58 protein-coding genes, 1 pseudogene and 1 riboswitch (1 of these 60 running past the window's edge) are annotated in these 57,671 nt (G+C 34.8%); of the genes and pseudogenes, 23 read left to right on the plus strand and 36 right to left on the minus strand.

Annotation, left to right across the window (positions count from 1 at the left end):
* The 3 genes from J7E44_RS17975 to J7E44_RS17985 all read right to left on the minus strand — a co-directional run.
* Nucleotides 1-302: SDR family NAD(P)-dependent oxidoreductase (locus tag J7E44_RS17975; RefSeq protein ID WP_214831910.1), on the minus strand; the 302-nt coding region annotated here is incomplete at its 3' end.
* A 79-nt stretch (nt 303-381) separates the two neighbouring features.
* Nucleotides 382-942, minus strand: coding sequence for a Crp/Fnr family transcriptional regulator (locus tag J7E44_RS17980; protein ID WP_214831911.1), 561 nt, complete (start codon nt 940-942; stop codon nt 382-384).
* 474 nt (nt 943-1,416) lie between these two features.
* The gene (locus tag J7E44_RS17985; protein WP_214831919.1) at nt 1,417-3,789 is read right to left on the minus strand and encodes a TonB-dependent receptor; all 2,373 of its coding nucleotides are present in this window, start codon (nt 3,787-3,789) and stop codon (nt 1,417-1,419) included.
* 110 nt (nt 3,790-3,899) lie between these two features.
* Here J7E44_RS17985 and J7E44_RS17990 point away from each other — a divergent pair, with 110 nt between their 5' ends.
* Entirely contained in the window at nt 3,900-5,360 is a 1,461-nt protein-coding gene (locus J7E44_RS17990) for a sensor histidine kinase (RefSeq protein WP_214831921.1), read from the plus strand.
* On the plus strand, nt 5,350-6,039 hold the full coding sequence (locus J7E44_RS17995; RefSeq protein WP_214831923.1) for a response regulator transcription factor: 690 nt from the start codon (nt 5,350-5,352) through the stop codon (nt 6,037-6,039). The genes J7E44_RS17990 and J7E44_RS17995 overlap by 11 nt, the downstream gene beginning before the upstream one ends.
* A gap of 453 nt (nt 6,040-6,492) precedes the next feature.
* Here J7E44_RS17995 and J7E44_RS24140 read toward each other — a convergent pair whose 3' ends face one another.
* The 12 genes and pseudogenes from J7E44_RS24140 to J7E44_RS18050 all read right to left on the minus strand — a co-directional run bounded on the left by J7E44_RS24140 (nt 6,493) and on the right by J7E44_RS18050 (nt 16,636).
* Nucleotides 6,493-6,618, minus strand: a complete 126-nt coding sequence (locus J7E44_RS24140) for a hypothetical protein (protein ID WP_285439798.1) — start codon at nt 6,616-6,618, stop codon at nt 6,493-6,495.
* Between the two features lie 554 nt (nt 6,619-7,172).
* Entirely contained in the window at nt 7,173-7,478 is a 306-nt protein-coding gene (locus tag J7E44_RS18000) for a putative quinol monooxygenase (RefSeq protein WP_214831930.1), read from the minus strand.
* 71 nt (nt 7,479-7,549) lie between these two features.
* A complete protein-coding gene (locus J7E44_RS18005) occupies nt 7,550-8,470 on the minus strand; it encodes a helix-turn-helix domain-containing protein (protein WP_214831931.1) in 921 nt (306 codons plus the stop codon).
* A 21-nt stretch (nt 8,471-8,491) separates the two neighbouring features.
* Nucleotides 8,492-9,256, minus strand: coding sequence for an SDR family NAD(P)-dependent oxidoreductase (locus J7E44_RS18010; protein WP_214831933.1), 765 nt, complete (start codon nt 9,254-9,256; stop codon nt 8,492-8,494).
* Nucleotides 9,257-9,661: 405 nt separating this feature from the next.
* Complete coding sequence (locus J7E44_RS18015) at nt 9,662-9,928, minus strand: SgcJ/EcaC family oxidoreductase (RefSeq protein WP_214831941.1); 267 nt, start codon at nt 9,926-9,928, stop codon at nt 9,662-9,664.
* Between the two features lie 150 nt (nt 9,929-10,078).
* Nucleotides 10,079-10,756: pseudogene (locus tag J7E44_RS18020) on the minus strand (alpha/beta fold hydrolase); the annotation flags it as partial.
* Between the two features lie 208 nt (nt 10,757-10,964).
* Nucleotides 10,965-11,255: a hypothetical protein gene (locus J7E44_RS18025; RefSeq protein ID WP_214831943.1), complete on the minus strand. Its 291-nt coding sequence runs from the start codon at nt 11,253-11,255 to the stop codon at nt 10,965-10,967.
* 225 nt (nt 11,256-11,480) lie between these two features.
* Nucleotides 11,481-12,398: a helix-turn-helix domain-containing protein gene (locus tag J7E44_RS18030; RefSeq protein ID WP_214831945.1), complete on the minus strand. Its 918-nt coding sequence runs from the start codon at nt 12,396-12,398 to the stop codon at nt 11,481-11,483.
* A gap of 19 nt (nt 12,399-12,417) precedes the next feature.
* Nucleotides 12,418-13,344 (minus strand): alpha/beta hydrolase family protein, encoded by a 927-nt coding sequence (locus J7E44_RS18035; RefSeq protein WP_214831947.1) that lies wholly within the window; start codon nt 13,342-13,344, stop codon nt 12,418-12,420.
* Between the two features lie 431 nt (nt 13,345-13,775).
* Entirely contained in the window at nt 13,776-14,540 is a 765-nt protein-coding gene (gene map / locus J7E44_RS18040; RefSeq protein WP_214831955.1) for a type I methionyl aminopeptidase, read from the minus strand.
* A 595-nt stretch (nt 14,541-15,135) separates the two neighbouring features.
* Complete coding sequence (locus J7E44_RS18045; protein ID WP_214831957.1) at nt 15,136-15,888, minus strand: SDR family NAD(P)-dependent oxidoreductase; 753 nt, start codon at nt 15,886-15,888, stop codon at nt 15,136-15,138.
* Between the two features lie 196 nt (nt 15,889-16,084).
* A complete protein-coding gene (locus J7E44_RS18050; RefSeq protein ID WP_251040621.1) occupies nt 16,085-16,636 on the minus strand; it encodes a Crp/Fnr family transcriptional regulator in 552 nt (183 codons plus the stop codon).
* A gap of 377 nt (nt 16,637-17,013) precedes the next feature.
* Here J7E44_RS18050 and J7E44_RS18055 point away from each other — a divergent pair, with 377 nt between their 5' ends.
* The 5 genes from J7E44_RS18055 (at nt 17,014) to J7E44_RS18075 (ending at nt 21,481) form a co-directional block, all read left to right on the plus strand.
* Nucleotides 17,014-17,598: a Crp/Fnr family transcriptional regulator gene (locus tag J7E44_RS18055; protein WP_214831961.1), complete on the plus strand. Its 585-nt coding sequence runs from the start codon at nt 17,014-17,016 to the stop codon at nt 17,596-17,598.
* Between the two features lie 438 nt (nt 17,599-18,036).
* Nucleotides 18,037-18,795, plus strand: a complete 759-nt coding sequence (locus J7E44_RS18060; RefSeq protein ID WP_214831964.1) for an SDR family NAD(P)-dependent oxidoreductase — start codon at nt 18,037-18,039, stop codon at nt 18,793-18,795.
* 289 nt (nt 18,796-19,084) lie between these two features.
* Nucleotides 19,085-19,489, plus strand: a complete 405-nt coding sequence (locus tag J7E44_RS18065) for a membrane lipoprotein lipid attachment site-containing protein (RefSeq protein ID WP_214831972.1) — start codon at nt 19,085-19,087, stop codon at nt 19,487-19,489.
* A 558-nt stretch (nt 19,490-20,047) separates the two neighbouring features.
* Entirely contained in the window at nt 20,048-21,061 is a 1,014-nt protein-coding gene (gene lpxD / locus J7E44_RS18070; RefSeq protein ID WP_214831982.1) for a UDP-3-O-(3-hydroxymyristoyl)glucosamine N-acyltransferase, read from the plus strand.
* 21 nt (nt 21,062-21,082) lie between these two features.
* Complete coding sequence (locus J7E44_RS18075) at nt 21,083-21,481, plus strand: hypothetical protein (RefSeq protein WP_214831984.1); 399 nt, start codon at nt 21,083-21,085, stop codon at nt 21,479-21,481.
* Between the two features lie 33 nt (nt 21,482-21,514).
* On the opposite strand, the gene J7E44_RS18080 is transcribed toward J7E44_RS18075, so the two are convergent.
* The 3 genes from J7E44_RS18080 to J7E44_RS18090 form a co-directional block, all read right to left on the minus strand.
* Nucleotides 21,515-22,096, minus strand: coding sequence for a Crp/Fnr family transcriptional regulator (locus J7E44_RS18080; protein ID WP_214831986.1), 582 nt, complete (start codon nt 22,094-22,096; stop codon nt 21,515-21,517).
* Nucleotides 22,097-22,098: 2 nt separating this feature from the next.
* Entirely contained in the window at nt 22,099-23,127 is a 1,029-nt protein-coding gene (locus J7E44_RS18085) for an SDR family oxidoreductase (protein ID WP_214831988.1), read from the minus strand.
* Between the two features lie 432 nt (nt 23,128-23,559).
* Complete coding sequence (locus J7E44_RS18090) at nt 23,560-25,062, minus strand: serine hydrolase domain-containing protein (protein WP_214831990.1); 1,503 nt, start codon at nt 25,060-25,062, stop codon at nt 23,560-23,562.
* 279 nt (nt 25,063-25,341) lie between these two features.
* On the opposite strand from J7E44_RS18090, the gene J7E44_RS18095 reads away from it, so the two are divergent.
* The 3 genes from J7E44_RS18095 to J7E44_RS18105 all read left to right on the plus strand — a co-directional run bounded on the left by J7E44_RS18095 (nt 25,342) and on the right by J7E44_RS18105 (nt 27,080).
* A complete protein-coding gene (locus J7E44_RS18095) occupies nt 25,342-25,938 on the plus strand; it encodes a hypothetical protein (protein WP_214831992.1) in 597 nt (198 codons plus the stop codon).
* A gap of 97 nt (nt 25,939-26,035) precedes the next feature.
* Nucleotides 26,036-26,611: a Crp/Fnr family transcriptional regulator gene (locus J7E44_RS18100; RefSeq protein ID WP_214831994.1), complete on the plus strand. Its 576-nt coding sequence runs from the start codon at nt 26,036-26,038 to the stop codon at nt 26,609-26,611.
* A 70-nt stretch (nt 26,612-26,681) separates the two neighbouring features.
* Nucleotides 26,682-27,080, plus strand: coding sequence for a DUF4267 domain-containing protein (locus J7E44_RS18105; protein ID WP_214831996.1), 399 nt, complete (start codon nt 26,682-26,684; stop codon nt 27,078-27,080).
* A gap of 372 nt (nt 27,081-27,452) precedes the next feature.
* Here the strand turns inward: J7E44_RS18105 and J7E44_RS18110 are convergent, their stop codons facing one another.
* The 4 genes from J7E44_RS18110 to J7E44_RS18125 form a co-directional block, all read right to left on the minus strand.
* Nucleotides 27,453-28,904 carry a bifunctional 2-methylcitrate dehydratase/aconitate hydratase gene (locus tag J7E44_RS18110; RefSeq protein ID WP_214832008.1) on the minus strand — a complete coding sequence of 484 codons (1,452 nt, stop codon included), beginning with the start codon at nt 28,902-28,904 and terminating at the stop codon, nt 27,453-27,455.
* A 45-nt stretch (nt 28,905-28,949) separates the two neighbouring features.
* Nucleotides 28,950-30,095, minus strand: a complete 1,146-nt coding sequence (gene prpC, locus J7E44_RS18115; RefSeq protein ID WP_214832014.1) for a bifunctional 2-methylcitrate synthase/citrate synthase — start codon at nt 30,093-30,095, stop codon at nt 28,950-28,952.
* The gene (gene prpB, locus J7E44_RS18120; RefSeq protein ID WP_214832015.1) at nt 30,088-30,996 is read right to left on the minus strand and encodes a methylisocitrate lyase; all 909 of its coding nucleotides are present in this window, start codon (nt 30,994-30,996) and stop codon (nt 30,088-30,090) included. The genes prpC and prpB overlap by 8 nt, the downstream gene beginning before the upstream one ends.
* Before the next feature lie 363 nt (nt 30,997-31,359).
* A riboswitch (cobalamin riboswitch) is annotated at nt 31,360-31,553 on the minus strand.
* Nucleotides 31,554-31,883: 330 nt separating this feature from the next.
* Nucleotides 31,884-33,299 carry an aminotransferase-like domain-containing protein gene (locus J7E44_RS18125; protein ID WP_214832016.1) on the minus strand — a complete coding sequence of 472 codons (1,416 nt, stop codon included), beginning with the start codon at nt 33,297-33,299 and terminating at the stop codon, nt 31,884-31,886.
* Between the two features lie 135 nt (nt 33,300-33,434).
* On the opposite strand from J7E44_RS18125, the gene J7E44_RS18130 reads away from it, so the two are divergent.
* Complete coding sequence (locus J7E44_RS18130) at nt 33,435-33,953, plus strand: hypothetical protein (RefSeq protein WP_214832017.1); 519 nt, start codon at nt 33,435-33,437, stop codon at nt 33,951-33,953.
* A gap of 202 nt (nt 33,954-34,155) precedes the next feature.
* Nucleotides 34,156-35,667, plus strand: coding sequence for an acyl-CoA dehydrogenase family protein (locus tag J7E44_RS18135; protein WP_214832019.1), 1,512 nt, complete (start codon nt 34,156-34,158; stop codon nt 35,665-35,667).
* An 82-nt stretch (nt 35,668-35,749) separates the two neighbouring features.
* Here the strand turns inward: J7E44_RS18135 and J7E44_RS18140 are convergent, their stop codons facing one another.
* Complete coding sequence (locus tag J7E44_RS18140) at nt 35,750-36,538, minus strand: beta-1,6-N-acetylglucosaminyltransferase (protein ID WP_214832022.1); 789 nt, start codon at nt 36,536-36,538, stop codon at nt 35,750-35,752.
* A gap of 589 nt (nt 36,539-37,127) precedes the next feature.
* Here J7E44_RS18140 and J7E44_RS18145 point away from each other — a divergent pair.
* From J7E44_RS18145 to J7E44_RS18165, 5 genes are all read left to right on the plus strand, one after another.
* Nucleotides 37,128-37,874, plus strand: a complete 747-nt coding sequence (locus J7E44_RS18145) for a DEAD/DEAH box helicase (RefSeq protein ID WP_214832024.1) — start codon at nt 37,128-37,130, stop codon at nt 37,872-37,874.
* Between the two features lie 12 nt (nt 37,875-37,886).
* Nucleotides 37,887-38,315, plus strand: coding sequence for a cold shock domain-containing protein (locus J7E44_RS18150; protein WP_214832026.1), 429 nt, complete (start codon nt 37,887-37,889; stop codon nt 38,313-38,315).
* 35 nt (nt 38,316-38,350) lie between these two features.
* Nucleotides 38,351-38,545: a cold-shock protein gene (locus J7E44_RS18155; RefSeq protein ID WP_214832027.1), complete on the plus strand. Its 195-nt coding sequence runs from the start codon at nt 38,351-38,353 to the stop codon at nt 38,543-38,545.
* A 372-nt stretch (nt 38,546-38,917) separates the two neighbouring features.
* Entirely contained in the window at nt 38,918-39,067 is a 150-nt protein-coding gene (locus J7E44_RS18160) for a hypothetical protein (protein ID WP_214832029.1), read from the plus strand.
* Complete coding sequence (locus tag J7E44_RS18165) at nt 39,064-40,194, plus strand: MBL fold metallo-hydrolase (RefSeq protein WP_214832031.1); 1,131 nt, start codon at nt 39,064-39,066, stop codon at nt 40,192-40,194. The genes J7E44_RS18160 and J7E44_RS18165 overlap by 4 nt, the downstream gene beginning before the upstream one ends.
* Nucleotides 40,195-40,553: 359 nt before the next feature.
* On the opposite strand, the gene J7E44_RS18170 is transcribed toward J7E44_RS18165, so the two are convergent.
* From J7E44_RS18170 to J7E44_RS18230, 13 genes are all read right to left on the minus strand, one after another.
* A complete protein-coding gene (locus J7E44_RS18170; RefSeq protein WP_214832033.1) occupies nt 40,554-41,012 on the minus strand; it encodes a hypothetical protein in 459 nt (152 codons plus the stop codon).
* 18 nt (nt 41,013-41,030) lie between these two features.
* Nucleotides 41,031-41,489, minus strand: coding sequence for an HAD domain-containing protein (locus J7E44_RS18175; RefSeq protein WP_214832036.1), 459 nt, complete (start codon nt 41,487-41,489; stop codon nt 41,031-41,033).
* Nucleotides 41,490-41,858: 369 nt separating this feature from the next.
* Nucleotides 41,859-42,053 carry a hypothetical protein gene (locus J7E44_RS18180; RefSeq protein ID WP_214832038.1) on the minus strand — a complete coding sequence of 65 codons (195 nt, stop codon included), beginning with the start codon at nt 42,051-42,053 and terminating at the stop codon, nt 41,859-41,861.
* A gap of 5 nt (nt 42,054-42,058) precedes the next feature.
* Entirely contained in the window at nt 42,059-42,661 is a 603-nt protein-coding gene (locus J7E44_RS18185; protein WP_214832040.1) for a MarC family protein, read from the minus strand.
* Between the two features lie 43 nt (nt 42,662-42,704).
* Nucleotides 42,705-44,438 carry a BatD family protein gene (locus J7E44_RS18190; RefSeq protein ID WP_214832049.1) on the minus strand — a complete coding sequence of 578 codons (1,734 nt, stop codon included), beginning with the start codon at nt 44,436-44,438 and terminating at the stop codon, nt 42,705-42,707.
* A complete protein-coding gene (locus tag J7E44_RS18195; protein WP_214832058.1) occupies nt 44,438-45,184 on the minus strand; it encodes a tetratricopeptide repeat protein in 747 nt (248 codons plus the stop codon). The genes J7E44_RS18190 and J7E44_RS18195 overlap by 1 nt, the downstream gene beginning before the upstream one ends.
* 100 nt (nt 45,185-45,284) lie before the next feature.
* Nucleotides 45,285-46,292: a vWA domain-containing protein gene (locus J7E44_RS18200; protein WP_214832066.1), complete on the minus strand. Its 1,008-nt coding sequence runs from the start codon at nt 46,290-46,292 to the stop codon at nt 45,285-45,287.
* A complete protein-coding gene (locus tag J7E44_RS18205) occupies nt 46,292-47,284 on the minus strand; it encodes a VWA domain-containing protein (protein WP_214832074.1) in 993 nt (330 codons plus the stop codon). Before J7E44_RS18205 ends, J7E44_RS18200 begins: the two co-directional genes overlap by 1 nt.
* Nucleotides 47,277-48,173 carry a BatD family protein gene (locus tag J7E44_RS18210; protein WP_215174881.1) on the minus strand — a complete coding sequence of 299 codons (897 nt, stop codon included), beginning with the start codon at nt 48,171-48,173 and terminating at the stop codon, nt 47,277-47,279. The genes J7E44_RS18205 and J7E44_RS18210 overlap by 8 nt, the downstream gene beginning before the upstream one ends.
* A 78-nt stretch (nt 48,174-48,251) precedes the next feature.
* Nucleotides 48,252-49,115, minus strand: coding sequence for a DUF58 domain-containing protein (locus J7E44_RS18215; protein WP_214832078.1), 864 nt, complete (start codon nt 49,113-49,115; stop codon nt 48,252-48,254).
* A gap of 111 nt (nt 49,116-49,226) precedes the next feature.
* Nucleotides 49,227-49,685, minus strand: a complete 459-nt coding sequence (locus J7E44_RS18220) for a GNAT family N-acetyltransferase (protein WP_214832080.1) — start codon at nt 49,683-49,685, stop codon at nt 49,227-49,229.
* Between the two features lie 9 nt (nt 49,686-49,694).
* Nucleotides 49,695-50,699, minus strand: a complete 1,005-nt coding sequence (locus J7E44_RS18225) for an AAA family ATPase (protein WP_214832082.1) — start codon at nt 50,697-50,699, stop codon at nt 49,695-49,697.
* 222 nt (nt 50,700-50,921) lie between these two features.
* Nucleotides 50,922-52,217 (minus strand): hypothetical protein, encoded by a 1,296-nt coding sequence (locus J7E44_RS18230; protein WP_214832084.1) that lies wholly within the window; start codon nt 52,215-52,217, stop codon nt 50,922-50,924.
* A gap of 116 nt (nt 52,218-52,333) precedes the next feature.
* Between J7E44_RS18230 and J7E44_RS18235 the strand changes: the two genes are divergently transcribed.
* From J7E44_RS18235 to J7E44_RS18260, 6 genes are all read left to right on the plus strand, one after another.
* Nucleotides 52,334-53,671, plus strand: a complete 1,338-nt coding sequence (locus tag J7E44_RS18235; protein ID WP_214832092.1) for a peptide-N-glycosidase F-related protein — start codon at nt 52,334-52,336, stop codon at nt 53,669-53,671.
* A 256-nt stretch (nt 53,672-53,927) separates the two neighbouring features.
* Nucleotides 53,928-54,398: a DinB family protein gene (locus J7E44_RS18240; RefSeq protein WP_214832100.1), complete on the plus strand. Its 471-nt coding sequence runs from the start codon at nt 53,928-53,930 to the stop codon at nt 54,396-54,398.
* Between the two features lies 1 nt (nt 54,399).
* The gene (rlmB, locus tag J7E44_RS18245) at nt 54,400-55,158 is read left to right on the plus strand and encodes a 23S rRNA (guanosine(2251)-2'-O)-methyltransferase RlmB (protein ID WP_214832108.1); all 759 of its coding nucleotides are present in this window, start codon (nt 54,400-54,402) and stop codon (nt 55,156-55,158) included.
* A gap of 36 nt (nt 55,159-55,194) precedes the next feature.
* Complete coding sequence (locus tag J7E44_RS18250; RefSeq protein WP_214832110.1) at nt 55,195-56,241, plus strand: DUF6263 family protein; 1,047 nt, start codon at nt 55,195-55,197, stop codon at nt 56,239-56,241.
* 25 nt (nt 56,242-56,266) lie between these two features.
* Nucleotides 56,267-56,491: a hypothetical protein gene (locus J7E44_RS18255; protein WP_214832112.1), complete on the plus strand. Its 225-nt coding sequence runs from the start codon at nt 56,267-56,269 to the stop codon at nt 56,489-56,491.
* Nucleotides 56,492-56,521: 30 nt separating this feature from the next.
* Nucleotides 56,522-57,671 carry the 5' portion of a YfhO family protein gene (locus J7E44_RS18260; protein WP_214832120.1) on the plus strand. Its footprint extends 1,385 nt past the window's final position, so the window shows 1,150 of its 2,535 coding nt (coding positions 1-1,150); it begins with the start codon at nt 56,522-56,524; the stop codon falls past the right edge of the window.

Here is a 57,671-nt window from a genome sequence, read left to right on the forward strand (position 1 = left end):
GTGGCAGAAAGTGCCGATTGTAGCTGTCCACCATTTATTCCCGCATTATTAATGAGTACATCTAATACTCCTGTTTTTTCGCCGATTATTTTTCTAGCATTTCTTACCGATTCATCATTAGTTACGTCTAGTTCCACGGCTTCAACATTCATTAATCCTTCTTTTTTTAGAATTCCAACGGCTTCTAAACCGTTTTCTAAACTTCGGCTACCGAGATAAACATAGTATCCTTTTTGCAGTAATTGTTTGGAGATTTCAAAACCAATACTTTTATTAGCTCCTGTTATCAATGCTTTTTTCATTTTTAAAATTATTTAAAATTAATACTGCAAGTAACATCAAGGGAATATGAAATTGTTTACCATTTGGTAAAAAGCGACTTTAGCGAATGTTTTTTCTGATTCTGCTTAACGATTGTTGCGTAATTCCGAGATATGAAGCGATATAAGAAAGTGGAACACGATTCGCAAGCGTTGGGAATTTTTCCAAAAATGTCAGGTAACGGGTTGTAGCATCTTCCGCAACCAAGGAACTTCTTCTGTCCAACTTTTCCATTAATCCTTTTTGAAATATCTTATTCGCAATGATTTCCCAACCGACGATTGTATTAGAAAGTTCATTCCAGTCTTGTGGAAAAAAGATGATGAGTTTACAATCTGTAACAGCTTGAATATATTCGGTCATTGGTTCACCTTTGAGTGGATTGGAGAGCAGGTGGTTTTCATCAATAAAATATTTTGTGATTTCTTCCCCTTTGTTGTTGTAGTAACAGATACGCAAAATCCCTTTCAGAATAAAAACAACCTGATTAAATATTTTACCCGCCTCAACAAAATACTCGTCTTTTTTGATTTGTAATTCGGTAGCTTTACTAGTAATCAAGTCAATTTGATGTTTATTCAAATTCCCGAATTTTAAAATATATTTAATTAATTCTTCCATTGCAGAAAGGTATAAAAAATAATATTTTATCAATTTACCATTTGGTAAATTGATAAAATATTATTCGAATAGATTATGAACATAGTCAAAATTCAGTTTCAATGTTTTTATATTTCACTTAAAAAATATCGCCACTACAGAAATCAGTAGCGTAATTTTAATTATACAGCCAATAAAACAAACCTTTTTACCTTTCCTGCACTAAATGCTGTAAATCTGGATCGTTCTTAATTCACTCTATTTCGCTTTTAACAATATTCAGTATATCAGAGTAAATCTGAAGCCCATTATTTTCAGTCTCATGTTTTATTTTATTTTTCCCGTTTTCATCTGCAAAAGGATAAGATTTGGGAGATCTTCTGATAGATTTTCGTTTTGATGTTTCCACTTCAATTTATTGCCAAAATGATTGATTACAGTCTAGTGAATTATTCCCTTGAATATACAGACATTAAGCAAGAATGTTAGCGTTCCTTACTGTGTACGCTTTTTTTCTTCCTCACTTCCTGTTATCCGTTTCCGGGACGCTGCCACATCTTTACCAAAACGATAAGAGAGACTTAATGAAAAGTTACGGCTTTCAACATGATGCAGAGAAGTACTATGCTGGTCAAGATAATTGATACCGATGAGATAATAGTTAGTATTGAAAATATCGTTTACCGCCAGGCGCAAAGTGCCGTTGCCATTCAGGATGTTGGTTTTTATACCTGCATCCACTTCTGAGTTGTAATTTACCCGGTAAATGCCCTGAATTGCAGGACCAATGAGTGCACCACTGATTTCTGCTTTCATTGCTGACTTTTTATCGATGGTAAACGACTGCTTAAGTGTAGCATTATATGAATATATATGATAATTATAATTACTGGAAAGATAGGCTGACTTATCCTGTTGCCTGTAACCTTCGGCGAGTAAATCCATATTCCACCAATCAGCTGCCCGGATCGATGCAGATAAACGGACTCCGGCACTCCTGCTTAAACCTAAGTTCGCATGGGTTCCGTAATAAATCTTATTTGCATTATCCTGTATATTGATGTTCGAGAAAATGTCGCTGGTATTACTGAAATATCCGGTAATGACATAGTGTTGTTTATAGGTATAGCTCAGTTCTAAGCTATGCGTAAAAGATGGCTGCAGGCCCGGATTACCTACATAAATATTGTAGGGAGAATTGAAGCGTCTTGCAGGGTTCAAACGGTTATATTCAGGCCGCTCAATCCGGTAGGCGTAGTTAAGCTGCAATTGGTTGTCGTTACCTGGGTGATATTGAATGAACAGCGTTGGAAAAAGCTTAAAATAACTTCGTGTATTAAAAGCATCCAGGGTAATCGAATACCCGCTCGTTCTGGTATATTCACCGCGGAGACCGGCCTGCAAGGTCCATTTTCCAAATATACCGGACGTACTTGTGTAAGCAGCAACTGTTTTTTCTTTGTAAATAAAATAGTTGGAATTCTCGGTAACGCCTTCAAACAATGATCCATTGCGGTTGAAATAATCAAAAGTACTGTAGCTCCGTGTACTGTTGTATTTTAAGCCTGAGCCCGATTCCCACTTTCCAAACAAGCGATAGTTCATATCGGCTTTTCCCGAATAAATATCAATTTTCTGCGAACTGGGTGTATAGATGTGAAATTGATTAGACGTTTGTGAACCATCTGGTAAAAAAGAGCTATTATCTGTCCAACCACCATTTTGGCTTTGATAAGGTGAGTAATCAAAATCAAGGTTGATACTTTTCTTACCAGAATCGAGCTTGATATTATAATTAAGATTGTATGCATATTGATTCCCCGAATTTCTGATAGAATTATCTGTTATTAAAGTAGAATCAAGCACCATAGGTTTTCCGGTTACCTGTGTTATTGAATGGGCGTTACTACTCCCGTTTCGGTTGCTCCCTGTTATCAATAGTCCCAAGACCTGGTTATTTGCCAGCTGATAGTCGACACCCAGCCTATAATTATGATTATCAGATCGGGTTATGATGCGGTTCGGAGCGTTCCAGAATGAATCCCCATAATCAATATCATTGTTATGATCCTGAAAATTATGCCTATGGGCAAATCCATAACTCCCGTAAATGTTGAGATTATCCTTCCTGTAGTTGAAATTTCCACTACCATTATAAGTACTATAGGTGCCTTGGGTGAAGCCATTGTTCAATGTAACATTGAACCCCTGTCTCTTTGCTTTTTTTGTTACGATATTAATTACTGAAGCACCTTCCGCTTCGAATTTCGCAGGCGGATTTGTATAAACCTCCACTTGTGCCACAAGGTCTGAGGGCAGTCCCTGAAGGTAGGCAGAAAGATCTTCTCCAAAGAGTTTAAGGGCTTTACCATCCAGATAAACCTGTGCATTTTTGCGGTTGGCAGTAAGGTCGTTGCCAGAGCTAACCTGGACACCTGGGGCTTTGGCAAGTGCTTCCCAGGCACTTCCGCCAGATGCGACGATACTGTTTTCAACATTAAAAACAACCCTGTCAATCTTACGTTCAATGAGTGGCCTATGGAAAGTTACCACCACCTCCTGTAACTCTTTACTGTCTGGCACCATAATTAAGGCAATACTGTCTTTTGGCAGTTGGACCGTAATTTGTGTTAGTTTATAGCCTATAAGTGTGGCATAAATACTATAGATACCAGGTTCGCTATAGTTAAGTATGAATTTACCACGTTCTGCCAAAACTGAAGAAATTTCTTTGTCATTTTGCTTTAAGAAAATAGTTGCAGCCTCAAGCGGAAGCCCATTTGTATCTTTGATGTTACCTATCACTTTAAACTGAGCGTGAATAAATAATGGAATAACCAGGATAAGAAATAGAATATATTTTTTCATGGTGCAAACTTACTTTAACCCAATGTTATGACCGGTTAACCAAGGTTAACCAAGGTTAAATCGTATGCAGGATTAAATAAAGAAGTATGTATTTGACTTAAATTAGCTTTATGAAATGGTTTACAAACAAATATGCTTACTTACTGGCAATCTTGGCGATGCTTTTCTGCATAACATTGCAGATAGTCTGGCTCATTCAGTTGTTCGGTGCCCAACAGGTACAGGTAAAGCGTGATCTCGATCAGGCAGTGAGTAACGCTGCATGTGTGAGCGACTATATGAGTGTAGCGCAAGGTCATGAAAAAAGTGAAAACTTCCGTAACTTTTTTCTTTCACCGGAATGGCTACAGATCAAGCAGTCCTTTACGCGGCTGCGCGAGCGTCATGTAGGCGGGAGTTTTAGCTCACAGATTACTCCCGACAGCACTTTCCTTTCTATTGGCTTCAATATTGCAAATAACAAAGCCGGACATAAAAACCGACGTATAAAGCATATTTATGACCAGGGCGAGACTTTGGAATCCATAATGACTGCAGACAAAAGAGACCTCAAACGGATGGACAGCCTGGTCAAGACAGAATGTTTAAAAGCACAGCTGAATATGGAAACCTACCACATTTTATATAATTATGACAGCGGCAAGCCGGAATCAAAAGCTGACTGGGAAAAAACAAAGAAAGCTGACTATCAAAACCAACTTTACGGCTATAATCTTAATTTTTTCCTACATACTTATCAATTGGTGGTGCCCTCAATCAAATCGGTAGTTTATTACCGAATGCGCTACTATCTGCTATCATCCTTCTCAATGTTGATACTTACTGGGCTGGCATTTATTTTTCTTTTCCGCATGATACATACCCAAAGGATGTATACCCAAGCGAGAATTGCCTTCACAGGAAATATGACCCATGAATTAAAAACACCGGTGTCGGTTATAGAGGCTGCACTTGATGCGGTTAGCCGTTATCAGCTTTACCGGGAGCCAGAAAAACTGGAAAATTACCTTGCTATCAGCAAATCCGAGCTTCACCGCTTAACGCTCATGATCGACAAAGTACTCCAACTCGATCAATTGGACCATGGTGAGATCAAACTGAGAAAGGAGCTGTACGATGTACAACAGGGACTCGAAGGTGTAGTTTCCTCCATGCGGTTTCGTAATGAGCAGGGAGCAAAAATTGTATATATTCCTGTGGATGAACCATGTTTTGTTGACGGTGATCCCATACATCTAATCAACGTATTTTACAATCTGACGGATAACGCTCTAAAATACTCCGGCGCAGAGGCGACTATCAAAATAACCCTAAAAAATACTGGCGACAAAGTTATAATCAGTTTTAATGACAATGGACCAGGTATTAACAATATATATCAAAAGCGTATTTTTGAACGCTATTTCCGTATATCCGACAATCCTAATATCCATAATGTTAAAGGTTCGGGACTCGGGCTCGATTACGTAAAACGGATTATTGAGCAACACGGCGGGAGGATATACCTGCTCAGTGAACCGGGAAAAGGTAGTAACTTTGTTATAGAATTACCAGCTTACCATGAATTATAAAGTTTTATATGTAGAAGACGAACCTACCCTGGCACAGATCATCAGCGAAGGACTACGCAGCAGTGGATATGAAGTCGTTGTGGCAGCAGATGGGCAGCAGGCATTGGAAGTCTTTAATTCCAATATTCCTGATATTTGTATACTCGATATTATGATGCCAATAAAAGATGGATATTCTCTTGCTCAAGATATCCGTGAGAAGGAAAGTAACATCCCAATTATTTTTCTTAGTGCCAAGTCATTACCTGAGGATGTAATTAAGGGCTTTAAAAGTGGCGGAAATGATTATTTAAGAAAACCATTTAATATGGGCAAATTACTGGTCAGAATGGAAGGACTGCTCACGCGTTTCGGCACGCTGAAAGAAGACAACCTACCAATATCAAGCCGCAAGCGTTTCGGCGCATGCGAGCTCGATACCTTAACCCAGCAGCTAAAAACACCCATTGATACCTATTCGCTATCCTATAAGGAAACAGCGTTGTTAGAATTGCTTCTTTCTCATCGGAATACCCTGCTGGAAAGGCACGTACCTTTAAATAAGATATGGGGCGACGATAGCTATTACAATGCGCGGAGTATGGATGTATTTATGTCGCATCTGCGAAAAATGCTTAAGGACGACCCCAGTATACAACTCATGAGTATAAGAGGAGCCGGTTACAAGTTTATCTTCTAACCCTTTAAGGTATTTACTGCCTTTGGCACAGATCGTTCAAACCATCAGATATACAAATTTCCGGTACATACCTATAACCTTCAGATCCTAAATCACCCTTTAAAAGCTTTTACTACCTCCTATAATTCTGGGTTTGGAATAGTTGTATGGAAGCATAGCGAAAAAATCTATCGTATTTCAGATTATGCCAGTTGTAGAAATACTTATCAGCATTTATTAGAACAGGATGAATGTATTTCATTTAATAACCGGATTAATTCTAAAACATTTATCAACTATATAACCAGATTTAAAACGATTACTTTTTTATAATACTCTGTAGCGATAAAATCTTTTATTGTAGTTGAGCCTGAAGGTCCTACCCAGATGGTAGAATCATTTTCCGGATGTTGTGAGTCATAAAGTACGCTCGCTGCACCTCCTGTCTTTGACAGATCACTACGCTTCCATTGGTTACCCAGTGATCCTCCCCAGGTCGGTAAATTTCACAGTAATTGTTCCAATGAGACCGCCTGCGCTGGGATTGATTTCTGGAATATCTATTATAAGCGCAGCAGTTACTTTTCCTTCTTTTATCATACTGGTGAGCATATTATACTCCGCAGACCTACCCATAAGCGGAAATCCTATTTCAGATTTTTCATGCGCAGGAAGATAAGATTTCCCAGATTGTTTTTACAAGACTTCCTGTTTATTTTCTATCAGTTTTCAAGATCATTCACCAAATCTACTGCTTGAAATTCGAGCGTTGTCTTACTTGAGAAATGTAGTTTGCATTGAAAAGAAAAATTTCTATTGCTAAACATAACATCGTCATTTCGTTTGTTATTATAAACGGAGCCGAAAATATAAAATCATTGCGGGTAGTGCCTTGATATTTCTCAATAATTCGTTTCTGTATTTCCGTTAATCGAACATTGGATGCAGCATCTGATTTTTTTCTCCTGCTGATAATGTATTGGCGCCAAAGTTAATAAAGTATATATATATGATCTCCACTTTTGAATAGTATCAACATTCAGCAATGTTGATACTATTCATGTTTATAGATCTAAGCACCTGAATCTATTGCCCTGCTTCGTTATTCAGGATCATGAAGCCGGCTAAATTAATCCTCTATTTTTCTGAAGTGATCAAAACTTAATCTCTTCCCAAAATTCGAAAGAGGGTTTACCATCGATGAAAGTGGTGGATTTTTGCCTGAATGCGGCACCATACGCTGTTTGCATATGAGATCCAAGGAAAGTATCTTTACTATCCCAATGTTCTACGATTAATAATCTGTGTGGGTTTTCATGAATTCTTATAGCCAAACAACCCTTTTCTTTTTCCAATACCGTTTTTGAAACAGTCGTTAATGCTTTTTTAGCTAAAGCCATCTTACCTTCTTGTATGTTAAGGGAAATTAATACCGTTACCGAATTTTTGTTTTCGTTCATAACTTTGATTTATATTAAAATTTATGTAATGCTTCGTTGTAAAATTTATTCATTCAAGTTATATGGGTTATCTAATTAAACGATTGCCTAAACTCTATAGGAGAAAGACTGGTTTTGCTTTTAAATAGCTTACTGAATGATTGCGAGTGCTCAAAACCAAGTTCGTAAGCAATTTCGCTGACTGATAAATTAGTGGTTGATAATCGCTCCTTGGCTTTTTCAATGAGCTTGTCGTGGATATGTTGCTGCGTACTTTGGCCAGTCAAAACTTTAAGCAATCCAGTTAAATATTTAGGTGACAGGTTTAAAGCATCGGCAATATATGGTACAGTTGGCAGCCCTTTTGCAACTAACTGATCACCTTCAAAATAATCGGCTAGTAGCTTTTCCAGGCCTTCCAAAACTTTGTAGTTACTTTTTTCTCTCGTGATGAACTGCCGGTTGTAAAATCTTTCGGAATAATTTAATAATACTTCAATATGCGATACGATGATATGCTTACTAAATTTGTCAATATTCAATTGGTATTCCTGTCTTATGTTATCGATGATTCCGCTCATCGTCGTTTCTTCTTTCTGCGAAAGAAACAATGCCTCATTAACGGAATAATCAAAAAAACCATATCTATGCAGTTCCTTGGCAAGCGAAGTGTTCCAAAATAGATCCGGATGAATTAGTAAAACCCATCCAGATGGTTCTCCGATTGTATTTAGGTCTATTTCGATCTTAAAGATTTGATTAGGAGCCATGAATGACATGACTCCTTTATCAAAATCGTATTCCTGCTGACCATACTTCATTTTTAAACCAATTCCTCTTTTCAAGGATATCTGATAAAAATCGAAAATCCATTTACTATCACCAATAGTTGACAGATGAACCAGCTCCCCAAAATCTATGATACTAATCAACGGGTGTTCAGGTGCCAGGAGATTTCGCGACTGATGAAACTCACTAATAGTTTTTATCCTATTTATTTGTTTTTCTTCCATATGACAAACATACTAATTATCTTAAAGTCCCTGACCACCAGAAACTTCTATCCTTTCTCCTGTCACCCAATCTGAGTCCTCTGAACAAAGGAAAGCTGCTACTTTTCCTATGTCATCCGGTAACCCAACACGGCCTAAAGCTGTTGCACTGGCTATTCTTTCGTTGGTTACCCCATTATCACGAACCATACCGCCGTCAAAGTCGGTTTCAATGGCACCCGGAGCGATTGCATTAACTCGAATTTTTCTTGGACCTAGTTCTTTTGCCAAATAACGTGTTAAAACTTCTATGGCACCTTTCATGGAGGCATAAACAGGAGCAGGAGTCATTGTCGTCCTTGTCAGCCCAGAAGAAAGGTTGATAATACTGCCACCATCGTTCATCGCCGGAAGTGATTTTTGGATTAAGAAAAACACGCCCTTGTAATGTATATCTAAAAGCTCGTCTAATTGTTTTTCAACAGTCTGGCTAGCAGGTAAAATTAAACCGGTACCTGCGTTATTTATCAAGAAGTCGAATTTTGAACTACCATTTTTTTCTTCCAGGTATTTTGAAACCTGTTGAATAAAAGTATCGAAGGTATCTACCTTACGCGTATCCAGTTGCATGGCCAGGCCATTTCTACCATAAGATTGAATTTCCGAAACTACTTTATCTGCTTCTGACTTATTAGAATGATAAGTCAAAATTACATCGATACCTTTTTTTGCAAGGGTCAATGCGATATTCTTTCCAAGTCCACGGCTACCACCTGTAACCAATGCGATTTTTGTTTTTGTACTCATATTTTTTTACTTTTTGTTTTTACTTGTTTATATTTATTTTCCGCTATTCAACCATTTTGTAAACTCATCTATTATATAACTTGATTAAATCTTCCAATGGCTTCAGGTGTAACAACTATTTCGGTTTTAAACTCGCCAAAACTTGGTGTAGATTAAATAAACGGCAATCCTGTTATCCGGGCATAAAAATCGCCTAATCTTTTTACGTCATTGTGATAATTCTTGTTGAAACAAGATTCATTTTAAGTTGTTATTTTTGTTATTAATTATGTTAAGCCATATTATGAGAAACCAATATCAGCCATTTATCGTTATTCTTTGTTAAAACGAAACTCATTAAACCTTTTTCTGCAATTTCATTACCGTCTGCATTTTTATTCCCATAAAGCATCAAGAACGGCAACATCAGGTTATAAATCGATATTTTGTTTTGCCTATTTTCAGAAAACTGTCTTTAAACCGTATTGCAAAAATGAGTTCGTGGTGTGTTTCTATTTCACTTTTTCCGTGAAAGGATTGTCCATGAACATTCGTTAAATCTGCATCATTCGTAAAAATATTGGAGAATGCTTTTGCATCATGTTTGTTCCACGTTGTTGTGAAGTCAGCAAGTACTTGTTTTATTTCTGCTTCATCGTTGGTATTGGTTTGCCTAAAAGTATTTGACGACATAATCATTGCTACTAAAATTGAAAAAAGAAGTTTAATAATTTTGATAATGCAAAATTCCGCAGAATTTGGAAAACAGATGTAACCGAAATTCACTTTGTTGTAGCCAAAAAGTAAAGACTTATATTATGACAGAAAGTGGTTTTGTATTATTTATTGTTTTTTTACTATTGTATTAATGATTTGCACCAATTCCTTAGGTTTGGAAAGAAAAGGACTGTGTCCAGCTTCAATTTTGTAGGTATTTATAATGTTCGCTTCAGATACCATTTGTTGCTGAAAAGAATAACTAATCGCTTTGTCTTCGGTAGTATAGATGTAGTATTTATTAGCTATAGTATTATAGATATCTTTACTGTAATTTAATGGAGTTCCCGCAGCTACAACCGGTTCAGGACGAAGTTTGTTTACCAATAAATTTATGTCTTCATTTGAACCGTCATTACAAAAGATCTTGCGCATATTTATTTCTGCGTTTGCGATAGTAACTGTACTTCCATCCGCTGAGAATTCTAATGCAGAAGGAATCAACGTTCCAGAATCCATTGCCGAATAATCAAATACACTACTTCCACTTTTAGGAATGAATCCGGCAACATAAATTAATTTTTCTATTTTTTGCGGAATCTTGGTAGCAGCTTGTGTCACTATAGCACCACCTAAGCTATGTCCTACCAGAACAACCGGTGTATTTAAACGATCAATAACATCTGTTACTTGTTTTACATATCCATCAAAAGTTATTTCTGAAACAGGTGTTTGATCATTTCCATGACCAGCTAACTCGACAAGTACAACCGTATTTCCTCCTGCTTCTAAAGATGCTTTTACCTTATCCCATACGAATGATGCCTACCAAGCCCCATGAACCAGTACAAATGTTGAGTGATGTTCCGGTTTAACAAAATCGTCGTTATCCTTAGAACAAGAATTTAACATGAGAACGAATACCAATATAGGTACAATATATTTTAATAATTTCATTTTGTTTGATCTTTAATTTTGATTAATAGCATCCACAGCTTTTTTTGGGTTTGGTTTAGTGGAGCTGATATCCGGCTCCATGAATTTTGTAAGCCCAGGTTTTTCGATTTCTGGTGCCGATTTTTTTTGCAGTTTCAGGACCTGTGATATCGTTGATTACAAACTGGTAAGCCCCGTCTTTGTTGTTTTCTGTAAGAGCAGCCATTGCTCTTTCTTCATTGGCTTTGCAGACGCTGCACCAATTAGCACTTTTCACTACAGCGATTATTTTACTTTGAGCGAATGCTCCTGCTGACATTACTGTAGGAAGGATTACAGTAGCGAATACTTTTGTGAGTACTTTCATCTATTTTATTCTTTAAATTGCTTGTCAATATTGACAATACAAAATTGCGATAGAAAAAAGAGAAGGGTTTTGTGAATCAGTTCGATTATTTGGCAATTTGGTCCAAAGAAGTACTCATTAAAATTCTTTATCGGATAACACGGAAGACCTGAATAATTTCGAACGTGGTAGAATGCGAATTGATCGCAATTTGGGAAGAATTTGAAACAGGTCTAGCGTTTTTAATCAGTTGAATGATTGCCTAAATCCCAAAGGCGTCATGTTGGTTTTACTTTTGAATAGTTTATTGAAAGATTGTGAATGTTCGAATCCCAACTCATAGGCGATTTCTGAAACAGATAACGTTCTATCTACTAATTTTTCCTTTGCCCTTTCGATGATATTTTGATGAATATATTGCTGCGCATTTTGACCGATGAGCAGACGAAGCATATCACTCAAGTATCCTGACGTTATATGAATTTGTTCTGCCAAATAGTGAACAGTGGGAACTCCAAATTCAATTGTCTTCTCAGTGGTAAAATAATCTTCCAATAAATTGTCTAACTTTTTTAATATATCGTTGCTACCTGTTTTTCGGGTGATGAACTGTCGCTTGTAAAATCGATTGCAATAGTTTAGTAATAAATCAATTTGGGCAATTACAATATCCTGACAAAATTCATCAATCCTCCCATCCAATTCATCTCCTATAATTTCGATAACCGAAAGAATGGAGCGTTTTTCTTTTTCTGAAAGATGCAATGCTTCATTTACAGAATAGGAAAAAAAATTGTATTGTTTAATTTTTGAAGCTAAAGGGCTTCCTAATAAAAAGTCGGGGTGTATGAATAATGCAAAACCAGCGTTATCGCTATCTTCAATTTCTTCTATCGATTTTGGTAGAAGGGGCGAACTAAAACACAATCCGCCTTCTTCAAAATCATGATAACTTTCTCCATATTTGAATCCGGATTTGAGATTTGGTTTATAAGCTATTTTGAAAAAGTTCAAAACAAAAGATCTCGGGAAGTTAACTTCTGAAATATAGCTATGACTATTGTTAACTATACTAATTAATGGATGTACAGGATTTGGCAAACCAAGTACCTTGTGCAGTTCGGACAAAGAATTGAATATATAGGGTTTGCTATTTTCTTTCATAACTCTAAAATGAGACTAACTATTTTGATATAATTGTTGCTTGTCTGTTTTGAATTTCATTCAATTTTTTCGATTCATTTTTCCAACTGTTATCTTGTGGAGAAAAAAATGAACGTAAGTATGCGGTAGTCATTTTTTGAATAATAGCCACTCTTTCAGGGTTTTCATCTGTAGTTTCTGCTGCGTCATAACCAGTAACCCCTCCTAACATGTGTTTTCCATCAATGAGTATAAGTAAATCCTTTTTACCAGGACTTTGATAATAGGCATCCATATGATATTTCTCGCCTTTCGAACTAATTGGTGACACATCCTTATCTCCAGCTACAACCAAAGCGGGTGTTAGCATCTTATCATACCTAAATGTCCTCACTATATCTAGTTTTCCCCAGGGCGCTGGCATATGGTCATCACCTTCGCCACTTGTTGCCATTAATATTCCAGTTTTTATTCGGTTATCGGGCATATACATTTCCGTACCGTTATCATCTGTATAGTAAGCTCCTATCAACATTGCGGCTGTTAATCCACCTCCTGAATGACCTGCCACTGCTATTCTTTCCTTGTCAAATTTCCCTATGAGGATAGGATATTCACTTTCGATTTTGTGTAACTGGTTCAATATCTCTGTAAAATCTTCCACTCTTGATTTGGCATAAATAGGAAAACCAGTGGTAGTTGGAGGTAAGTCTAGTGTTTTAGAACTTAAATGAGTAGGTTGAATAACTGCAAACCCTTGTGAAGCCCAATAGTCAACTAAAGGACCACCACCTTTATAGGAAGTTAAGAAATTGCTGTTACCACCTCCATGAGAAAATAAAATAACAGGAAAACCACCGCCTTGCAAAGGTACAGTTATTTTGATTTCCAGATCGACCAGTCTGCCTGTAACTTTAAGAGTAATAGGACTAATCGAAAGAATTGTGTTTTGATGAACTTGTTCCATAAATATATATTTTAATATGATAAACAAAGTTCAGACAAATATTGGCTTTAAATGTTTCCAAATTGAGAGAGTTTGTAGCCGAAGTGAGGATTATAGCTTATCACTGACGATACAAAAATTAATCTTACAAGCTGTTTATCATTTTCTGCTGGATGTACACTGGTACGTTAACCAATAACCAATCATTAAGATTATTTCCAATACTCACGACCAATTATTGATTATTAACCATGGCGAACTTTACCATTTTCGAATATTATTCAGAAATCTAATCAAAAAATGGCTTACCTTTTCATGAGTGGATATTATAGGAGGTAGGATGCTTAAAATTTTTCACGAAAATTACCCGCTTTAAAATTTCAGAGGGCTTATTTTATTTTTTTATGCTCCAACAAAAACTTTCCAACCTCTACTCAATGCTTTATTAAATATTAATTCCATATCTCATTCATTTCCGTGAGGATTATTGGATTTCCATCAGTTACAACAATGGTATGTTCGTGTTGTGCCATATAACCACCTTTATTACCTATCATTGTCCAACCATCATTAAGTTCTGTTGCATACGTTGAAGTAGTGGAAATAAATGTTTCAATAGCTACAACCGAGTTTTTCTTAAATCGTCTTTGATCAAGTCGATTTTTATAATTCATTAATTCGTCGGGCTGTTCATGTAAACTTCTACCAATGCCGTGTCCACCAAGATTTTTAATAACCTTAAAACCTCTGTTTTTTGCTTCAGTTTCCATTATATGTCCAATATCTGCAATCTTAACGCCACCTTTAATATTAATAATAGCTTTCCGCAAAATTTCTTTTGATGCATCAACTAATTTTTGATATTGACAAATGTCTTTTCCAAGAACAAATGAAGCTCCATTATCTGCCCAAAATCCATTAAGTTCTGCTGATACATCTATGTTTATTAAATCTCCTTCATTTAATATTCGTTTTTCCGAAGGAATACCGTGACAAAATTCATTACTAACGCTGATACAAGTCCAACCCGGAAAACCGTAGGTGAGGTACGGTGCTGATTTAGCTCCGAAATCAGAGAGTATCTTCGCCCCATACTCGTCTAATTGTTTCGTTGTCATTCCAGGCTGAGCATAGTTTCGCATTTCTTTTAAAGCAATAGCAACAGCTTCACTTACCTTTTTCATTCCTATCAATTCATCTTCTCTTGTTATTGACATAGGATAATAAGTATTTATAGTTAGTAACAAATATACAAATTAATCTGCTCAGCATTTTTCTATACTTTGGTTTATATTTTTTTATTACTTCTCTTTTGCGTTCTGAACTGTAAAACAGAACCAACGATAAACAGCACAAAAATAACCACAAGTGTTTTAGCGATTAATGGGTCTTTCGGACCATTTGCCAAAGTATACCCGACGGAATACGAGTTAAAGTTTCATTAACGATAGGAAAAGGCTAAAGGAAAGAAATTCTCGATAAAACGAGATCGGTTGCTTCCCTGTTTTTTGGCGTGAAGAAAATACGAGACCAAAATCAAAACTACAATCAGTAATTCTAAAATATGTCCCGGATTACGGGTGAGCAGATTTCTGTTTCAGGCGGGATGTATGGTTTTTAAAACATACTTTTAATCAGGAACATTCAATAAATGTAAAAAGCACAGATATTAAATCATTTGTGCTTTTTGATTTTTGAAAAAGATTTAATTTTATCTAAAAAATGCCAAATAATTTCATCGTTATTCGGCATTTTTGATATTAGAAGATTACTTAGTTTCAATCATAATCTTGTAATAAGGATTAAGACAAATTATTTTACCAGATAAGCCATTCCTCCATCAACAAGCAGTTCAGTACCAAGCATAAAAGAAGAATCGTCGGATGCCAAAAATACTGCAGCACTTCCGATATCAGAAGGTTGCCCTATCCTGCCCGCCGGAACGGCTTCAGCAAACTGTTGTTTCACGGCATTGATCTTTTCGGCAGGAATAAACTTTTCAAATGCCGGAGTATCCGTTGTACCAGGTGTTATCACATTCGCTCTTATTTTTCTGTCTAAAAGATCCATAGAAAATCCTTTCGCCAAATAAATTACAGCAGATTTTGCAGCGCCATAAAGTGTGAAAGAAGCATAAGCGCGGTGTGCAGCATTGGATCCGATAAGAATAACAGAACTACCATCATTAAGATGAGGTAAAGCTTTTTGAACTGTGAAATAAACTGCTTTCAGGTTCAAATTCATTAATCTGTCATAATCTTCTTCAGTTGTAGTTGCAACCGTTCCTACGCTTCCGGCACCAGCATTGGCGACCAAAATATCAATCTTGCCAAATTTATCTGCTGTTGTTTTAAACGCTCTTTCAAGATCTTCAGCTTTTGTTACATCGGCATTGATTGCTATAAAACCATTCCCGAGAAGCGCTAAAGCTTTGTCTAAAGTTTCCTGATTTCTACCAACAATTGCGCCTGTTGCGCCTTCATTTTTTAATGCTTCTGCAATACCAAGACCGATACCGCTGTTACCACCGGTAATAACTGCAACTTTGTTTTTTAATTTACTCATAATTGTACATTTTATAAATTCAGATATTTTGTTCTGAATTATAAGTACAAAGATATTTCCGCAGCACAAATGCATTCTTGACCTGAATCATTAAATACACTTGATCTAAATCAAGTCATAGATTTGAAGTTTCTGGAAGTATTTTTTTGAAATTAGAAGCAGGAAAATAAAAGAGAGAAAATATTTGTATAAATTTCTATTTTGAATTTATTTTTTTTCGTAATCTGCTCAGTGTTTCAGGAGACAAACCTAAATAGGACGCAATCATATTTTGAGGAAACCGTTGTAAAAAATGAGGATAATAATTGACAAAATCAGAAAAACGTTCTTCTGCTGTATAACGGATAACAGCTTGCATCCTGTTTTGATTCGCAATTGCATTGTTCTGCTTGATGACCTCCATCATTGCCGAAAATGCCGGGATAGGTTTAAAAAATTCTTCAACCTGCGCATTGGTCACCTGCAACACTTCTAAATCCTCTATTGCCTGTATGTTGTACTGACTTGGCGTCAGATGATAAAAACTTTCAAAATCAGCCAGCCACCAGTTTTCGACACTTAGTTTAAGAATATTTTCATTTCCTTCTTCATCCACAGAAAATGTTCTGGCAGATCCTTTTACGATAAATCCTGTATATTTGCAGACATCTCCTTCCTGCAGAAAATATTGTTTTTTCCAGAACCTTCGTGGTTTCATATGAGCTTCGATCACTAATTTTTCACCCTCAGAAAGTATTTCTCCAGACATTTTTTTAATGTAGTCATAAAAAGCTTCGAAATTGGACATTTACAAGTAGCTATTAGTTTGCAATATACTAAGACGTCTATTTAAAACAAAATCATTTCTTAAATATCCGAGCTTTAGAATTAAAAATCTCTAAACAGGATTATTTATTTGTGAAATTGTAGCAATTCTTTCTAAATCTTCAATTAAAAATTTCGATATTTCTTCGGTTATGGGTACAAAAGAAAAATGGCACTAACTAAAAACAGTTAGTGCCATTTTATTTAACACACTTTGATAATCAAACAAATTACAAAAGGCAGTACCCTAATATATGTTTTCTGCATTATAGAGATATGTTTTAAATTGAGTAAATTGCAAACCATTAAGATACTTTTATAATGTCCAATTTTGAAACGTTTTTTGATTACATTCAAGAAATATCAGGAAAATTGCTATCAGAAGATGATAAGCAATTATTGACAGTACATTTCAAACCCAAAAAACTTCGAAAACGACAATATTTTTTACAGGAAGGAGACGTTTGCAAATATATTGGATTTATTGTAAAGGGCTCCGCCAGAACCTTTACAGTAGATGAGAAAGGACATGAAAATATACTAAAATTGTCTATAGAAAATTGGTGGCTGACAGATTTTGAAAGCTTTTACCTTCTAACACCAAGCCGCTTTAATATTGAAGCGTTGGAGGAACTTGAGATCCTACAATCAACAAACGCGGAAATTGAAGAATTTCTCAAGCATATCCCTGCTTTTTCTGCGATGTCGAACGTGATTAGCCAAAACAATACTATTGCAGCTCAGAAAAGAATGCTGGCTATTAACTATTCAGCTGAAGAGCGCTATGAGGAATTCGTCAAAAATTATCCTTATTTTCTTCAGCGGTTTCCGCAAAACATGATCGCTTCTTATCTTGGATTAACATCTGAAACTCTGAGCAGGATAAAGAAAAACGCTTTAAAATAGATCCTTTAACTATCTTAGGATTCGCTATCATTTTACGCCTGTTAGATTGAATCACCTAAGGATCTTCTACCCACCTGACATAAACATCCTATAAATCAATGCCCGGATTTGTATAATTTGTAAATTACCTCCGCCAGATACCCCAATTTGGATTATGCAATTTTGTCCCTTCCCCCAATGAAAAAGTACTTAATGATGCAATTTATGCCTTTGTGATCCTTTAGCATTCTCTTTTTTTCATTTTCACATTTTCCATAAGTCGCTTTTTTACAACCTTTTAACATATCTATTTGATTTAAATCATCACTTTGAATTGATATTTGTCACTTGTAATCAATGATCCATCTCAACGTGCAGCTCGTTATGATGCAGCAACTTTGCATATACTTCAGAAGGAAAAAAACCTGAAGAATTTCAATGCAATTAATAATAGAAATCATGAGTAAATTAGAAAACAAGGTAGCGATAGTTACCGGTGCTTCCAAAGGAATTGGTGCAGCTATTGCCAAACATTTTGCAGCAGCAGGTGCAAAGGTTGTTGTAAATTATGCCTCCAGCAAAGAAGGAGCAGACAAAGTCGTTAAAGCAATAACAAATAATGGTGGAATAGCCATTGCAGTACAAGCAGATGTATCGAACGAAGCAGATGTGATCAGGTTGTTTAAAGAAACCGAGAATGCTTTCGGCACCCTGGATATTTTAGTCAATAATGCGGTATCTCAGGGATATGCACCTATTGAAGAAATTTCGGTAAAGGATTTCCACCAAAGTTTCAACGTCAATGTGTTAGGAACTGTATTGACTATCCAGGCAGCTCTGAAACTTTTTGGAGATAAAGGCGGAAACATCATCAATATTAGTTCGGGTGCAAGTAAATACCCACTTCCAAATGCATCATTATACTCTTCAACCAAGGCCGCAATAGATGCGTTCACCATTGCATTATCTAAAGAACTGGGTGGAAAAAATATCCGTATCAATTCTATTTTGCCCGGCGCTACGGAAACAGAAGGTGCAACCAGTGCAGGCGTTACCGCCGGCAGTGAGTATGAAAAAATGTTTATCGAAAAAACACCACTTGGCCGCAGAGGACAGCCCGCAGATATTGCAAAAGCTGCGGTATTCCTGGCTTCAGATGATGCAGCCTGGATTACGGGTGAGCAAATTTCCGTTTCGGGTGGTATGTATGGTTTTTAAAATCGCAACTCCAAAAATGAAAGTTAATAAGACTTATCATTGATTAACAGTGTTTTTTTTCAAACTACATTTTCGGTTATGGTACTCAACCGGAAAAGCGATGCTTTTCCGGCTTTATTTTTTAGTAACCGATTGTTAATTTAGAGAATATACGTCCGAAAAACATTGCTTCTGGTGATTCGTTATACCACTCAATTTTTGCAGATCCGAGATGTAAAGAATATTCTTTATAATTTTGACCACATTCGTTTAATGATTAACTTCACATTTCACCGAATTAATCTCTCACATGAAAAAAATAATACTATTTCTTTTAATGACTTTTGTTTTGACAGCCTGTGGAAACGATTGTTATAATGCTCCTCTGCCTATCATTTTTGAATTCGTTGATGTTGATAATGTAAACCTGATTACCAACGGAACTCTTAATAACTTTTCAGTCAAAGACGAAAATCAAGTTGTGATACAGGCTTCCAAAACAGATGATGACAAGATTATTTTAGAGAATGTAGGTGAATATAATGGCACAAAAAATTACACATTCTATTCTTCAGTCAAAACTTTTAATTTTTCAATACAGTCGTCCGAATTCAAAGGAGGCTGTGATGGGTTCCAAATAAACAAACTGACATTTACGGGAGTAGGTTTTGATGTTAAAGAAGAAAAAGGATACTATAAAATTATACTGCAATAATATAAATAGTTTTACAACTTGTATTTCCTTCGGAAAAATGACCCAATTATCAAACTGTCAATATGATGACTTGCAATACTGAACTTGTAATAATTGATAAGTGCTTTTTATTACTTTTTTCAACTTCAATTTTTGAGATATTTGCTTTAAGTGAGCTCTCTTAGTTTATTCGGGAATGTATAAGATTTTCATAATTCTTTTCCATAGTATATCAGTTCACAAAATACAGCCGTAAAAACCTATCAATCAGTTTTTCAGGATTATTTTTTATCCCTAAAGTGACTCTCACACCAGTACAGAAGGGAAGATTCCCATCATCTCCAATTAACAAAAAATGAAAAATTCATCATAAATTTTATCAAAATAATTTATATTGACGACTGGTTATTAAAAACTTAACAATAAAAATACTTATTTATTAAAATAATTTTCTTTTTTTTGCGTTTTACTAATATATGCCCATAAACCAACAATTAAATGTCATTACTTTCCTTTTTAGTTTATGGTAATCCCCTCACTAACATTTGATTACTGCAAAAACAGCAAAAACAACTACTTATGAAATCATTTTCAGCATTAGAAATTAATACGTTATTAAAAGGTTACATAGTAGGCGGTACGTCGCATTCTGTTTCCTCTCCTGAGCAAATAGAACTCGCCGGAAATCATCAAATTACTTTTATAGGTAGTAAAAAATACGAAAAACTTTGGGCATGCAGTAAAGCATCGGTAGCTGTTGTAAATAATGATATATCTATTGAGCCCGGTGAAAACAGAGCATTTATAAAGGTTAATAATGCTGACCTTGCCATGTCGCAGATACTGGAATTGTTTGCACCCCTTCATCCACAATTCGATACAGATATTCATACTACAGCTTCGGTACACCCTTCTGCTATTATTGGTGTAGGTGTACGTATTGGTGCAGGTACATATATTGGCCCTAATGTAGAATTGGGTGACAATGTAACCATTTACCCAAATGCTACGATTTTAGATAAAAGCACTATTGGTAAAAACAGTACTATATGGAGCGGTGTTGTTATTAGAGAAAACTGTCATATTGGTAAAAACACAATAATTCATCCCAATGCAACTATTGGTGCAGATGGTTTTGGGTTTAGACCATGCCCTGAAAGGGGATTGGCAAAAGTCCCACAAATTGGTAATGTTATCATTGGGGATTGGGTAGAAATTGGTGCCGGTACGTGTGTTGACCGTGGTAAATTTAGCTCTACCATTATTGGCGATGGATGTAAGATCGATAATCTTGTGCAAATCGGTCACAACAGTATACTGGGTAAGTTTTGTATTATGGCTGGTAACAGTGGACTTGCAGGGAGTGTTACTCTGGGTAATGGTGTTATTATTGGTGGAAGCGCCTCTATTAAAGACCATACTACTATTGGCGATGGCGCCACTATAGGTGCGGGGTCTGGTGTTGTAGGCGATGTACCTGCTGGTAAAACCTATCTTGGTTATCCTGCTGCCGAAGCACGCACTACTCTAAAACAATGGGCTTTTCTTAAAAGACTTACGGCTGGAAAAAAAGAAATCAGCGAACTAACGTAAGACAATTATCAGTGTTTTAAAATGAAATTATTAGTATTTATTTTATCTTCAATTCTCCTATTAAATTCATGCCTGGGTGATTATGATGCTCCTCCTCCTGAAATCAAAAAATCTATAAAATATTTTGTATACAAATCACTAACCAGAAAAAATAATATCGTAACATTTACTGTGATACATGAAGGCACCTGCACTGCAAAGTCATATTATGAAATCACTCAGCCTAGTGATGCCACTTTTGTATCCTACTCTACCTGTGATCATTACACTACACAAAAAGGAACATTTGGTAATGGAAGTATGATATTCAATGGGGTTATTTATAATGCTTCAATTAAAGGAGATGAATTAACCGTTTCACAATTCAATACAGTAATGGGTGATACCTATGAGGAAATCACAATTGCAAAAAGGCAGTAGCCGAAAATGATAACAAGCTATACATATAATAAGTCACTTGCTTTTTTTCGAAATTATATTTCTAATCCTACTTAAAGACTGTGGTGTTATTTTTAAATAAGAAGCAATATATTGTTGTGGTACTTGTAATGCTAAAATTGGATAACGGCTGATAAATTCAAGATATTTCGTTTTAGCATCACCATAATTTAAAAAATCATTATCTTTTAATTTGTTTAAAAGTTGCGCTTCGGTTATACTTTTCAGGTAAATATAAAAGTTGGGAAGATCTTCACTCAGTTTTTCAATAACCGATTTTTGGATCGAATAAATTGTTGAGTCTGTAACCGCCTGAAAAGCATCCTTGCTTGGTAATGATGCATAATAACTCTCCAGATCAACAAAGAATTGACTCTCACGAACAAAGTATTTTGTAACCTCTGTATCATTTTTATCAATAGAATAACCCCTTATTATACCATTTTCTACAAACCCAATTTTATTTGAAACTCCATCAATCTGTTGAAAATGCTCATTAGCTTTGAGTTCATTTTTTTTGAATAACAATGAGACATGATCTATGCTCTCTTGTGATAAAATACCTCCAAAACTTAAAGATGATCTTAACTTTTCCATTTTTATTTTATAATTCCCAATTCACTGATACTTTTTGCACAGGATAAAACAGCTTCTTCTAAAGATAATGGTTTCCACTGTAGTTCATTTATTGCTTTTGAAGTATCTATTTTCCTTTTTATTCTCAAATCTATTAAAATTGGCTTTAAAGCGGTATCAAAATTAGAAAGTAATTTTACAAATATATCTGGAAGCTCTTTAGATGGTATTTTCCTGTCTGGATTATGTAATTTTAGTATTGCTGCAATATCTTTAAAAGTTAAATATCCTGATGAAGCTATATATCTCTGATTCTTTGCCTGTGGCAATTCCATAGCCCTTATTAATAAGTCTGCAACAGAACGAACATCAACGATATCAAATCCTATTTTAGGTAATGCTGGTGTGCTTCCATCCATTAATTTGATCACTATATTTGCAGAAGTACCGAAATCATCTTCTAATACAGGTCCTAATATAGCTCCTGGTAAAACAGTAGTTAATTCTAAACCAGATCTATCTTTTTGAATAAATTTCCATGCTGACTTTTCTGCAATTGTCTTACTTCTGATATAAGGTGTTGTATCTTTTTTATTATTTTCATCGGTCCAGTTGTTTTCATTTAATGTTGAAGCAAGTTCATTTTTTGTTTTGCCATACATTACTGATGCTAGGGACGAAGTTATCACCACACGCTTTACACCATTTGCTGATGCCGCTTTTAGTATATTTAAAGTACCTGATTTTGCAGGTTCTATGAGTTCTTCTTCTTTTTTAGGTAAAACACGAGGAAATGGTGATGCAATATGTTGAATAAAATCAATATTTTCTGTCAATTGAAACCAAACATCTGTCGATTTCAAATCTGCTTCAACAAAAGAAATATTTTGAGCATTTGAGGTATGTTTTTCAATGATTGCTTTAATGGCACCTGCCCTCTCGAGGTTTCGTAATGTCCCGATAACTGTATATCCTTTTTCCAAAAGCTGGATTGCTGTGTGTAGACCTAAAAAGCCAGACACCCCTGTTAATAAAACTCTTTTATTGTTCATGATCTTTTTTTTAATGTTTAATGTTTTAATGAAAAACTCTAATCATTATCATTAGAAATACAGTAATAATAATTTCAAAAAAGAGTAAAATAGCAATCTCTTTTTTGATATTTTAATTGAATACAAAATAATTTTTAAATCATTTGTTTCCCAGTTTCGTGTATATAAAATTTCCGTACTGTTATTTTTTAAAATTATTATAACAAAAGTTCTATTTCGAGAACAGGTACTCCGTTTTACAATTGTAAAGTTACTGGTTGTCATTGAGTTGACAATTACCATTTGTTAAAAAATACTGTCATTACCTTTTTTCGATTAAGTCATTACTTAGTATAATCTCCCAAAAAAACCTCTGAAAAATTCAAAGGTTTTATTTTTTCACCATTTTTAAAAACACTTTCGTATCGTTTTAAGATATTATTCTTTACACTATCAAATTTCACCCAATCCCTTCAAAACTTTTTTCCCATTTTCATTTTTAGGATTGAGTTCTATTGATTTTTTGTACATTTTTATCGCCTCATCCTTTTCGTTATTTAGTAATAAAGTTTCTCCATAACTATCAAATGCATTCCAACTTTCCGGGAATATTTGAGTCGTGGTTTTAAAAACATGAAGTGCTGAAGCTAATTTTTTCTGTCGGGCAAGTTCATAACCCATTCGAATCAATTCTCTTTCGGTGACCCTATATTTTTGAGGGTTTTTATTGTATTTGTTCAACAGTTGATTGGCTTCTTTTACTCCTTTATCTACAAGTGTACTTCCGTATATCCTTGAAAAAGCCTGTCGAACCGGATCATATTGTTTCTGATTCAATAATGCTATCATGGCATTTGATGCAGAAAAAACAGCATTGCTTCCATTATTTTCCAGTAGAATAACGGACTGTTTTTGAGAAATATTTCTCACTAATATACTTGTAAGACCCGTTATAGACCCATCATGAAAAACAATTTTTCCATTACTTTCATCCAAATATATCTCCCATCCCAATCCATATCCTACTTCTTTTTCATCAAGTTTATATACTGCTGTTTTTCCATCATTAAGTTTTACCCGGGTAAATGCTTCATTGAGTTCCTCTTGTCCCAGCAACACACCACTGTAAAGACTCTGGTCAAAAAGATAAAGATCTTCCGCTGTGCTTACTATTCCTCCATTCCCATAAAAATTGCTATGCTCACTTATTTTGAAATTTTCCTGCATGCTGTGAACATTCTCAAGCTTTGTTGTATAAAGATTTCTAAAACTATAACGCTCAACCTCTCCTTCCTGTAAAACACCTCTATCAAAGGGCTGTATACTGTTTTTCATCCCAGCTGGTTTAAAGATATTTTCCTGTAAATATTTGGAATATGGTATTCCTGAAACTTTCTCAACAATCAGTGCCGCAATGCAGAAATTCACGTTGTTATATTCCCATTTTTCTCCGGGAGCAAAGCTAAGTGGAACTTTATACTGAATCAATGTCGGAATAATATCACTATTGGTTATAATCTTATCAGGATTCTGTTCCATTACAGAATCAAAGAGGTGATAATAATCTACCAAACCTGAAGTATTACTGAGCAGATGCTTTATAGTAACCTCTTTATATGGAAAATCGGCAAGATATTTCTGGACAGGATCACTAAGTTTAAGCTTTCCTTTTTGTTTAAGCTGCAATATAGCCGTTGATGTAAAGGTTTTAGAAATAGAAGCTATTGGAAATTTAGAATCTGATGAAAGAGGTAGTTGCGTTGTTAAGTTAGCAAAACCCAGCGACTGCCGATAAACAATACCGTTTTTATCAGCAATTAATACATTGCCATTAAACTGTTGGTCAGCGTGTAATTCTTTAAAAAATGTGACAACATCCTTTCTTTGACCAGAGATAAAAGAAAATATAAATAATGGTACCAAGCAAAAAATGTAAGTAGAGACTGTTCTTCTCATAAAATGTTCTTTTGGAAATAGTTTAATAGTATATCGTAGTGCTAACTTAAGCGTTCATTAATAGAACAACTCAACATTCAATAACATAACCTCATTAACAAAATTTAATAAAAATAAATAAATTTTAAATAGCTAAAATCAAGCTCATTGCATCAATAAATATATTTCCAATCGCCTTTCTACATTATATTAGCACTGATTTTAAACAATAATATGTACCTTTATAGTGAATTATTTATAAACAAAACCAATCTCAGATTGAGAAATCTAAACAGCACAATGAAGACTATTTTCACGATCCTTTTAGCCTCTGTATTAGCAGTCTCATGCAGCGGAAATGATGACACTTCCGAAAATCCACAGCCAGCAGAAAAGAATGTACACAATTTCGAGTATAAAAATTATCATTTGAAAAATATTGTCCTTTACAAAGGACCCATCGCTCATGAATCTGATCCCGGGGAGTCATATCTAAACAATTACTGGAATTCTTATAAGGAGCCGATTTGGAAAAAGATCAGTGTAGATACAAAAAGCAATTTGATAAAATTGCTTTCCGGGACATCTGCAGATGTATCGTATCCGATTAAAGTTTCAAAAGATTCTTTGTTTATCATTAACAATAATGAACTGAATTATATAGGAACTTTCAATAAAAAAGAGTCATCTTTTACTCTAAAAAGAACTTTTCAATATGTAAAAAAAGTTCCCAGGAATAATTCTACTCCTTTATTTGTTTCTCGTAATAGTACTTTTGGAATTTCTCATTACACCACCATATTCGGAAATAGTTCATTTACTACACCATCTGAAATGACCGAACCAGGTGATGAAGTTTTATGGAGTAATATTGAATATGATTACAAGGCACTCTAAAAAGTAAAAAGTGAAAAGGTAAAATACAAAAGGAGTAATCTCCTTCCTTTTTTAGTAAAAGCAGTACCTTAGAAGCTGTAATTAACTTGCTTTTAAAATGAATAACACACTACTTCTAGCCATACAAAGTACAATAAAAATAAGTTCGGATGAAGAAGAAATAATTCAAGACTTATTCAAATTAAAAGAATATAAAAAAGGAGATTTCTTTCTTAAAGAAGGCGAAGTTTGTAAGTATGTGGGCTTTATCAAAAATGGTATTGTACGTTATTACATCAATGATGATGGAGAGGAAAAAACCTATGGCTTTTCAAAAGAAAATGAGTTTACCTGTAATTATGAAAGTTTTGTCCCACAAACCCCATCAAATCAGATTATTCAGGCTTTAGAAGATACTGAAATCTGGACAATTTCTTATGAAAATCTGCAGAAATTTTATGAAGAAATAGAGCTCGGGGAAAGATTTGGAAGGATTGTTATTGAGCAGGTTTTCATTCAAACATTAAAAGATAGAAACTCATTCTATACTGATTCTCCAAAATCCCGTTATGAGAAGTTTCTTAAAGAACACTCTGATTTGCAACAACGGTTATCTCAATATTACATTGCTTCTTATGTAGGTGTAAAGCCACAATCTCTAAGCCGGATCAGAAAAAGAATATCCCTTTTTTGATTTATTAACCCAGGTGCATTAATATTTATCAAGAGTTGAAGAATTTTGTATCAACAAAAACAAAATTCTTATGAAACGTTTACAACAACAAACAGCATTTTGGCTTAGCCTTCTTTCAGGGATTGGCCTTCTTTACATCGGCATCCGTTTTTTTATTAACCCGATAGGTGCAGAAATCGATTATGGCATTCATACCGTAACCAATGGAGATTTTTCTTTTCAGTATATTAAAGGTGTGCGGGATTTTTTCTTTGGATTAATTATTATCATTCTTTTATGGAAGAAACAATTATTTGCCCTTGGCTTAATTCTCATTTTGGGAACAATAATTCCTGCAATGGATTTTTGTGTGGTATTATCTCATCCCGACTTTAAAACAGGCCATTTAATTTCACATCTAATCGCCGTTATCATTTGTCTGTCCTGTGGATTCTATTATTTAAAAAACCATAAAATTTTAATATCATGATTTTATTCAATAGTATTCTGATTTTACACTTGGCGGCTTTCCTGCTTTTTCTTCTTCAATTAGCTGTGTTATTCCCGCAACAAAAAAAAGAATTACACAAAAAGACAAACCTGGCTGGAGTCTTAAACACCTATGTTACAGCCTCTATCGCTTCATCAATTTCTGATAAGCATGTTAAAGGTACTTCAGCAGTACTTCTCGTGTAGTTAGATTTTCAACAGGTAAGTGTTCGATAGCTTTACTTTCTATAAAAGCTCCATCGATTAATATTTTCACTTTTCTGATATACTATTTTAGTGAATTGAGAGGTAGAAATTGAAAGTTGAGAACTGGATTCCATTTTTCAACTTTCAATTTTCAACTTTGCATTAATTAAATAACCAATAGATCTACAAACTCATTAACATTGAGACTGATTAGTTTATCGTATTCTAAAGAGTTTTCTAACACTTGTCTTTGTTGTTTCTCAGGGAAAATACGAGCCAGATTAACTTTATATTTTTTAATCAACTCAGGAATACCCTCATCTCTCCTTCTTTTATGTCCGATAGGATATTCTACCACTATTTCATCCAAAACAGTTCCGTCATTTAATTCAACTGTTAATGCATTAGCAATAGAACGTTTTTCAGGATCATGATAATCCTGAGTAAATTGAACTTCTTCAACACATTCTATTTTATCACGGAGTATATCAATTCTAGGGTCTGAAGCAATGTTATCTTCATAATCTGCTGCAGTCAGCCTTCCATAAATAAGTGGCACTGCTACCATATACTGAATCGCATGATCACGGTCTGCAGGATTGTTTAATGGTCCTTTTTTATCAATAATCCGGATCGCAGCTTCATGCGTACGAATGGTAATTTTTTTGATATCGTCTGTAGTTTTACCCAAATTTTTTAATTTATGATGCAAGGTCATAGCGGCCTCTACTGCAGTCTGTGAATGGAATTCTGCTGGAAAAGAAATCTTGAATAATACGTTTTCCATCACATAAGAACTGTATTCACGCTGAAATTTAAATTCATTTCCTTTAAATGAAACATCATAGAATCCCCATGTTTTAGCAGTAAGCACTGAAGGATATCCCATTTCTCCTGTTTTAGCAATTAATGCTAAACGTACCGCTCTTGAAGTAGCATCTCCTGCAGCCCATGATTTACGGCTTCCGGTATTTGGAGCATGACGGTAGGTTCTTAGAGACTGTCCATCTACAAAGGCAAGAGAGATAGCATTGATCAACTCATCACGGCTTAGTCCAATTAATTTCCCTACAACGGCAGTAGACGCAAGCTTTACTAATAGTACATGATCAAGACCTACTCTGTTAAATGAATTTTCAAGAGCTATAACACCCTGAATTTCATGAGCCATAATCATTGCCTCTAACACTTGTTTCATTTTCAAAGGTGCTTTTCCTTCCGCAATATTGGTCCTTGATAACCAGTCTGCAGTTGCTAAAATACCGCCTAAGTTATCTGAAGGATGCCCCCATTCTGCGGCTAACCAGGTATCATTAAAATCCAGCCAACGAATAATGGCCCCAATATTAAAAGCAGCCTGAACCGGATCTAACTGAAATTGAGTTCCCGGCACCTTAGCGCCATTCGGAACAACAGTTCCTTTTACGATTGGTCCCAACAATTTGGTACAGGCAGGATAGGTTAAAGCTTCCAGCCCACATCCAATAGTATCTAAAAGGCAGTAATGAGCCGTTTTCCAGGCTAAATCATTTTTAATTTCGTAGTTCAATACGTAATCTGCAATATCGGTTAATACACGATCCGGTTGTGGTCTTTCATTTGAAATGTGTGATGACATCTTTATTATTTTGATTTTAATTATTATTTATTTGAATTGAATTTATTATCTGCTTCCAATAGGAACGAAATCTTTGTTTTCAGGCCCTGTATAATTGGCACTTGGACGAATAATTTTTCCATCCTGTCTCTGCTCGATGATATGAGCACTCCATCCTGTTACCCTCGAAACGACAAATAATGGAGTGAACATTAAGGTGGGAACTCCCATTAAATGGTAAGATACCGCTGAAAACCAATCCAGATTAGGGAACATTTTCTTTTCGTCCCACATGATTTTTTCCAATCTTTCTGCAATATTATAAAGCAACATATCTCCAGCTTCTTCGGAAAGTTCTTTAGCTACTTTTTTTATCACTACATTTCTTGGATCTGATATGGTGTATACCGGATGTCCGAATCCAATAATTACTTCCTTGTTGGCAATCCGTTTTTTAATATCTTCTTCCGCTTCATCAGGAGAATTATAACGGCTTTGGATCTCAAAAGCAACTTCATTAGCACCGCCATGCTTAGGGCCTCTTAATGCTCCGATTGCTCCTGTTATACAGGAATAGAAATCCGAAGATGTACCAGCAATAACACGAGCAGTAAAAGTAGAAGCATTAAATTCATGCTCGGCATAGAGATTAAGGGATATTTCCATTGCTTTTACCCAGGAATCAGGAGCCTTTTTACCATGCAACAAGTGCAGGAAATGTCCACCAATAGTATCATCATCAGTTTCTACATCAATCTCTTTCCCATTATGAGTATAGTGATACCAATATAAAAGCCCGGAACTGAATGATGCCAATAATTTGTCAGCAATATCTCTTGCTCCTGCTACATTATGATCATCTTTTTCAGGCTGAATGCTTCCAATCGCTGAAACCATTGAACGCATGACATCCATCGGGTGTGCAGCTGCCGGAATACTTTTTAAGATATTTCTTACAGAGTGAGGCAGTCCTCTCAATGATTTTAATTTGGCTTTATAGTTTTTTAATTGAGCTGCTGTTGGTAATTGTCCATAAATAAGAAGGTAAGCTACCTCTTCAAATTGTGCTTTTTCCGCAAGATCCAAAATATCATAACCTCTGTAATGGAGATCATTTCCGCTTTTACCAACACTGCAGAGAGCAGTATTACCAGCTGTTACACCCGAAAGCGCTACGCTTTTTTTGGGCTTAAAAATAGGTTCATTATTCATTGATATTTTTGTTCTTTTGAAATAGGTTATTTAATTTTTGTTCATAGTCGTGATAGCCGATACTTTTGTAAAGCTCGTCGCGGGTTTGCATAGTATCAAGTACATTAACCTGAGTGCCATCCTTTCGGATATGTTCATAAACATTCTGAGCAGCTTTATTCGCTGCACGGAAGGCCGAAAGTGGATATAAAATCAAACCTACTCCAGCACTTTTAAGTTCATCAACAGTGTACATTCTGATCATTCCAAATTCGGTGATATTGGCTAATACGGGAATACCTGTTGCATCGACAAATTTTTGGTAATAGCTTAAATCAGGAACAGCTTCCGCAAATATAAAATCTGCCCCGGCTTCTTTGTAAGCGACTGCTCTTTCCAATGTTCTTTCTAATCCTTCATTCGCAAAAGCATCTGTTCTTGCTCCGATAACGAAATTTTCATCTGTCCTTGCATCAACCGCAGCTTTTAAGCGGTCTACCATTTCATCTTTACTCACTACTTCTTTACCTGGACGGTGTCCACAACGTTTTGCCCCTACCTGATCTTCAATATGTAAAGCTCCAGCTCCAGCTTTAATTAAGGATTTTACAGTTCTTGCCACATTAAATGCTGAAGGACCAAAGCCCGTATCCACGTCCACCAATAATGGCAGATCACATACATTGGTTATCCGTTGAATATCGATTAATACATCTTCAAGGGTTGTTATTCCCAGATCGGGAACTCCCAAAGAACCTGCAGCAACCCCTCCTCCTGAAAGATAAATGGCATTGAAACCTGCCTGCTGTGCCAACAATGCGTGATTAGCATTGATCGCTCCTACAATCTGAAGAGGACTTTCTTTTTGTATCGCCTCCCGAAACCGTAATCCGGCAGACTCTAAACTAACATGTTTACTCATCTTTAATATTATTGTTCGTTTTAATGTATTTAACTCACATACCATCAACAATTTAAAAAATTATCTTTTTTAAATTCTGTTAAATTAATCAAACGACCTATAAACCTTAGCGAACGGCTGAATGGGTATACAATCATCTTTTTAATGTTTATAAATCATTATAAAAAGAGGGTGATAAACTTCACAATACTTTGTAAGAGAGAAAATTATGGAAAGGGGTGATACGCCAGAGTTATAGGTACAGCATAACTTTAAAAGCTAATACTACAAACTATCTTTAAATTATGATAATGTACCCGGAAAAAGTTGTGCACGATTATCAAAACGTATCATACCTGACTATAAGCTTCAGATCGCGAAAGCATCGTCAATTCGAAATAGGCAGGTCTCCTGACTTGTAACGATTTTTATCGTCCTTCCCATTCACAAGAGCAAACAGTGGACCTTGATTGATAAAAACCTTTTGAGTGTTACTTACAGTTGCGCGACAGTTCGTGATTTACACACGATTCCCTTTTAATTCACAGCTAAGTGTAACCAGTTTCGGTTGATAAAGAAGTTTAAATGAACTCCTTGGTGGTAAATATAACTATTTTATTGAAACGCTAATATATTAATTCACGAACAAGCGTTAGGATTTTACAACAGCCTGTAAATATGACAATTAAAAGTAATTCAAAATTTTAAAAAAATAACTAAATGACAAAAATCATATAAAAATAAATTGTCGAAAAGGAATGCTAAGGACGTTTTTTAGAAAAAACATATGCTATAAATATCAAAAAAGATCTCATGTGAATTGAGAGAAAACTAAAATTCATAATCACCTCTTCCTGTTTCATTTTGAAAAAAGTCAGGTTAAAAGTATACTATATTGCAAAAAACAGCTATAAAAGCTCTTTAACTTTCTCGCCTGCATTTTTCAAAGATATTAAACTGTGAGAAGTAATACGGTCAGCAAAAACAATCCGAAAATGATGACTAAACTGATCTGTCAAACTAAAGATTTCTCCTGGGGTAAATAAAATCCTCTGGTCATCGCAATACCTGTAAAACATCTTCATATCAACTGCTTTTGATAAGCTTCCCCAAATGCTGTATCCCCCTTGCGGATCCTCAAAATATGAACCCTCTGGAAAAGAAGTACGTAACGCCTCTAAAACATCTCTAGCCTGATCATACAATTGTTTACGAAACGAACGTAAATGCTTACTATAGCTGTGATCTTCAAGTAATTTAAGCAATAACTCCTGATATATTGGAGCTACCGATCTTCCCAGAGAAAACCTCAGCCTCTCTGCCTTTGCATGGTACCTCCCTGAATGTAACCAACCGAGACGAATACCCGGTGCCAATGTTTTAGAAAAAGAAGAAAAGGTCATCACCCAGCCATATTCATCAAAATTGCGTATGCTGGAAGGACGTTCATCACCAAAATAAAGATCTCCATACAGATCATTTTCAATGATCGGAAACTGATGATCCATGGCAATGGATAACAGCTCCTTTTTGGTATTATCAGTCATTAACCTCCCTGTTGGATTATGGAAATTTGGGGTAACAACAAGTGCTTTGATATCATTGGCAGCAGAAACCTTTTTCAAATGTTCTGTGTCAAATCCGTCTTCACCATGAATAGGGATTTCCAGGACTTTAAGCTTAAGATTAGTGATCACCTCCAGAACAGAAAAAACACATGGGCTTTCAACAGCAATAAGATCACCCGCATTGGTAACACTTGCCAAAGCAATATACAGTGCCTGCAATGCACCATCTGTGATGATCAATTCTTCAGGATTGAATCTACATCCATATTGTAAGGCTCTGTCAGCTATCTGGCTCCTCAATTCTGGTAGACCATTGGATGGATAATAGCGAAGAAGAGAAGCTCCTTTTTCACGAATGACTTCCTGCATCTTTCTTAAAATAAGCTTTTGTGGTATCAACAGATCGGTTGGGGTTGCTGCATTAAAAGAGCTATATTCAGAAGGTTTATTTCTGACAGAGGTCAACGCAATATTTTTATTGAAAGCCCCATTTTTCGCGACAGCATATGGTTCTAATAAAGGCTCAGAAATGCTTTGATGCACATCCGAAGCGACATAATACCCGGAACGAGGAACGTTTTTAACCAATCCTTTAATAACCAGAAGATCATAACCGCTTTGAATGGAGCTTATACTTAAATGATAGTCCGCCTTAATTTCCCTGACCGAAGGTAATCGGGTTCCCGGTTTTAATATTCCTTTTTTTATTTTGTTTTCAATGATAGAAGTAAAAATCTCATATCTGTACGTCTGCATAAGGATTCATCTTTTTCAGGACAAATGTACAAATGTACTGGCATAAAATAATAAACTGTACCGACTCAATTGTCGCGAACTGTACCCACATTTTAGTTTAATAATCCTGTAGCTTTGAATAAAAAAAGAATCTAAATGGAGATCATTTCAAAATTCACAGTAGGATCAGATCAGGGGATCGACAATCTCTTTGCCGTTATGAGACCTTATATCAGAAATGCCTATCACGAAAATATTTCACCGGAAAAAATAGAAGAATACCTTAGCGAACATGTTGAGTATAGAAAAATGATCAATATTTTAAACGATCTGTCAACTCAGCTTATCATGGTATTTGCGGACAATGAACCCGTTGGCTACTGCCTTTTTAAAAGTGGCTCCACTTATTCCGGCTCTTCTGAAGGAAAAAGAATGACGGAGATTATAGATTTTGCCATACTTCCGGAATATGATCAACCCGAGGTAAGACAGTCATTGTGGAGCAAAAGCAGATCAGCTATTACATTTACCGATAGTATATGGATCAGTATTGCTGAAAATAGCCCTATTATTTCATTTTTAAAGGATCATGGATTTATTTTTAAAGAAAATATCATTTTAAAAGCATTTTCCCTTCCTGGCCATATTTACGAATTGGATATAAAGAAAACTTAAAGCAGTCTCAGGGCAGTGTGATGAACTTCGTTAAAAAAAGAATAATTCACACCCAGTTTAAATAGAACCATTTAATTAATTGTACCTTACATAAATATACGTGGAGCTGCCGATATTTTGATTTTTAAGTTCTGTTGCCATTCGCTTCGCTTTATGATATTGTTGTATAGATGGCGTGCAGCATTTAAACTTCAATACTACTATGAATGGATTCGCTTTTGATAAACCCCAAAAAACATACCCGGAATTTCTTGACCATTTCAAAACTTCATTAAATACACTTTTTCAGGAAGAAAATATAGATCAGCTTAGCCTTTCGCGGGGTCTACCTCCTAATGTATGGAAGGAGATCATGAATTTAAAACCACTCTCTGTTGCAATTCCGGAAGAATTTGGAGGACGGGGATTACACGTAAAAGAATGTCTGGGAGTCCTATCGGCTGCATCTTATGAATCACTCTCTCTGTCCTTAACATTTGGAATCAACATCGCCCTTTTTCTTGAGCCTCTGGCAAAATATGGCAGTGAATCCGCAAAAGGCCCTGTTTTCAACGATTTTTTAAATCATAAGGCGATGGGAGGATTAATGATCACAGAGCCTGATTATGGAAGTGATGCACTCAATATGAGGACACAGAATGAGCTGATAGGAGATTATTATCATGTAAAAGGAACAAAACATTGGCAGGGATTAACAGGAATGGCGGATTACTGGCTGATTACTTCACGAAATTTAAATGCTGAAGGAAAATTGTCAAGAGATGTTGATTTCTTTATTGCAGACACTCATCAAAAAGATCAGAATATTCAGGTTCTTGAATATTATGACAATGCTGGATTATACATGATTCCTTATGGCCTTAATAAGATTGATATTAAAGTCCCGGAACATTATAAGCTTATTCCGGAATCTACGGGCTTAAAAATAATGTTAGATACTTTGCACCGCAGTCGGTTTCAGTTTCCAGGAATGGGAATGGGTTTTCTGAAAAGAATGCTGGATGAGGCTACCCAACACTGCAAAGATAGGATTGTAGGAACTTCTAACCTTTTTTGTCTGGATCAGGTTCAGTATCAGCTGTCAAAAATGCAGTCATTTTTTACCCTTTGCTCTGCAATGTGTGCAAAAAGCTGTAAAATAAGTGGCATTGATAATGATGTTTCCGGAAGTGGTATTCATGCCAACAGTATGAAAGCTCTGGTCACTGATATGATGCAGGAATCCGCTCAAATATATGTTCAGCTTTCCGGAGCAAAAGGATACAGAACTTCCCATATTGGAGGTCGAGGAATTATGGACAGTCGTCCTTTTCAGATCTTTGAGGGTTCCAATGAAATGCTATACACTCAGATATCAGAAGGAATTCTGAAAGACATGAAGAAAAAGAAAACGGAACATTTCGGAGATTATCTGGCTGTAAATGAGTTAACACAAAATGCTTCTAAATTATACAGCAAAGAGTTGAATTTCAAGATCGATGCAGTAATATCACAGAGAAAAATGATCGATTTAGGAAAAGTAATTGCGCGAATTATTACTGTAAATGATTTATTAGAATTAAATAATTCAGGATTTAATCAAGACCTTACAGATCATACCATTCAGATGATAAGACATGAAATTGTAAGTATTCTCGCTTCCATGCACCACCATAAAAACCTTAACGCATTGGATGATATCCATGAAAAAAGCAGTTGGATGGCTTTTTCATAATATGTTTTTACGATAATTTAATAATCCCTGTAAATAATGTGCAGGGATCCAGAGTATTTGATGCTTTGTTAATGCATTAGATTCAGTTATTTTGCCAACCACCAGCTCTGAGTTCCCTTTCGATCTCATTAACATCAGGTAATGGAATATGATAACTTTCATGAATGTACTGGATAATACTCTCATCCGTGGCGTCATCTATTTTCCTTATAAAAAGTTGATTGTTTGATTTTAAATACTCAATAAATTCTTCCGGACTTTCGGTTGTACAAAATTTCTTTCCAATTACAGCCCTCTTATCATCATTTACGATAATATCATGAAAAGAAGTATTCATTAGAACAGTTTGAAAAAAAGAATCTCCTGGTAAAAGAGTGTTTAGATAATAATCTTCAAAATCCATTACTTTCTTATTATTACTTAAAAAAGCGCAAGTGTCTCTGGTAAGAATGACCCACTTGCCCCCAATATAAGGAACAACTCCTTTCATAAATTCTCTTTTATAGATTAAAGAAGATATCTTGTGCGCCAGTTCTGTGAAATGATTTTGTATCCTCTGCAGGGTATCCGGTCTGTAAAATTTTTGATCATAATAGAATAAATAGTTTTTACCTTTACGGATACTGAGAAACTGACGAATGATATGTTGTGATTTTAAAGGATAATCTTCACCACTTAAATTAATGAAATAATCCCAATCCTTACTTACATTCAACAAAAACTCCATTGCATCCAGCTCAGCCTGGTGAAACAAGTTAACAAATCTTTCCGGTTTATCATGAACCATAATAAAGTAAGCAATCTTCACTGATTCCGGAGAAAGACTTCTGAAAGATTGTTCTTGGGGCTGGTTGATGGGATATGGTCGCATGGTTAGAAGATTAAAATCATCTGCACCTGCAAACAACTTAGATTACATATAAAGTTACAAACAATTTTTTGAAAATCAATCATTTAAAACATAGTTTATTCCATATTTTTTTGTATATTTGCATATAATAAATAAACAGGCCTCTGCCTTTGCTTTCTGTTACAGTTTAGAATACTTATTTTTTTCTTTCAGTTTTTGCTTTTTCAGCTGCCAAAAATTAACCCTTATTTATTTCATGAATGAATATTTATATCGGCAACTTTAAAACTCAAACAATAGAAAAACAATTTGAACATCCTTTTACTCCTTTAGGAGATTTACTCTCAGTAGAAATTACAAAAGAAGACCATTCCGCAGGCTCAAGGGTTTACGGGCGTATAGAAGTGCTCAACTAACACGAGGCATGACACGCTATTGCAAACTCAGCAACGATCTTTATATATTCAGATTATTGGTGAACAAAGCAAAATAAAATAATGGAAAGACGAAGAATTAATTCTTTATTTTAACCATATACCAATAGTAAAATAAATATTTCAATTTCTGATAAAGAATTGATAAAAGGTCGAAGATTCGGCAACCCTTATAGATGAATTTCAAGAATTTAAATTTAATAAATCCCATTATCCGCGCTGCAACAGAAGCAGGATATTCAAAACCTACAGAAATACAGAGTGGTGCTATTCCACAAATTCTGATTGGTAGAGATATTCTTGGTTATGCTCCGAAGGGAACGGGAAAAACGGCTGCATTTGCAATGCCGGTTATTCAATTACTGAAAAAAAGTTCTCCTGAACATAAAGAAGTACGAACTCTTATATTAACACCTACTCAGGAACTGGGTATTCAGATTGAAGAAAACTTCAGAGTGTACAGCAAATACCTTCCATTGTCCCAACTTACTATTCATGATGGAACTTCACAAGGAAATCAACTTGCCGCTTTAAGGATAAGAGTGGACGTTCTTATAACAACACCTGCTGCACTACTCGATCTAATTAACCAAAGACATATTAATCTTTCCAAGATCGAAATTTTGGTTTTGGATGAAGCTGACAGAATGCTTGATATGGGTTTTATAAATGATGTGAAAAAAGTTCTTAAACTTATTCCTCAAAAAAGACAGACCTTACTTTTTTCTTCAACAATATCAGAAAATATTCGGAAATTTGCTGACATGCTCTTAAACAATCCTATAGAAATTAAGGCAAGTCCTATTTCTTCTACAGCGAAAATTGTTGATCAATCAGTATTTCTTGTTGAAAAAAAAGAAAAAACGGATAGGCTATATAATGCCTGCAGTCCGAAAAAATATTTCAATACAATAACTAAATAATAAAATTAATTTATGGCAGATTCTTTCTCTAAAAAAGAAAATTTCAAGAAAAAAATTCAAAAACAAAAAGAAAAGGCTTTACGTCGTGAAGACCGTAAAACTAATAACAATAAGGGAAAAGGACTTGATGAGATGTTAACATATGTTGACTCATATGGAAGACTTACCTCTACTCCACCTGAAGAAACACATGAAATCAATCTTGATGATATCCAGTTAGGAGCTGCACCTATTCCCGAAGAAGAAATCCGTAAGACAGGAATTATCACTTTTTTCAGTGATAAGGGTTATGGTTTTATTACTGAAGATAAAAGTAAGGAAAATGTATTTTTCCACACCAACAACTGCACGGAACTAGTAAAGAAAGGAAATAAAGTATCATTTGAAAAAGAGAGATCTCCGAAAGGATTTTCTGCTATTGATATTCAATTGGTCAAATAAATAATAATAACAACAACAATTTTAATACAATTACAATGCAAGAAGGCACAGTAAAATTTTTTAACGAAACAAAAGGTTTCGGATTTATTTCTCCATCAAACGGAGGAGAGGATATTTTTGTACACGCTTCAGGATTAAGCACTAGAATCATTCGTGAGAATGATAAAGTGACTTTTGAAGTACAAAAAGGTGAAAAAGGATTAAACGCAGTAAACGTAAAACTTGCATAGTTTTCCAGATATTTCAATAAGATAATATCAAATCACTCATAAGCCCCATTTTTGGGGCTTTTTTATGTATATATGCGATCTCTTAGATTAGGAAAAGGATTTTTCAACAAAGTTAGTCTGAACCTTTCAACAAAATAGAATATTAAGATTTTGGCAGAAATTTGTATCAGAAAGCTAAAGCAATTGTTCCTTTACCGGGAGTCAATAGAAAGACCAGTAATGCAAAAACTAAAACGGATTTGGGTTGGTAATGAAGATGCTATTCTGGCCACTGTAAAAAGCTTAGTTCAATACAATTCACTACAACAACTTGACCAAGATCTTTCATTTCTTGATTGAATATTGTAACTTGGAAATTATAAAAACACCCATATGAATAGCATTATTGCCAGAGCAAAAAGCATGGTAAACAAAGATCTTTTGCCAGAATGTCCACAGAATAACAAAGCCATCAAAGGCAATAAAGATCCCATGGTTGAGAACATTTCTGAAATAAAAAATATTAACACTTTATTAAAATGAAGAAAGTGATTAAAATATTTAAGAGAATATTTGTTGTATTAGTAGTTATCCTGGTGGTTCTTAGTGTAACCATCTTTTTCTATATGAGGCGAGCGGAATTTGGATCTTTACCTGAAGGAAAACGTTTGGAGCTCGTGAAATCTTCACCCCATTATAAAAATGGCCGATTCAGGAATCTGGTGGAGAGACCTACAATTACTAAAGGATACAACATGATGGGCGTATTGTATAAAACACTGTTTACAGAATTCCCCAATAGATATCCTATTGATTCCCTTCCTTCTGTGAAAACGGATTTAAAAACAATTGATCCTCAAAAAAATGTGTTAGTATGGTTTGGACACTCTTCGTTTTTCCTTCAACTGGATGGCATAAAGATTCTTGCAGATCCTGTATTCAGTGGAAAAGCTTCCCCTTTACCGGGCGGTGTAAAAGCCTATAAAGGAAGTGACATTTACACAGTGAATGATTTACCAGACATCGATTATTTACTTTTATCCCATGATCACTATGATCATCTGGATTTTGAAACTATAAAAGCACTACAAAACAAAGTAAAATTCGTCGTTTGCGGACTTGGAAATGGGGCTCATTTTGAGCGTTGGGGCTATACACCAAAGCAGATCATTGAGAAAGACTGGTATGAATCCGTTGATGTAAAACCCGGATTTAAAATACTGATAGAATCTACCCACCATGATTCCGGTCGCGGTTTTACAAGCGGACAGGCTTTGTGGCTATCGTATTTCATTCAGACACCCTCAACGAATATTTATTACAGCGGTGATGGCGGACGTGATAACCGCTTTAAAACAATCGGTTCAAAATATGGAAAAATAGATTGGGCAATTATGGAATGTGGCCAATATAACAAAGCCTGGCAGTCGGTACATGAACTCCCTGAAGAAGTTGCTCTGGCTACAAAAGAGCTTAAAGCACAAAACCTATTACCTGTACATAATTCTAAATTCACTCTGGCAAATCATCCCTGGAAAGAACCTTTGGAAAAAATCTCTGCCCTGTCTAAAAATCAACCCTATCGTTTAGCAACCCCTATGATCGGTGAGTTGGTAGAATTAGATAATCCTCAACAACCATTTAAGGAATGGTGGAAAAATGTCCGTTAATCTACTTATTTTCCTTTGAATGATCTAAATTAGTATATCTTAGAAATTGACAGAAATAAAATCGTGTTAGATAGGTCCTGAGATATCTCCGGAACAGTTTATTCCTGAACGTTTCTTTTTGTTTTTAATTAAAGGAAAAATTAATGGTTATGATGGACAGCAAAATTACACCATGAACCCCAGAGAATTTTGTACTGCTCGCAAGAACCGTCTGGCTCGATATAACAAAGAAAAGATAAGGACTAATTTGAAAAAGTAATTATTGTTTTGATGAGCCGTTTCTCATTTTTCCTTTGCCTTTAAAAAACATTTTGGAAATGCACCACGGGATTTGGTGAAGTAAGAATATAATCGGGATATTATTCTATTGTATTAATATCTATAATATTTCGCATATTATCTAAACATTGAGTTTCCATGAAAATCTCTAATATTTCATTTGGTAAATCACCAACCGTCATAGGTTTTACAGGACTTGCAACTAAATGATATTGACCATCAAGAAAATTGTTAAAATTACTTTTATCAAATGAATATAATCCTTTTTTGGTCATCGAAACATAATCTGTTAAATACCTTTCATCGGCGCCAGTTCCAGATCTATTGATCAATAGTGCATCTAATTCAGGATTAATTACAAAATCTGATATTTCAGGCAGGTTCCTAAAATAAGAAACCATTTTTTTATGATTTTCTGCAGACTTAGCCACTGAATCTGGTAATTTCCCTCCTCCGGATGCCATGAATCCGATGTATTTACCATCTGTTAGAAACCAATCTATATCTAGGGTCTGTTGTTCTATTTCTGTTATTATCATCTTTTACAACTATTAATATTATTTCCTGTCCTTTTCTAAGATATTAATTAACTCTCTTGAATTAATTAAACCGATGTAAGAATCAGTTTGTAACCATCTCCATTTTAAACGCTCAGGTAATTCGTGTAATGATTTATCATCATCGATAATAATTAAATCATCGGGATCCATTTCATTATCATTGATCCATTTCTCTATTTCTTCTCTTCTTGATATTTTAATATTCAACGGTATATCTACAATAGAGATTTCTTTAAATTTAATATTTCTCCTAAGGAAAATATTTTTCCATTCAGAAATAGTAAATCTAAATCTGTGAGAAGTTGATAAAATAATCTCTATATTAAAATCATAAAGAGAATTTATTATTGTAATAGCAGCGTCATTAAACTTATAAAATCCATCTTTCTCTATATCAACTTTTTTATAAGGATTAGCATGAACCATCACTCCATCAATATCCAAAAAAATTTTCATAATCAAATTTAATAATATAGAATATAGAATATATTACAAATTATTAAGAGTGTCAATTAATCCTTGATAGGAGCATTCTTTTTCACCCTTTAATAACTTGCCTGGCTTATATTCTTCTACAACTATGTTGTACTTTATCTTGATATTATAATGAAAAGTAAATATATATACTAATTTTTGTTTTTCGTCAATCCTATGGCAGTGGTATCTGCTTCACAAAGATCAACAATTTCAAAATCTTGTAATCACTCTTCTTTAATTTTCAATAGAAAATTATTTATTTCTACTGTCTTATTTTTCATTATCTTAAAATAAAAAGCCTCTTCAAAAAAATTTAAAGAGGTTTTATAATTGATTGTAATATTAAGATTACTTCTTTATTCCAATTTTACTCCAGGTATTCAATACAAAAAGCAAGATCAATCCGATAACCGCTGAAGCAATTGAAAAAACAAACTTCAGATTATCTTCTGATAAAACTTCTGACTGCCAGTCTAACGCATAAAGATTAATTGCGATGAAAACGATAAATAGTACTAAAAATACTTTATAAAACTTCTGCATGATTCTTAAAAATTAATATAGTTCTGCACCAATTGGGCAAAGTTAGCGGTAAATAATTTAATTGAAATTGCTAAAAGGATGATTCCGAAAACTTTCTGCAAAATTGCCAATGTGGCCTCGCCCATTTTTCTTTCCAGCCATTTAGCTGATTTCAGCACCAAATATACGAAAATTGTATTGAGAATAATTCCACAAATAATATTAATATCATGAAATTCAGCTCTCAACGATAATGTGGTAGTTAGCGTTCCTGCTCCGGCAACAAGAGGAAAAGCAATAGGAACAATAGACGCCGATTTAGCCTCTGTTGTTTTATTAATTTCAATTCCTAAGATCATTTCCAAAGCAATAATAAAAATTACAAAAGCACCGGCAATAGCAAAAGAATTAACATCCACTCCGATGAATTTCAAAATTTTATTTCCCACAAATAAAAAGACCATCATAATTACTCCTGCCGTTATCGATGCCCTTCCAGCCTCTATTTGCCCGAATTTCTGTTGCAAACTAACAACAATGGGAACAGAGCCTATAATATCGATTACAGCAAAAAGAACCATAAAACAGGTTAGAACTTCTTTTAAAGAAAAATGATCAAAAACTTCCATCTTTTGTAATTAAAAATTTCGCAAAAATATGAAAAAAAATTGACTATTTGCTAATCTTAGAATACAAATTAACAATAGCAACTAAAAGTTCATCAATTCCCTCTGAAGATTTCACAGGTGAGAACTTTTCAATCTGAATCTTTTGTGAAAGCGTTCTATACTCTTCAGCAATAGCAATCCCTTTATAACTTTCTAAAAATTTTCCAAAATCTTTTGTAGAGCCCTGAAAATACTCTTTTCTAACTTCTTCATCTAATTCATCAACCGTCTGAAAGAACTTTTGATAATCTTCACTATCTTTAAGATTCTCTAAATAACTGAAATAATCATTGACATCAGTTTTCAGTCTTTGTCTTATTTCATTTTCTGTTTCAGCAACTGATCCAAGAGGTTTCATCGGTACAGTTTCTTTAATTAATTTGCGTTTTTTTTGCCAAGTCTTAAATAGAATATATGCAATAAATAAGCCTAAAAGAATTCCAATATTCGTTAAAAGGATACTCCAATGGAACTTGTTTTTCTCTTTAACTTTAAATGTTGTAGTCTTTAATACCGGAGTATCTACCGTTTCCAGGAGAGTATTGGTATATTCATTTACTCTTTCAACCGTAGAGCGGGCTTCCATAATCTGATCATGTGAAAAAGCGTTTACGGCTAATGTTTCCTGACCCAGATCTATATATTCCTTACTATTAGGATTAAAGAATGCAAACTGTTCAGTTTTAATTGATATAGGACCTGCTTTCTTGGGAATCACAACATAGTTTGCTAAAACCTCTCCTTTTATTCCAGTCATATCAGGAACTACTTTCGAAGTGATCTTAGGTGCAAATAAATCATAATCCGGAGATTCAACAATTTTTGGCAAAATCATATCTGTTAAATTTCCTACACCGGAAACCTTTACAATGATATTCAATGGTTTCTTAACCTCTACTTTTTCGTTGGAAGTATTGTAAACGCTCACATTGAAATTTCCTACTGCATTTTTAAAATACTCTGGTGAACCTTCGGGTAGTTTTTTTACATTAAGCTTAACCTTATTTGACAAAATTTTATTCTTGTTCGCATATGTACTTACAGAAGCTGAAACAGAGGGAACTTCGACATATCCTGCTTCATTTGGAAAAACCATGAACATAGCTAAAACCTGCGAAGCCATATTTCCGTAACCTGAAGGATCAATTTCTGATCTGTTGAAATTAATAGGATGAACATTGATATTATCCTGATCCGGAAGATGAATATTTTTCACCTTTCTGAAGTTGTCTATATTTTTAGAATAAACTTTTAAAACGGCAATAGTTGGTTGATCCTGATAAACCTCTCTGTCTTCAATCTCCATATTAAGATAGACATCGTTTGAAGCATTAGCAACAGATTTTTTTTCAACATCTTTCACAAAGATGTCGAAAGGTTCGGTTTTATAAATTTTATTATTTATGGTAACAAGTACAGACCCGATTTTTACTTTTCCTTTCTGTTTAGGTTCAAGGGCTACTCTGGTTACATATTGGGTAATCACAGTATTGGTTTCAGGATCCATATAGCCACTGCTTACAGATCCACTACCCACCATATTAAATTTTGATAGATCGGGTAAACGAAGTGGTGTTTGCTGATTGTATTCGCTCCCATTCAATTCAAGAATAATGGTAAGGTTTACAATGTCCTTGCTGCTGTAATCTGTTTTATCTGGGGTTACGGAAATATTTACCTGTCCGTAAGAAATTACGGAAGTAAGGATAACCAGTATGTAAAACAGTTTATATTGCATCACCAATCTTTCTCATTGCTTTCAGGCATTGAGTAAGAATCTTTATTTAAAATTCTTTTGGCGGTCTCTTTTTCTTTTTCGCTTACTTTATTCAATATTGCATTTTCAAGATCTTTTGGCATTTTACCTTCATTATTCTGGTTTTGGTCAGGATTATTGTTCTGCTGACTTTCACCTTGATTTTGCTGGCCTTTGCCCTGATCTTGTTTTTGATCTTTTGGATTGCCTTTTTGATCATCATTTTGTTGTTGGTCTTTACCACCGCCACCTTTTCCAGATTTACTCTGTTGGTTTTTCTTTTGCTGGCTTTCTTTTTCCTTCAACTTAGCAATTTCATAATTCTTTCTCGTAGCTTCGTTATAGGGATCCTGTTTTAAGGATTGCTTATAAAAATATGCAGCTTTATCAGGTTGATTCATCTGCATATAAGTATTCCCTAAATTATAAAGAGCCGCTGCTTTATCCGGCAAGGTCTGAGATAGCTTTTGTGCTTTTTCAAATTCAGTCCTGGCCTCTTCATATTTTTTATTTTTATACAATGCATTTCCTAAATTGTAATGTGCTGTAAAATCTTTTTCATTGGATTTTATAGCTTCCATATATTTAGAAGATGCGCCATCATAGTTTTTACCATTGAATTTTTGATTGCCTTCATACACCAAAGTCTTGTAGTTTTCCTGAGCAAACAACGTCCCTGACACTAGAAAAGCAATTATAAACGATAAAAAAATGATTTTAGTATTCATTATATGCAAAATTATTCCTTTATATGTTAATAAACAGGCTTTTATTTGTTAAAATTGGGTTAAAGTATCTGGTGAAAAAATAGGAAAAAAACTAGAAAAATCACACATTAAAATCTCTTTTTGGATTGAAAATGTAAATTAGCAAAAAAAACAATAAGGACACTGCTAAAAAGTATTGATAATAATGATTTGCGTTTTGAGATTTTACCAGTGTTTCTGAGGTAGACATCTTTTTATTTAAGGCATCAATAATTCGGTCTGGTGTTTCATTGATATTATTACCATCAACGTATGATCCACCTGTAGATTCTGCTATTTTTTTTAGTGCTCCGGTCTGTCTTTTTGAAATAACAGTTTCTCCCGCTCTATCGGTTTTATATCCCATTAACTGGCCAAATACATATTCCGGGACTGGCGCTCCTTCATCCGAACCTATTCCTACAGAAGTAACCATAATACCTTCCTTATTAGCAAGTTTTATTGCTGCATTATCATTCCCTTCATTATCTTCTCCATCACTTAATAAGACAACCTTCCGGGCTCCTTTGCTTACATTTTTAAACTTACTGACCGCTGCCTGCATGGCTTTAAGAAAATCGGTTCCCTGGATTTGCATAGAATTCGTTTCAATTGCGTTGATATACGTTTCAGCGGAAGTATAATCCGTTGTCAAAGGCATTATAGAAGTAGCTTCACCTGCAAAAATCACAATTCCTATTTTATCACTTTTCATCTTCTGCATCGTATTGATCATTAGATTTTTTGCCTCATTCAACCGATTTGGATTAATATCCTCCGCATTCATCGAATTGGAAACATCAAGCATAAAAATGACATTATTTAATTTTTGATTGGTTTTAATTTCTTCAGAACCATTTAATAGATCAATAATTGCAAAAATTAAAAAGAGGGTTCCCAAAAGATATAAGGCGGGAAATACTTTGGTAAATCCTGATTTTTTTTCAAAAAGATCTTCATGAAACTGATTATCCGCAAAAATCACTTTTCTTTTATCCTTCCATTTCAGGTAACGAACCAATAAAAAACCGAGCAGCGGCAAAAGCAACAGCAACAACAAATACCAATAATTCCCTAAATACCAATCCATCAACTCAAAAATTTATAAAAAAACCATCTTAGCAATGCATCAATAACGAGCATCCCTAAAGCGATCCACAGGAAAATTTTAAAATATTCCTGATAATTATACAGTTTGGAAACTTTCACATCAGACTTTTCCAATTGGTTTATTTCGTCATATACTTCTTCCAGACTGCTGTTTGAGGTAGCCCTGAAATATTTACCTCCCGTTGTCTGAGCAATTTCTCTTAAAATAGGCTCATCAATTTTAACTTCTGTTTCCGTAAAGACAAGATCTCCGAAAATATCGGTTTGGGTTGGCATTAGAGCGTATCCATTTGTTCCAATCCCAATAGAATATACTTTGATGTTATTATTCTTTGCCAGCTCTGCACCCACCTGAGTAGGCATCGCATTTTCAATGGTATTTACACCATCTGTCATAAGGATAATAATTTTACTTTTTGCTTTACTATTCTTTAAATGGTTTACCGCTACAGAAAGTCCCTCGCCAATAGCTGTTCCCGGCTGAAGTTCCAGTGGATTAAGATTCTTTAATTCATCTATCACCACCTGATGATCGGATGTCACAGGAACCTTTGTAAATGCCTCCCCTGAGTAGGTCACCAAACCTAATCTGTCATTAGGTCTTTTTTCAACAAATTTTATTGCAATATCTTTAAGAGCCGTTAATCGGTCGGGTGTTAAATCTTTAGCAAGCATACTTAAAGATACGTCCACAGAAAGCATAATATCAATTCCTTTTGTATCATCTCTGTCTTGAGAGATCGTAAAGGTTCTTGGTCTTGCCATCGCAATAATAAGTGCAGAAAGTATAATATACTTTGACATTTTAAGTAAAAACAATACTGCTACAATTCCATTGCTGCTATCCATACTTTTTACTGTAGGTACTTTTATACCTTTTTTCTTCTGCTTACTTATGTCTCTAAACAAAAGAGGAATAAACAACAGAAAAAGCAGAAAAAACCAGGGGCTATAAAATTCGAAATTAAACATCCTTTCTTAAGTTTTCAAATTCCAGATCTTTTGATGATCTTTTTACAAACTCTCTGATATCTGCAAAGTCATTTTCCATGGTCTTCTGATCAGGGAAAGTTTTGGCAAACTTCACTAAATCTCCCCTTAGAAAGACCTCTTCAACTACCTTTTCATTCTCCAATGATATTGTATTATTCTCTTTCATTAAATGTACAAGATCATCTGTAAGCAATACATCCGCAGGTAAATGATATTGTTTAGTGATAAATTTTCTTGAAATTTCAATTAATTCAACATAAAAAGAACGATAATTTCCTTCTTCTATATATTTTTTCTTTTTAAGCGAGTCCAGTTCCTTCAGTGTCTGATTGGTAGCTACGACAGGAGAGCTTTTTGATTTCCTTCCCCACTTCAGATACATAATGATTGCAATGATAAGGGCAATAACCGATAAGGCAGCCAAAATATACCATTTATAAAGCTCCCAATAATCTTTAGTTCCCAGTTTTACTTCTTTATTCTTCATGATATCATTAATCTGATCCCCTTTTTGGGCCGTATTAATGACGTCTATTTCATAAGGAATGGTTTTTAATATTTTATCTCCTACTTTAAATTCGAGTTCAGGAATGGTAAATTTCCCTTCTTCATAAACAGCAAATTCGATCTTTCTCTCATATAAATCTGGCTTAGTACCAATGCTGTCTTTCACCTCTTCAAAATGGAAAGGCAGCAGTTCATTTTTAGCTGCTGCACCCACCTGCTGATTGTTCAGGTTATCAATTTTAATAACAAAATGATTCACTTCTCCTAAAGCAAGAGTCTGTTTTTCAAGATGGGAAGAAAGGATCTGTGAAAAAGTATTTACACAGACCAGAGAACATATTATAAATAGTATTTTTTTCAATTTCAATTCAATTTTGGCTGAAAAGCCCTACCTGTTTTTTATTATTGTGCGTTCTTAAAATCACACCTGTTGATACAATTACTTTTTTTGAAAATAATTATATAATAATTTTGAATAATCTTCACCTGCAGCTACATTCATAAAACTAGCAGAGCTGTTAGCAAAATCTTCTTCTAATGCCCGTACTTTTTGCTTTTGTGCCTCCGCAAAGGTATACCTCCATCTGGCACTTGATGTATTTGCCCAAACCTGCTTTCCTGTTTCCGCATCATAAAATAATGCATATCCTACATCCGGAATCTCATTATCCTTTTCGTCATAAATCCTCATTCCCAATAGCTGATGCTTCTTTGAAGTGACCCTCAACATTTTAGAATCATATTCATCATCAAAATCCGAAAAGAGAAAAACGAGTGATTTTCTTTTGAAAATTCCCATCATGTACTCTAAAGCTTTATCAACCTTTGAAACCGCAGGTACATAATCTGCAGTTAAAATATTACTGATAATGGAAAGGATATGTTTTCTCCCTTTTTGAGGTGGAATTACTTTATATACTTTATCGGCAAATAAGATCAATCCTACTTTATCATTATTTCCTGCAGCTGAAAATCCAAGGCTCGCAGCAATCTCTGCTACATATTCTCTTTTGAGCTGTTTTTTTGTTCCATAGTCCATCGATGCCGATATATCGACCAGAATCATCATTGTTAGTTCCCTTTCCTCTTCCATTACTTTTACGAAAGGTTCCCGGAAACGAGCTGTTTTATTCCAATCTATCCTACGGATCTCATCTCCAAACTGATAAGGACGAACTTCAGAAAAAGTCATGCCCTGCCCTTTAAAAGCACTATGATATTGTCCCATTAAAGTAGCCTCCGTTTTCTTGCGGGTACGGATTTCTATCTGTTTTACTTTTTTTACAATATCTTTTATCTGCATAGATTAATTGGTAATTGAAAGTTGAAAATGGAGAAAGTGATAAACTATAAATTATTTGTGCTAAACCAAAAATTTTCAACTCTTTCAACCTTAAATTTTCAACTTCTTGCTTTAGTCTTTAAATTCAATGGATACATTAAGCCACTCATCATCAAATTTAGGGTTGTACTTTTTATAAAAATTGATAGCTGACTCATTCCAGTTTAATACCTGAAACATCATTCCACTATAATTATTTGATTTTCCGAATTCCACGGTAGCATCGAATAATTTCTTCCCAATCTGTTTTCCTCTCATTCTCTCAGTCACTACCAGATCTTCTAAATACAATCTCCTTCCTTTCCATGTTGAATATCTGTTATAATATAAAGATATCCCCACTATTTCATCATCAACTTCCGCTACAAAAGCTCCCCAGACAGGAGAACTCCCGAATCCGGCATCTATAAATTCCTCTAAAGTAACAGTAACTTCATGCAAAGCCTTTTCATATTCAGCAAGTTCTTTAATAAGCTCCAACATTGGAACGCAGTCTTCCTGAAAAGCTTTTCTTATAACAACATCATTCATAAAATAATATTAAGGAGCTTGAATTTTAGCCAAAATTCTATTAACGATTTCTTCTGATGAAATTTCTTCTGCTTCAGCTTCGAATGTTAAACCTATTCTATGTCTTAAAACATCTTTAGCCAATTCTTTTACATCTTCAGGAATTACAAATGCTCTTCCTCTTAGAAATGCATAGGCTCTTGAAGCTATTGCTAAGTTGATGGAAGCTCTTGGTGAAGCTCCGAAACTGATATAATTTTTAAGATCTGAAAGTCCATAATTCTCAGGATAACGGGTTGCAAAAACCATATCCAGAATATATTTCTCGATCTTTTCATCCAGATAGATCTGATTGATAAGCTCTTTTGCATCTACAATATCCTGAAGACCTATTACTGGCTGAACGGTAGGCTGGTGAGAGGTAGAGACCATTCTCATTACCTTTCTTTCATCTTCAAATTCAGGATAATCTATTTTACACTTCAGCATAAAACGGTCACTTTGAGCTTCAGGTAATAAATAGGTTCCTTCCTGATCAATCGGGTTTTGAGTGGCCAATACCAAAAATGGCTTAGGAAGCTTCATGGTTTCATCTCCAATCGTAACCTGTTTCTCCTGCATCACTTCCAACAGTGCTGACTGTACCTTTGCCGGTGCACGGTTGATCTCATCTGCAAGTACAAAATTAGCAAATACAGGACCTTTCTTTATGGAGAAATCATTGTCTTTAATATTGAATATCATCGTTCCTACAACATCAGCAGGAAGTAAATCAGGAGTAAACTGGATTCTGGAGAAATCACCATGAACAGCTTCTGCCAAAGTTTTTATAGCTAAAGTCTTGGCTAAACCGGGTACACCTTCCAAAAGAACATGTCCATTCCCCAAAAGACCTACCAAAAGGCGGTCTATCATATATTCCTGTCCAATAATAACTTTGTTGATTTCCTGTCTTAGAAGAGAAAACAAGTAATTCTTTTCTTTTACCTTCTCTGTTAACTGACGAATATCTTCTGCTTGGTATGTATCTGACATAGCTTAATTTAAAATAATTGGTAAATTTCTAATAAATACTCGCATTAATCAACACAATAAATGCCATTTTTGAGTTAAAGTTTGTTAAATATTCCTGTGTTTAAAGAAGAATCCAGTGCTGTTCTATTACTTCAACACCATCTATCACAACAATTCTTCATGCCTATAATTGACTATAAAAATCGACAAACATGATGAAATAATATATGTTTATTTGGAATATTAAAGTTTAGTCACTGTAATAGTAAAAGTATCTTCCGCGACATCTGTTGTTTCTTCATACGACCCTACGTTTATGTAATATTCAGTTCCTGCTGTTGTGGTAATAGTTATCGTTTCAGCAGCAGCACCACCTCCATTATCCACCGTATTTACGCATACTAAATTGGTACAAGTACCACTATATATCCCTATTTGAGGGTCAAAAGCACTACCTGAAGGCATTGTTACTTTAATGGTATATTGACTACCATCGCCAACAAATTTAAACCAGGTCCCATCATTCATCGCATCAGCACACACACTGATATTCCCAGCGTTATTAGTAGTGGATATAGCATCACTTTGTGTATAGGTATAAGGGAAAACAGACGCTAACAGAGCTCCCGAACAAGCATCATTTGTCGGTACTGGAGGAACTGTTTTAAAAATAACATCTGCACAACCAGACGATTCAACACCACCAGAAACAGAAGTAACTTTTAAATAATAATTAACTCCGGGATTAAGTGCCGTTGATGGAGAAAAATTAGTAGCAGTAACTACTTGCTGGTTAATAACATTTGTTCCTCCCGGAGTGGTTCCTATTGAAACTTTATAAGAATCTGCTCCTGAAACTGGAAACCATTTAATATTGGGGGATAAAGGAACTGATGGGGCATTATTTACAGGATAAACAACAAAAGGACAAGCAGGAGTAGTTCTTGGTGTTAATCCTAAAATTGTAATCGATGATTTATAATCAGCTCTTATTCCTCCTGGTGGAGATGCCGGATCAACAACTGCATTATCTCCTTTATAATAAAGAGTAGAATATGGAATATGATCATAAACCCGGAAAACTTCGTCAAAATTATTAATATCAATACTTGGAGCGTTTTCTTTTGCAGCTACAACTAAATTATCTGTATTATTATAAGCAAATGGTGTTGTAAAAGAAATTTCTACCTTACCATTATTATTGGTTATTGTTCCTGCAAAAACCTGAGTAAGTTGTGAAAAAGGTATCCAGTCTGTTCCGGATGTGAAGGATGTTTTTGTTGTATGCCCAAGATAGACCGTCCAATTTGAAGAATCATTAATACTTGCGGAGGAATCCAAATAAAATGCAAGTCCTGTAATATTTCCTGCGGCATTGGTATTTATTTCCTGTTTAGGATATATCTGCTGAACGTACGAATAGGAAAAAAAACTACTTATTGGTGCTGTTCCGACATTTGTACTTCCAATATTTAAGTTTATTTGAGCATTAAGCATCAATACTGCTGATAACAAAGACAAAAGTAATATTTTTTTCATATATGATAGAATTAATAAGGTATGGCATGCTAATTTAGCATTAAAGTTTTAATTTTTATAATAAAAATGATTAATTAACCATACATCTTAATATATTTGTATCAAACACCAATAATATGCACAAAAAGCTATTTTTTTTAAGTCTTCTTTTTATTGGCCTTTTCAAATCACAGACCACAACAATGACGAATGTGATTTCACAGGCAACTTATTATGATGGCTATGCAGCTACTGTATCAACTCCGGTACCTCCTGGATTAATCCGACTATCGAATACAAGATATGCAAGAAAACTTACAGATGCTGAACTCGATTCTTTTAAAGCAAAGATCGCAATGAGAGTGACTATAGGTGCTCTATGCGACAATTATGACCGTCTGGGGAGCGTCTTTTTGGCAATGGTTCCTAAAAACCAACCCACATACACCATCAACGATGCTAATGTAAAAAGAATTGAAATTGGGAGATACATTACTCCATTTATGAATAAAAACCGCTCTCCTCTAGAGGTTCCTTATACTTATGACCTGAGTAATTTGTACAACGTATTTCATGATACCGGTTTACGCAGCACATCAGATCTATATATGGAACTCGATGTTTTTGGCGTTCCATATGCGGCGCAGACTCAGGTCGCAGGATGTTCTGGTAGGATTGATGTTTTTTCCGGAACACTAACTTTTTTTTCAACAAATACAGGAGCAACATCAACAGATCATAATAGTTTGGTTCCTATACTTACTTACAGCAGGCTTAATAATTATAATAGTACTGACGTGACCGGTGAAACCGTTAGAATAGTAAATTTTAACCTTCCAACTGCTGTTAGCAATGCCCGCTTTTTTGTAATATCAACCCCTCATGGTGCCAATAGTGGTGGCGAGGAATATGTAAGAAGACAAAACTACACATATATGGATGATGTCCAGGTACTGACTTATACACCAGGAGGAATCTCTTGCGAACCTTATAGAGTCTATAATACGCAAGGTAACGGAATTTATGGAGCTACTCCAAAAACATTCGCAGACTGGACCTCATGGAACAACTGGTGTCCTGGTAATTCTGTTCCGATCAGAGGCTTTACATTACCTACAATGACTGCCGGCAATCACACCCTGAAACATACAATACCAACAGCTGTTTTCAATCAGCAGCAAGGAGATGTTTATTTATCAGTCTATATGCAAGGTAAAAGCAATGCTGTTTTAAATGTAAGTGATGTTAAAACAATAGACGTCAACATATACCCTAATCCTACCTCCGATTTCGTTAATATAAAATCAAAAGCAGATGTAGCTTCGATCAGTCTTTTCAGTATAGATGGAAAAAAACTATCTGAAAATTACAATGAAAATAGGATAGATCTTTCAGTTTATAGTACCGGAATTTATTTTTTGAATATTGTGCTAAAAGATGGAACCACTTTTAAACATAAGATCATCAAAAAATAAACATGAGAAGAGTTACCAATGCGGTGTAACAACCTACTAAAGTACAATTACTTTAACTCATATCTCCAAATCACATGATTTGAACAACAATAAAACCCACCTTTGAATTTTTTTCACTGGTGGGATTTTTTTGCAAAAAAGAAAATAATAAAGACCGCATTTATTAGGATTTACAAACTTTTACTTTAATACTCCAGCCAAAAAATTGTCATTTTCAGTTTATTAAACTATTTTTGGTGATTAAAATTTTTGTAAAATGAATTATCATTTTCAAGCTCACAGACAGGTAAGAAGAAACCTTTTGGAAATATTGCAAAATACCTCCCATGAAGATCTTTTGCTCATCCCGGATGGCTTCAACAATAACATGTACTGGAATATTGCACATACGGTTGCAACACAACAGCTTCTGCACTATTACCTAAGTGGTAACCCCTTCCGAATTGATAAATATTGGATTGAAACTTACAAAAAAGGAACCTTACCGAACTTAAATGTTCAAAAGTCTGAGGTTGAAGATCTGGAGTTTTTATTAACCGAAACTTCAAAAATTTTAATGAAAGATTATGACAGTGATTTCTTTGCAGATTATACACCCTATACCACAAGTTTTGGTATGGATCTGAAGAGTATTCAGGATGCTATCATCTTTAACAATATGCATGAAAGCCTTCATTATGGCTATATCATGTCACAGAAAAGAGCAATTTTAGGAGAAAAATATTAAAATGACAGATAAGAAAGACGATTTTATTTTCGGGCTACGTCCCGTAATAGAAGCTATTGAGGCGGGAAAAACTATTGACAAGATCTTTTTGCAAAATGCACTTCAAGGTCCTATTTATGCTGAACTGAAAACAGTTTTAGCACAAAATAAAATACGTCCAAACTACGTTCCAATTGAAAAGCTGAACCGTTTTACAAGAAAAAACCACCAGGGGGTTGTTGCCTTTATTTCGGATGTTCCGTTTCATAAAATAGAAGACATTGTTCCACAACTATTTGAAGAAGGAAAAACTCCTTTTTTATTAATTCTTGATCGATTGACTGATGTAAGAAATTTTGGTGCCATTTGCAGAACAGCTGAATGTGTGGGAATTGATGCCGTAATTATACCTGAAAAAGGAGCTTCTCCAATTAATTCAGATGCCATAAAAACTTCAGCAGGAGCTATTTACAATGTAAAAATATGTAAAGAAGCGAATCTAGCACACACTGTGGATTTCCTTCAACAAAGTGGAATTGCAGTCTATTCGGCTACTGAAAAAGCACAGAAGTTGATCTATGACGTTAATTTTGCTGGACCTTGTGCTATTGTTATGGGTAATGAGGAAACAGGAATATCCAAAGAAGTTTTACACCATTCGGATGAAAAAATAAAATTACCAATTGAAGGGAAAACTCAATCTTTAAATGTCTCCGTAGCATGTGGAGCGATTTTATATGAAGCAGTAAGACAGAAAATGTCTGTGATTCCCAATCCATAGACAACAAAAATAGTAGTAAAATTTAAAAAATATTAAATGAAAAATATAGCAGCGATAGCGCTAATATCAATAGCATTAGTTTCTTGTAAAAAAGAAACAGCAAAAATTACAAAAGTAGATCCAAAAACAGGAAAAACCATTACAGTGGAAGTTCCGGCTGATTCAATTGCAAAGGTTGCAGAGAATGCTGCCATTAAAGATTCGGCAGGCGTTTATAAACAAACTTTCAAGCTTGAAATAGGAAAAACATATCCTTTAACAACGTATCAGAGAGATGTAAAGACAATGACTGACCCACAGGGAAAAACATTGAACGGAACAAGTGAATCTACTGATGAGATGAGTTTTACTGTAAATGATGTTAAGAATAATGTTTATGATATTACGCTGAATCTTATTGCCAAGAGAAATTCTCAGACTGCAGAAGGAAAAACAATTGTGGTAGACACCAAACAACCTATTCCTAAAGAGGATGATCTTAAAATGATCTGGAATATCAACAGAGCTCTTACAAGCAACAAGCTGAGCATGAAAATGGATACTAAAGGAAATGTAATTTCCATTACAGGTTTTGAGCCTGTTTATACTAAAGTTTCCAATGCAGTAGGTACTTTGGTAAAAGATGCCAATCAAAAAGCAAGTGTTGTAGCTAGTCTTAAGGAAAGCTTTAATGAAAAAGTATTGAAAGATCAGTTCAGTAAAAACCTTACTATTATGCCTAAAAAAGGGGTAAAAGTTGGAGAAAAATGGACTAATACAGAAAATGCTGATCCAAATGGTAAAATTAAAGTTACCTCAAACTATCAGTTAAAAAGTGTAGGTAACGGTGTTGCTGAAATTGCTGTAACAGGTGGAATTCCAAAAAAAACAGACAAACAGGCACAAGGACCTATGACTCACAGCATCAGCAGTGAACTGGAACAAAATGGTACTATTAAGTTTGACGAGAATACGGGATGGATTACCAACCAAAATATCACGGTAAAAACAACTCAGGTAGAAACTATTTCAGACGGAAAACAATCTCAGTCCATGAAAAGTGTTTCTAATTCTTCGGTCATGGTAAATCCATCTGCTAAATAGTTTAGGTTTATAAAATTTAAAAGATATGAAGTGGATTCTTGAGCTAGTACTTACCGCTATTATTATGTTCTTTGTCTGGAATATTCTTAGAAGACTTTTCTTTAAGACCTTCTATAGCTATAGATTCAATAACCAGAATAATAAAAAGCAGGATATACAAAACTCAAATAAGGATATTAATAAGAAAATCAACTGGGACGCAGAAACTGTTGATTATGAAGAAGTAAAAGAGACTAAGGATAAAAGATAAATTCCAAGAAAATAAAAGATAATAACCAGCATGGCGAAAAATAAAAACTTAATTTATATTGCAATTTCATTAGTTGTATTTATAGTTTTAGCATTTTTATATTCCACTCCTGTTTTTACAGGGAAACAGCTTTTCCAACATGATATCGTTCAGTATCGAGGGGGTGCAAAAGAACTTCTCGATTATAGAGCTAATTATGAAAAGGAAACCTATTGGAGTGATTCTATGTTCGGAGGAATGCCAACGTATCAAATGGGTAGCCAGTTTAAAGGTGATATCATAAAAAAAATCGACAGTAACCTGAACTTTCTTCCAAGACCTGTTAATTATCTGTTTTTACTTTTTGCTGGATTTTTCCTCTTAGGAATGGTTGTGGTCAGAAACTGGAAATACGCTTTATTAGGAGCCACTTTCTTTGGTCTTTCAACCTATTTTTACATTATAATTGCAGCGGGACATAACGGTAAAGTTAATACTATTGAATATTTCGCACCGCTTTTAGCCGGTATTTTACTGGTTTATATCCGTAAGAAATATATCGTCGGATTTATTGTCACGACGCTATTTATGGGATTACAAATTGCGGCAAACCATCCGCAGATGACCTATTATTTATTTCTTGCCTTAGGATTCTTATTTATCTCAGAATTGATCAGAGTTATTCAGAAAAAGACTCTGATGAAGCATTTCCTTATTTCTTCAGCTATTATTGCAGCTTCCTGTGTAATCGGTGTTGGAATGAATTCACAGAGAATCATGGCCAATTCGGAATATATCAAGGAAACTGTTCGTGGAAAACAAATTTTAAATACCGATAGCCATACTGCAGGAAAATCCGGAATGGATAAAGAAAGTATTCTGTTGTGGAGTTACGGAAAACTGGAAACACTGAACTTATTTATTCCAAGGTTAATGGGTGGTGGAAGCCAGGAGCCTGAGGCCAAAGAAATGATGAATAAAGTTCAGGAAATGGTTCAGGAAAATGTTTCCAGCCAGGAAGAAATGGACAGAATTTCTAAAGGCTTTGCTGGAATGACCTATTGGGGAGATCAGCCCGGAACATCAGGACCTGCTTATCAGGGAGCTATTGTATGTTTCCTGGCTCTTTTAGGCTTCTTTTTCGCATGGAAAAAATACCGTTATTGGATTTTAGGTGCTTCCATTCTTACCATATTATTGG

Source organism: Chryseobacterium sp. ISL-6, from assembly GCF_018613715.1.
GTDB lineage: Bacteria > Bacteroidota > Bacteroidia > Flavobacteriales > Weeksellaceae > Chryseobacterium > Chryseobacterium paludis.

Excerpts from the sequence above, each read along its gene's own strand:
- J7E44_RS18080 (WP_214831986.1), bottom strand. The coding sequence starts at position 22,096 with ATGGAAAAGTTAAGATCATCTTTAAGTTTTGGAGGTATTTTATCACAA.
- J7E44_RS18205 (WP_214832074.1), bottom strand. The coding sequence starts at position 47,284 with ATGTTTAATTTCGAATTTTATAGCCCCTGGTTTTTTCTGCTTTTTCTG.
- J7E44_RS18250 (WP_214832110.1), top strand. The coding sequence starts at position 55,195 with ATGAAAAATATAGCAGCGATAGCGCTAATATCAATAGCATTAGTTTCT.
- J7E44_RS18000 (WP_214831930.1), bottom strand. The coding sequence starts at position 7,478 with ATGAACGAAAACAAAAATTCGGTAACGGTATTAATTTCCCTTAACATA.
- J7E44_RS18125 (WP_214832016.1), bottom strand. The coding sequence starts at position 33,299 with ATGCAGACGTACAGATATGAGATTTTTACTTCTATCATTGAAAACAAA.
- J7E44_RS18225 (WP_214832082.1), bottom strand. The coding sequence starts at position 50,699 with ATGTCAGATACATACCAAGCAGAAGATATTCGTCAGTTAACAGAGAAG.
- J7E44_RS18220 (WP_214832080.1), bottom strand. The coding sequence starts at position 49,685 with ATGAATGATGTTGTTATAAGAAAAGCTTTTCAGGAAGACTGCGTTCCA.
- map (WP_214831955.1), bottom strand. The coding sequence starts at position 14,540 with ATGTCAATAACAAGAGAAGATGAATTGATAGGAATGAAAAAGGTAAGT.
- J7E44_RS18145 (WP_214832024.1), top strand. The coding sequence starts at position 37,128 with ATGAATTTCAAGAATTTAAATTTAATAAATCCCATTATCCGCGCTGCA.
- J7E44_RS18240 (WP_214832100.1), top strand. The coding sequence starts at position 53,928 with ATGAATTATCATTTTCAAGCTCACAGACAGGTAAGAAGAAACCTTTTG.
- J7E44_RS18090 (WP_214831990.1), bottom strand. The coding sequence starts at position 25,062 with ATGAGAAGAACAGTCTCTACTTACATTTTTTGCTTGGTACCATTATTT.
- J7E44_RS18200 (WP_214832066.1), bottom strand. The coding sequence starts at position 46,292 with ATGGATTGGTATTTAGGGAATTATTGGTATTTGTTGTTGCTGTTGCTT.
- J7E44_RS18180 (WP_214832038.1), bottom strand. The coding sequence starts at position 42,053 with ATGCAGAAGTTTTATAAAGTATTTTTAGTACTATTTATCGTTTTCATC.
- J7E44_RS18010 (WP_214831933.1), bottom strand. The coding sequence starts at position 9,256 with ATGAGTACAAAAACAAAAATCGCATTGGTTACAGGTGGTAGCCGTGGA.
- J7E44_RS18045 (WP_214831957.1), bottom strand. The coding sequence starts at position 15,888 with ATGAGTAAATTAAAAAACAAAGTTGCAGTTATTACCGGTGGTAACAGC.
- J7E44_RS18055 (WP_214831961.1), top strand. The coding sequence starts at position 17,014 with ATGTCCAATTTTGAAACGTTTTTTGATTACATTCAAGAAATATCAGGA.
- J7E44_RS18150 (WP_214832026.1), top strand. The coding sequence starts at position 37,887 with ATGGCAGATTCTTTCTCTAAAAAAGAAAATTTCAAGAAAAAAATTCAA.
- J7E44_RS18105 (WP_214831996.1), top strand. The coding sequence starts at position 26,682 with ATGAAACGTTTACAACAACAAACAGCATTTTGGCTTAGCCTTCTTTCA.
- J7E44_RS18130 (WP_214832017.1), top strand. The coding sequence starts at position 33,435 with ATGGAGATCATTTCAAAATTCACAGTAGGATCAGATCAGGGGATCGAC.
- J7E44_RS18065 (WP_214831972.1), top strand. The coding sequence starts at position 19,085 with ATGAAAAAAATAATACTATTTCTTTTAATGACTTTTGTTTTGACAGCC.
- J7E44_RS18095 (WP_214831992.1), top strand. The coding sequence starts at position 25,342 with ATGAAGACTATTTTCACGATCCTTTTAGCCTCTGTATTAGCAGTCTCA.
- J7E44_RS18165 (WP_214832031.1), top strand. The coding sequence starts at position 39,064 with ATGAAGAAAGTGATTAAAATATTTAAGAGAATATTTGTTGTATTAGTA.
- J7E44_RS18025 (WP_214831943.1), bottom strand. The coding sequence starts at position 11,255 with ATGAAAGTACTCACAAAAGTATTCGCTACTGTAATCCTTCCTACAGTA.
- J7E44_RS18015 (WP_214831941.1), bottom strand. The coding sequence starts at position 9,928 with ATGTCGTCAAATACTTTTAGGCAAACCAATACCAACGATGAAGCAGAA.
- J7E44_RS18100 (WP_214831994.1), top strand. The coding sequence starts at position 26,036 with ATGAATAACACACTACTTCTAGCCATACAAAGTACAATAAAAATAAGT.
- J7E44_RS18135 (WP_214832019.1), top strand. The coding sequence starts at position 34,156 with ATGAATGGATTCGCTTTTGATAAACCCCAAAAAACATACCCGGAATTT.
- J7E44_RS18060 (WP_214831964.1), top strand. The coding sequence starts at position 18,037 with ATGAGTAAATTAGAAAACAAGGTAGCGATAGTTACCGGTGCTTCCAAA.
- J7E44_RS18255 (WP_214832112.1), top strand. The coding sequence starts at position 56,267 with ATGAAGTGGATTCTTGAGCTAGTACTTACCGCTATTATTATGTTCTTT.
- J7E44_RS18170 (WP_214832033.1), bottom strand. The coding sequence starts at position 41,012 with ATGATAATAACAGAAATAGAACAACAGACCCTAGATATAGATTGGTTT.
- J7E44_RS17995 (WP_214831923.1), top strand. The coding sequence starts at position 5,350 with ATGAATTATAAAGTTTTATATGTAGAAGACGAACCTACCCTGGCACAG.
- J7E44_RS18215 (WP_214832078.1), bottom strand. The coding sequence starts at position 49,115 with ATGCAGATAAAAGATATTGTAAAAAAAGTAAAACAGATAGAAATCCGT.
- lpxD (WP_214831982.1), top strand. The coding sequence starts at position 20,048 with ATGAAATCATTTTCAGCATTAGAAATTAATACGTTATTAAAAGGTTAC.
- J7E44_RS18050 (WP_251040621.1), bottom strand. The coding sequence starts at position 16,636 with ATGTCTGGAGAAATACTTTCTGAGGGTGAAAAATTAGTGATCGAAGCT.
- J7E44_RS18175 (WP_214832036.1), bottom strand. The coding sequence starts at position 41,489 with ATGAAAATTTTTTTGGATATTGATGGAGTGATGGTTCATGCTAATCCT.
- J7E44_RS18160 (WP_214832029.1), top strand. The coding sequence starts at position 38,918 with ATGAATAGCATTATTGCCAGAGCAAAAAGCATGGTAAACAAAGATCTT.
- rlmB (WP_214832108.1), top strand. The coding sequence starts at position 54,400 with ATGACAGATAAGAAAGACGATTTTATTTTCGGGCTACGTCCCGTAATA.
- J7E44_RS18030 (WP_214831945.1), bottom strand. The coding sequence starts at position 12,398 with ATGAAAGAAAATAGCAAACCCTATATATTCAATTCTTTGTCCGAACTG.
- J7E44_RS18195 (WP_214832058.1), bottom strand. The coding sequence starts at position 45,184 with ATGAATACTAAAATCATTTTTTTATCGTTTATAATTGCTTTTCTAGTG.
- J7E44_RS17980 (WP_214831911.1), bottom strand. The coding sequence starts at position 942 with ATGGAAGAATTAATTAAATATATTTTAAAATTCGGGAATTTGAATAAA.
- J7E44_RS17990 (WP_214831921.1), top strand. The coding sequence starts at position 3,900 with ATGAAATGGTTTACAAACAAATATGCTTACTTACTGGCAATCTTGGCG.
- J7E44_RS18230 (WP_214832084.1), bottom strand. The coding sequence starts at position 52,217 with ATGAAAAAAATATTACTTTTGTCTTTGTTATCAGCAGTATTGATGCTT.
- J7E44_RS18155 (WP_214832027.1), top strand. The coding sequence starts at position 38,351 with ATGCAAGAAGGCACAGTAAAATTTTTTAACGAAACAAAAGGTTTCGGA.
- J7E44_RS17985 (WP_214831919.1), bottom strand. The coding sequence starts at position 3,789 with ATGAAAAAATATATTCTATTTCTTATCCTGGTTATTCCATTATTTATT.
- J7E44_RS18235 (WP_214832092.1), top strand. The coding sequence starts at position 52,334 with ATGCACAAAAAGCTATTTTTTTTAAGTCTTCTTTTTATTGGCCTTTTC.
- J7E44_RS18185 (WP_214832040.1), bottom strand. The coding sequence starts at position 42,661 with ATGGAAGTTTTTGATCATTTTTCTTTAAAAGAAGTTCTAACCTGTTTT.
- prpB (WP_214832015.1), bottom strand. The coding sequence starts at position 30,996 with ATGAGTAAACATGTTAGTTTAGAGTCTGCCGGATTACGGTTTCGGGAG.
- J7E44_RS18190 (WP_214832049.1), bottom strand. The coding sequence starts at position 44,438 with ATGCAATATAAACTGTTTTACATACTGGTTATCCTTACTTCCGTAATT.
- J7E44_RS18075 (WP_214831984.1), top strand. The coding sequence starts at position 21,083 with ATGAAATTATTAGTATTTATTTTATCTTCAATTCTCCTATTAAATTCA.
- prpC (WP_214832014.1), bottom strand. The coding sequence starts at position 30,095 with ATGAATAATGAACCTATTTTTAAGCCCAAAAAAAGCGTAGCGCTTTCG.
- J7E44_RS18005 (WP_214831931.1), bottom strand. The coding sequence starts at position 8,470 with ATGGAAGAAAAACAAATAAATAGGATAAAAACTATTAGTGAGTTTCAT.
- J7E44_RS18035 (WP_214831947.1), bottom strand. The coding sequence starts at position 13,344 with ATGGAACAAGTTCATCAAAACACAATTCTTTCGATTAGTCCTATTACT.
- J7E44_RS24140 (WP_285439798.1), bottom strand. The coding sequence starts at position 6,618 with ATGATAAAAGAAGGAAAAGTAACTGCTGCGCTTATAATAGATATTCCA.
- J7E44_RS18110 (WP_214832008.1), bottom strand. The coding sequence starts at position 28,904 with ATGTCATCACACATTTCAAATGAAAGACCACAACCGGATCGTGTATTA.
- J7E44_RS18085 (WP_214831988.1), bottom strand. The coding sequence starts at position 23,127 with ATGAACAATAAAAGAGTTTTATTAACAGGGGTGTCTGGCTTTTTAGGT.
- J7E44_RS18140 (WP_214832022.1), bottom strand. The coding sequence starts at position 36,538 with ATGCGACCATATCCCATCAACCAGCCCCAAGAACAATCTTTCAGAAGT.